Origin of the sequence: Xenococcus sp. PCC 7305 (genome assembly GCF_000332055.1) — a bacterium.
Lineage (GTDB): Bacteria > Cyanobacteriota > Cyanobacteriia > Cyanobacteriales > Xenococcaceae > Xenococcus.
The window spans coordinates 1-56,002 of sequence record NZ_ALVZ01000200.1; the positions used below are offsets into that span (position 1 = coordinate 1).

Sequence of the window (56,002 nt, forward strand, 5' to 3'; positions counted from 1 at the left end):
GAAGTAGTTTTATCCTTCTGCCCTCTCTCTTGGTGAGCGTCTCTTGGTAGACATTCCCTTGCGCCTTTCGGCGGCGCGGGCTTCTACCGCTTCCCTTGCGCCTGACGGCGGCGCGGGGTCTCACCGCTGCCCTCTGCCTTCAAGGGCGAAGCCCCGTTAAAAACTACTAGAAATTAGCTACAAGCTTTGAAATTGAGTTGAGTCTTGAGAATTGTTATTACTTTCTTGATCGGCTTGACAAGCCTCCAGAACTGCCCCGACATAGGGCAACAGCTCTCTAAACCAATTCTCCCAAACCTTCTCTCCCTGACCACTTTGAGCAATCAAAGAATTTACAGTATCATGCCACTGGGTATTTTTCTTATCTTCAGGGAGTATCATGCCATAGGCTGCACAAAGGGGACGATCGCCGACTAATGGTGTTACCAAAGTATATTTTTCAGGATTAATCTCCAAAAATGATGCTGTGCCTTCTAAGAGAATACCATCACTAGCAAATCCACTAATTTCTTGAAGTTGAACAGCAGCTATCCCTTCGCTTCTGCGTTTGAAAGAGTCATTAACTTGATCTTCAGGATAAACTTGCCTAATTTCTGCTTCGTTGGTCGTACCTTTAATGATTCCAATAGTTCCTGTCCTGAGACTTTCTTCTGTAGCATCGATTCTGACAAACACCTGCGTTGCTGTTACAAAAAAGGGTTTAGAAAAAGTTATTCCATATTCTTGTTCCCGTTCAGGGGTTATCGTATTGGGCCCACATTCAAGGTGGACAGTTCCATCCTTGACAAGATCCCATCGAGTCTGAGTTGTGGACTTGATTAAATTTACTGTAATAGTTTTATCTAGTTTTTGACTCAGGTTTTCCGCCAAAGAATTAGCAAAATCGGCACAATATCCCACTTTGTCACTACTAAAGCCAAACAGTGGCGAATCCTCTCTAATCCCGACATTTAAAATCCCAGTCTTCTCAATCTCTTCTTCAACCGTTTTTGCTTGGCAAATCTGGGGAAAAATAACCGAGGCGGCAATGCCGCAGGAGATAATTGCTAATTGAAGTCGTTTATTCATTGGCCTCTTGATTCATATTAAGCACCTATAGTACAGTAACGAATCAAAATTGTCAAAAACTAATCATTCGCGACATCAAATCAACAATTATCTAGATTACAACTATATTAGAATTATCTATTTAAAGATCGGAATATTAAAAATAAAACTTGGTGCTTTAGTAAGACTTTTTCCGAAAAAACTGGATTGCGGATTACTTGTTCCAAAATTCAAAAATAAATAAAAACACAATGTAGCTATTGCAGCCAATAACAACCTTTCCCACATGATAAAGACTTCCCCTGTCACTCTCCACATTCCCAGTATGTCTTATTTAACAATAATTAGCTATAGTATTTTGCGATACTTTACAAGGTTTAACTAAATAAGAACTCTGATTCTTTGTTCCTCATTGAATGATCTTAGTAGTAAAATATAATCCTCATTTAGCTCCATCAGAAGAAGACGACTATAAGCGGTGACAATTAGCTTGCGATCGCAGAATGCTAGTTTGTCAAAATAACGGTAAAATCGGCTAAGACCCTAACTTAACAAAACTTCAAGGAGAATTCATTTTGCCTCATACAATAGTTACTGACATTTGTGAAGGAATAGCTGATTGTGTTAGTGCTTGTCCCGTAGCATGTATACATCCAGGGCCAGGTAAGAATGTAAAAGGTACTGATTGGTTTTGGATCGATTTTGCCACTTGTATCGACTGTGGCATTTGCGTCCAGGTCTGTCCTGTGACTGATGCGATTGTTGGGGAAGAAAGACCTGAGTTGCAAAAAACACCCAAATAAATTTTGGGCAGCCAGTAGAAATGCAATTTCATAATTCTTGAAATAATTGGCAATCTTGAAAGTCAGTCAAGGGAGATGCGTCTTCTTAGGGCATTAAGGTAGAGGAGAAGAGGTAACTGATAATATTCAACAACCAGCCATAGCACAATTAGTAAATGAGTTAAGGGAGTTAGAATAGTCCAAAGCAAAGGTAACCAGGATAAGGGACTATTTGGTGCTGTAGGGAAAATATAAGCTCCTAACGCAACAATCACGGTGGGAAAAGTCACAAAAGCCGCTCCTGAGAGTAAATAGCCCCAACTTAAATTGGTTCCTTCTCCCTGTATTCCTTGCCACTGATTCCCATTCCAGTACCAGGTTAGGGGAAGTTGGCTATCTGCCATTTTAATTAATTGTTTGTCAAAATTTGTCGTAAAAATATGCTGACAAAAGTCACAAGCAAACGCTTCCATAAGTGGCATTGCAGTCACTTGCCCATGACGACATACGGGACAAGGATATTGTCCTTGGTAGTAAAAACGATTGCTTAAATCAAACTTATGCATTATTTCAGTTATCAGTTCTGTATTATTTATGATCAATTAGAAAATGAGGGTTAGGGAACAGGGAATAGGGAATAGGGAATAGGGAACAGCAAAAATAAGGTTCAATTAATTCCGCTAAGCCACTCAGTTTTATGCAATATTGTTAGCTTTAGTCTTCGCTAATTTTTGTAGTTGTTCTTGAATTAAATTTTGCAAATCCTTTCGTTGCAATTCAATGCCTTGCTCCATTTTTTCGACTTTGTTGAAAAAGACAATACTATTTATTTGTTTTACCGAAAATAATCTAAATAAAATATGAGTTGTTGGCAAAGGATTTGCGACAATTCCATCATCTTGTTTTCGATTAAATTGAATTGCGTCTTGATGTGAAGTAAAAGCATAAATCACAGTCTTCTCGGAATCTTGCTGGGGATTATCTTTAACCTTAAACATGACCCAATCTTCTGTGGGATTTTGTAGGATATAATACTCCGAGAATTTTAACTGCTCAGCAAATTTTCTTAATACAGGCGCGATCGCTTTTTCGATAACCAGAGCTGGAACTCCGTAATTAGGAGCATTTTTGATTAATATTTGTAACTGTTGATCTAAATTCATGGTTTATCTAGTATTTAAGAACAATTTTGTTCTAATAACTCGATCACGATCGCCAAAGAATCAGGTTGCACCTGCACCGTATAAGCTTGAGCTTCAATTTCTCTGCGATAAGAATGATAACGCATAAAATAGGGTCTGGTAAATTGAGGAGGTTCTAGATCTAGATTTACCAAAGAAATTTGTCCTTTTCCGGCACAAGTTTGAGCAGCATGAACAGCTTCGTGAATTAAAACCGATCGCGCATTTCCCAATTCAAACACTACGGGATTAATCCAAATGGTCTTAGTTTTACTGTTCATTAGACCATAAGGTCTTAAACCAGAATTATTAATTTTTGGTGGTATTTCCTGTTTGACGATAAAGCCATAACCAGTAAGGATTTGTTCTAAGCGATTAAACTCAGAATTGTTGGAATAAGCCAAATTGGCAAACACCAATGAGGAAACCAAAAACAGAATCACCAAACCCCATCGTAATTTAGGCAATAATTGATATTTCAAAACTCTCTTTATTACTTATTACTTATTACTCATTACTTATTAACTTAGTCATCCGCTTGGTCAGGCCAAAGCAACCGCAATGCCATGATCGCAAAACCGAGAGCAGCGATCGCTTTCAATAGCTTCTCCGGCAAGAACTGAGCTACGCCGCCGCCAGCTATGACACCAAGAAAGCTGGCTAAAACTAAAGCTACAGTGGAACCCAAAAATACAGCGCGAGGATGTTTGGAGCTGCCTCCTAATGCGATCGCAGCCACCTGACTTTTATCTCCAATTTCTGCCAAAAACACTGTAATAAAACTAAGCCCTAAAAGTTGTAAATCCATAAATATTAATTAAAAATTGAGAATTGCTTGTCCTCGAATGGGGGAAAATTGAGAACTATTAAATGTTTAATCTTGACTAGAGAATGTCGCTGATGAGCCAAGCTGTAATAAATAATAATAAAATAGCGACAGATAAATCTAAAACTTTGGGATCGAGTTTTTTTGATAACCAATAACCAATCAACACTCCCAACAAACTTGTGGTAATCAAGGCCGCTGCTGCTCCGAAAAAAACTAACCAAGGAGATTGAGATTCCGCACTCATGAGTAAAGTTACAACTTGGGTTTTATCCCCTATTTCTGCCAAAAATATTGTGACAAAAGTGGAAGTAAATACTGCCCAAAAACTCAATGACTTATTGGTGACTAGGGTTTTTGGCTTATTTTCTGGGGTTGAATCTAAAACATTATTCTCTGTCACGCGATCGCTGAATTGAGATTTAACAGTTTTCATTTAATTTATAAATAGACATAAATAGATAGTATTATGAGCAATCAGCATCAGCAAACCAATAGTCTTAAACCAGTTACTATCTAGTTAACTTAACAGTTGACAATCATTAAACCTTATTATGGTCTTTTTTCGTCAGGATACACAACTAACAGAAATTGCACATCAGATTCTCGAAGAGGTTTTTCAGGAATTTCCTACTCTAGCAAGAGATCAAATTGCTCTTACTTGGATAGTTTACGATCACCCAGTGATTGTCAATACTGGTGGGGCTTTATCCGCTGAAGAATTTTGGCAACATGAGGTTAGGGGTTTTAGCTATAGAGGCTTTGAAAGGATTTACCCTGCTAGCATTGTGAAATTATTTTATCTAGTGGCAATTCAAGAATGGCTCGAAGGGGGAATGATCTCAGACAGTATAGAATTACAAAGAGCGATTCGAGATGCGATCGCCGATTCGAGCAATGATGCGACTAGTCTAATTCTTGACACTTTAACGGGGACAACTAGCGGCCCCGAATTACCGCCTAATCCCTTTGAGACTTGGAAAAATCAGAGAAATATTGTCAATCGTTATTTCAAATCTTTGGGTTGGTCAGAATTGGATGCGATTAATGTTAATCAAAAACCCTGGAATGAAGGGCCTTATGGTAGGGAAAAAGCCTTTCTGGGGGAAATGATGGAAAATCGTAATATGTTAACAACTGATAGCATTGCGCGATTATTACACAGTATTATTGGCGGCGTTGCGGTCTCAAGCGATCGCTCTTCTCAAATGATGAAACTGCTCAAGCGAAGTCTCAACCCCCAAGATCTGGCAAAGTATCAAGGAGAAGAGAACCAAGTGACAGGTTTTCTGGGAGAGGCTTTACCGACAAATGCCCAAATTTGGTCAAAAGCTGGTTGGACATCTCAAGTTCGTCATGATGCAGCTTATATTGAAATCCCTCAACAACAACCTTATTTATTAGTGGTTTTCACTAAAGGCAAAGATAATGCCAAAAACAACAGCATCTTGCCTTCTATTTCCCAAGCTTTTATGAGAGGCATACAAATGCTCAACTTATAGAAGCATGATTAATCAAGAATGGTAGGGCAAATTTTAATTAAAGCCCCTAGAACAGAATTTTCTCAGTTTGGAAGGTGAAATTTAATCATCCTTTCAGGTAATAACCAGATTCCTTTTATCTTGCTCCCTAAATATATTAGGTGAAAAGAAAAACATTATTTCAAGCCAGATAATAACGCCATGAAATTGAAAAACGTTACTCTTATTAGCGGTCTTATTTTTTTTACTTGGGGTTTAACCACAATCGTGAGTGGAGAAACAACCGAAAGCAATATTACAGAAAATCAAATTTTGCTCGCTCAAGCAAATAGCTCCACTACTTTCTATGAAGAGGAAGGAATTGCCATTAGGGGAGCAGATCCTGTGGCTTATTTCACAGAGGGCAAAGCAGTTATCGGGGACAAAAATTTTAGCCATCAATGGGGAAATACAACATGGCTATTTAAAAATTCCCAAAATAGAGACTTATTTGCTCAAAACCCTGAACAATATGCTCCTCAGTATGGAGGGTTTTGTGCATGGGCCGTCAGCCAAAACTATACTGCCCCCATCGATCCTGAAGCTTGGAAAATAGTAGAAGGAAAACTATATCTTAATTACAACAAAGGAGTCCAAAGAAGATGGGCGAAAGATATTCCTGGAAATATTCAAAAAGGTGACCAAAACTGGCCTGGTATTTTAGCTAGTCTGTAGAGAAAAATATTTGTTATTGTAATATGCCTTGTGTTGCGATCGCTATAACTAAAGAAATCTTTGCACTAGCGATCGCGACTTACTCGCCAAAATCGACTAAATAGAATTAAGCTGCAAGACTTAAGCCTGATTGAGGCAAAAAGTAGACGCTAATTCGACGTTACTAATTGCTCCTGACCTCGAGAATAAAATAACCTCAGTATATTCTCGGTGTTGCTGAAAAAACGATAGTTCATCTAATTCTAATAATAATTCAAAGGATTATCATAACTAAAGCTTCTCGGTTTAGACATCCAAAAATAACTAGAATTAAGTTTTATGTCTTTAATTTACCTTTTTGTCTCTTTAATCTGCCTTTACTAAAAAATACCATCAAATATTTAATTGATGAAACTACACTTGCAGTAAACCAGTAATTTCGCGATTATTGTTTGGAAAAATTACTGTTACATTTTGATCAAAGATTACCTATAAATAGTAATCACACTAAGTTGAATATTATATCGAAGAAATATTTTTGAGAAAAATTAAGATGCATAATAAAAAAATATTGGGGCTGAAATATAGTTTAGTTTTACTAGCTGCAAACATGTTTTTTGCCCAAGGGGCAAATGCTGATTCCTTAACTCCTGATAATATCAATAAAACCGTAAAAATCACTAAAAGTATTTCTATTAATCGCACAGTTACCTTGGACGCTACTCCCGAGCTAAAAGTAGATGTTTTATTTCTCTCCGACAATACTGGCAGTATGGGTTCTGCAATTACCAATGTGCAAAATAATGCTACTACTTTACTCAATAATTTAGTGACAACCTATGGCGACATCGAAATAGGCGTTGCCCATTACTTTAGTGATCCCGCAGAAGGCGACCCCAGTGGATATGGTGCTGGCTATTATCATCTTTTGGAGCCTGTCGCGGGAGGAAACCAAGCAGATGCGATCGCGGCTATCAATAATTGGGTTGCTCCACCTGGTTATGGATACGATTGGCCAGAAGCTAATTTATTTGCTTTGCATCAGGCTGCAACTTCTGGGGATTCTACCGCTAGTGGAATTGCGACCAATTACGATACTCAGTGGCGCGCTGATGCACAAAAGGTAATAGTTTGGTTTGGAGATGCGCCCTCTCATACTAGTACGGTAGATGTTCCAGAGACGATACAAGCTTTGCAAGATGAAAATATTAAAGTTGTGGCGATCAATATCTTGAGTAGTGAACAAGTTGGTAATAATAGTACGACTTTGGACAATAATGGCGACCAAGCCTCGGTAATTGCCAGTCAGACTGGAGGCATCTATGAAGATGTTTATCCCAATAGTCTCGCAACAAAAATTGAGCAATTAGTTGACCAAGTTATTAAACCAAGTTCTTTGAGCTTTACAACTGTGGGCGACACTTCTGGTCTGACTATTGATTTTGTCTGCACAGATTCTTTGGGTTGCTCTGATGTTTTAGGTGGAGAATCTCGTGATTTTCGCATGGATATTACAGGAATCATTGATGGGATATATGAATTTGAAACCTTAGTTCAAGGAGCTTCAGGAGCAGTAGGAGATGATAAGGTTACCGTTATTGGTCATGTATATGCTGACTGAATTCGGATAGACACAAGACCTGGTAACCCGCGCGTTCCCTTTCCCAGAACAAGAAGCTGGGTAAATGGATTGAAAATTCCGCGGGGTCGCTTGTTAATTTATTGACTCGTCAAGAGCAGCGCCAGCTCCATATTAATTTCCTGAGATTTCAAGTCAATATCATTTGAGTAAACAACTAGTTTTTCTGGGGTCAATCCTCTAGCTTCAGTTCTTGTGGCAATTTCCTCCATTTAGCTTTAACTATCTTTACTGAACATTGAGAAGTTCTTGTTGAGTGAAGCAAGATCTAGAAAAAAGACATCTACTACCTCCTTCAAGAAACAAGGGAACAGCAAAATATACCTAAGCTGAATTGATCGTTACTAATTTGGTTATTTTTTTCTTGTTACTCTCATTTTAAGAGATGCTAGGGAAGTTCAAACGAAGGAAAAAGTTAGAACTCCCCTCTGCTTTCAAATCATAGGAACAAAAGCCGCTGTCTTTTGCCGATATTTCTGATACTCAGGATATTCCTTGAGCAAAAGCTGCTCTTCAAGTCCTGCTCGCCAAATTTGAATTACTAGCCACACCAGATAGACAACCAGAGAAAAAATACTAAGACTACTCAGCAAAATGCCTGCCACCGAAACAAAACCGCCCAAATACATAGGGTGACGAATAAAAGAATATATCCCAGAAACCACAAATCCTCTAACTTCTGGGGTGATACTAAAACTTTTGCGGAGAGAAAGCAGTCCAATCAACGAAATTAGGCCACCAACGAAGACAAATAAAACTGGAACAATAATGGGAATTTGGGGTAATTCAGAGACGGGAGCAATAAGTAATAGATATGGCAAAAACGAACCGAGCAGAGAAATTAAGATTGGAGTTGACTGGGAATATTGTCTCTTTGGTTTGCGAGCCAAGAGTAGAATCGAAGAGGCGATCGCAAGATAGGTAATATGAACCAAATTATTAACAATTAGCTGACTAGGAAAGTAAAAAACATTTTCACTAAAGGCAAGTTGCACTTCCCCTCGATATTTCCACAAACCGTAGATCTTAAGAACACATAATAGACCCAGGAGCATTCCCAAAAACCGATTGGCATTTTCTAACAAAAACCTTTTGACATTCTGGAATATCATAACGAGCACAAGAATTGCTGGAGTGATGAGGCAAATAATAACTCTAGTTTATGATTCATCTCGATCAATTGCCCATCAGAGAATCCACGAGGTGAAAGTCCTTGGCCTCTAAAACCTACAACCTAAAACCCAAAACCTTTTACCCCAAACCTTTTACCCAGTAATTTGATCTAGAACTAACTCATTAGCTACTGGCGATCGCCATAATTGCCCCAGGCGACTAGCAGGCATAGTTAAATACAGAATATCTTGGGGCTGAAGACAGAGCTCCAGCAACTCCCAACCATGGAAAGTTTGACTGTTTCTTTCCAGATATAACGGGACAAAATCAGCTTTAATTGCTGCTTCCTCGACAGTTTGAGCACAAAAAGGATGTCCTGGGGTGATCATACTTGCGATCGCCACCCAGAGCAAATCTTGAGTCATGCCATTGCCCAAAATTCTCCCTCCCAAAGCAGCAGCAGCAAAAGAATGAGTAGCCAACTCGACAGGTGACAACACGCGATCGAACTCAAACACCTCCTGCATTGATTGAGCAAACTGAGGATCACCACTCCTGACAATGCTTGTCAATTTAGGGGCTAGGGCTTTAGCGGTTAGGGTAATCTCCAAATTGACTGTGTCATGGCTGGTAACGGCAATTAAACTAGCAGCATGACGAATATTAACTGCTTTGAGCGTAGAGGGTAAACTGGCATCCTCAAGGATCACAGGAATTCCCAAAGAACGAGCATAGTGTAAAAAACGATTATTGTGATCTAAGTCAATCGCCACAACCTCATAGCCTTGAACATGAAGCTGACGAGCAATTTGAACACCAATACCGCCTAATCCACAGACTATATAATGATTTCGCCTTGGGATCCTAGCCGCATCGAGAGCCTGTCGAAAACGACTTCCTAAAACAAAATCATTAATCAGAGCATAACAAATACCAATGACGATCGCCCCCACAATCATCATCACAGCTGTAAAAACCTTGATATTGTCAGAAGCAAATTCTGCCACCTGCTCCTCACCACCAGCACCAGTGATCATACCAACAGTGAAATACAACGCATCGACAAAGGAGGTATTTAAACTAAAGCTGACATAGGTAAGAGTCGCCAAACAAATGACCGACAGCAACGCCAAACTAATCAAGGTGACAGGACGGGCATAATGCTGATAACGGGGAATATTAAAAATTGCCTTGAGAAGTTTCTGCAACCAAGAAGGGCGTTGGCTAAAGACTTTAGGTTTAGTACCGACAATGACACAGTCTCCTATTTTAAGCCGAACACCCGTACCAATAGCTGAAACCAAATCAATTTCACCTTGAGTTGGCAAATAGTAGATTAACATCCGATTCGGATCATCCCACAACTCCTTGAGTTCTTTATCTAACCAAGGATGATCCTCATTGATAATTTCTTCCTGTATAGGCCAAGTACGATTAAATAACTTTAGTTGCCCGATCGCTTTATTACCCAAAGCTGCAAAAGTAAAAATTGGCGCAGAAAGAGCAGCAACGCTTAGAGAAATATGATCAGGCAAGGTCAGATCTAGACGTTCTCCCAAAGTCTGATTAAGTAAACGATTAATAATCCGAATGCGAGGATTAAGTATTCTTGCCTGAGTCAAAATTGCCAAATTCAGGGCATCATCATCATGAGCTAAGACTAAGGTTTGAGCTTGTCTAATTCCCGCCTTAATCAGAGTGGTATTGGCCCGCGGATCACCAATAACAATTTGTTCGTCCGATTGTCTTGTGATGGAAGAGTCGCTAATACCGACTACCTCTGCACCTTGCCGCTTCAATAAGCTATAGATTTTGGTTCCATTTCGCCCTAAGCCACAAACAATGATTTTCGGTTGCATAAATTCTGATCGAAAATATCAGGAAAAGATTTTGCTCTAATCCCTTAATCTTGAGTGACTAATAGTTACTGGTGCTGTAGTTAAATACACCAATTCCCAAGAATTAATTTTCTATTAGCAAAAAAAGCTTTGGACTATGCAATTGCCCATTGTGTATTATTACTCATTGAAGCCTAAAAAGAACTTGAGCACAACTTTAGTAAATAACATTTCGCGACCACGAAGTAAACTTAATTTATTGAACCTAGGAAAAGCTATTCCCCAATCCCCAATTGTTTCTTACTTCGTTTGAGCTCTTTCCACAAAGACTTGATTTGTTTAAAGGCTTTTTCTGGGGGAACTTTCCCCCCAGCTTCTAGAGCGCAAATATAACTGATTTTCTGGGAAAATTCCTGTAAATTAGCATTGAAAACTAAATTTGTAGGACTTACCTCTCCATGATAAGAATTTCGAGGATAAAGAAAATCATGTTTATCGTTATCTGATAGCATTTTTTCGCTCAAACTAAGTGACTTTATGGTTGTTTGATTATGTTTTCTGATTTAAACTTGCTCGAACTTTAAATATCTATAAGTTTCTTTATAATCTTACTGGATTCAAATCCAGTGCTTTGGGAAATTATTGCTCACTTAAACTAAAGTCCACCATCACCTGTAATAATTCTTGATTAACTTTTTCTTAACCTTATCTTAACCTTGATAATTAACAAATTACGTAACAAAACTTACTTTAAATAATGATGCAGACAGCAAAACTTTACGAAGGAAAAGCCAAGATTCTCTATCCCACCAAAGATCCTCAAATATTACTAACAATCTACAAAGATGATGCAACAGCATTTAATGCTCAGAAAAAAGGGCAAATTACGGGTAAAGGAGCAATTAATTGCACAATTGCCGCGGCATTATTTCAATACCTAGAAAAAGCTGGAATTCCCACCCACTATATAGACTGCCCCGAAGTCAATCAGATGCGAGTTAAAGCTGTGACAATTATTCCTCTCGAAGTAGTTGTCAGAAATATTGCTGCAGGAAGTTTATGCCGTCAAACAGGGCTACCACAAGGAAAAGTTTTACCAAAACCCTTGTTGGAATACTATCTCAAGGATGATGCCCTAGGAGATCCGCTGCTCACGCGCGATCGCTTATCCCTACTCAATCTAGCGAGCTCAGAACAATTAGCTACTATTGAAGAGATGACCTTAAAAATCAATCAACATCTTCAAGACTTTTTCAAACTTTGCAATATTATCCTAGTAGACTTCAAATTAGAATTTGGCATAGATGCGACAAATCAGATAATCCTTGCCGATGAGATTAGTCCTGATACCTGCCGTCTCTGGGATAGTCGCGAAACCGATCCCCAAGCAAGAATCATGGATAAAGATCGTTTTCGTCAAGATTTAGGTCAGATAGAATCGGCATATCAAACAGTTCAGGAAAGGGTACTATCCGCAATTAACCATTAAGAAATCAGTTAATAGTTAAAAGTCAACAGCAATGAGTAACTATTAGTTCAGGAACTAATTCCCGATTTGCTATTCATAATTCATAATGAATCAATCAACAGCCAAAAAACTGTTACAGTATTGATCGTTTTGTGGGTGTGTGGAAAAATCGAGGAATTAAAAATTGCGTTTATCTTCTGCTTTATCAACAATCTTGGCAACATCCTTAACTTGGAACTTTGCCTTATCCATCCAAGCAATAGCCAAACCCAATATGGAAAGAGGGGTTAATCAGAGCGAAAAGACCCTAGATTCCCCTACACCAAGATTAATTAAACAACCAAAAACAAATCCCTTGTTAGCTAGTATCAGAGAGCTACAAGTAGATCGGGTATCAAATCAAATAAAAGACCCGTTTCCCCAAGCCCAGGCTCAGGCTAAGTCTATCGAGATTGCTCAAGAAACCAATGGTGCAACCGAAGAAACTTCTCCCACCACACCAAGTAATCAAGCAGAATCTCGTGTTCTAGTCGCAGAAGTTGATGTTACAGGAGTGGATGAAAGATTAACCGAGATTATTTACGAGACGATTGACACTAAACCGGGAAGGACCACAACGCGTGCACAACTCCAAGAAGATATTAACGCAATCTACGCTGTCGGTTTCTTTCAAAATGTCGAGGTGATCCCCGAAGATACACCTCTAGGGGTAAAAATTACCTTTGCCGTTGTCGCCAACCCCATCTTAAATGAAGTAACTATTCAAACGGTTCCCCCTGATATCAGTGAACAAGTCTTACCTCCAGAAACAGTAAACGAAATCTTCAGCCCTGGTTATGGAGACCTCCTCAATCTTCGAGACTTACAAGAAGGGATCAAAAAAGTCAACGAATGGTACTCGGAGAATGGTTATGAATTGGCTCAAGTGGTGGGTTCACCCGAAGTCAATGAGGATGGAACAGTTATTCTTGTGGTGGCAGAAGGAGTTATCGAGAATATTGAAATTAGTTTTATTGACGAAGAAGATGAACCCACAGAAGGAAAAACTCGTGACTTTATTATAACTAGAGAAATTGAGCTCCAACCAGGAGATGTTTTTAACCGTAACACCGCACAAAAGGATTTACAGCGAGTTTTTGGTTTAGGAATTTTTGAAGATATTCGTTTATCCTTTGAGCCAGGAGAAGATCCCAGTAAGGTAATTATTAATGTAATCGTAGTCGAAAATAGTACAGGTTCAGTGGCTGCGGGTGCTGGTTTTAGCTCTTCTAGCGGGATATTCGGCACAATCAGCTATCAACAGCAGAATTTAGGTGGAAATAACCAAACTATCGGCACAGAATTCCAATTAGGAGAAAGAGAATTATTGTTCGATTTGAGTTTCACCGATCCTTGGATTGCTGGAGACCCCTATCGTACTTCTTATACCGTTAATGCTTTTCGTCGTCGTTCTATTTCTCTTGTCTATGATGGTGATGATGATGACATTCGAACTGAAGATGGTGACGATAGTCCTCGGGTAGTACGTACTGGTGGGGGAATCAATTTCGGTCGCCCCCTATCTAAAGATGTATTTAAGCGTGCCAATTGGAATTTATCCACGGGTTTTCAATATCAACGTGTAGTCATCAAAAATTCTGATGGTGATACATCACCCGTTTCTAGAGAAGAAGATGGCAGTCAAAATCTGGCCTTTAGTGATGATGGCAAGGATGACCTGTTTTTTGTACGTTTTGGTGCCACTAGGGATAAACGCAATAGTAGATTACAGCCAACTGCAGGCTCACTACTACGTTTTGGCGTAGATCAAACTATCCCTATCGGCTCAGGGACTATTCTGTTTAACCGTGTTCGGGCCAGTTACAGCTACTATATTCCGACAGGTTTACTCAATTTCACTGAAGGACCTCAAGCATTTGCCTTTAATGTTCAAGCAGGAACAATCCTCGGTGATTTACCGCCCTATGAAGCTTTTGTTGTTGGCGGTAGCAATTCGGTGCGAGGTTACCCAGAAGGAGAAGTAGGTAACGGTAGAAGTTATCTTCAAGGCACAGTGGAATATCGCTTTCCTGTTTTCAGGATTGTTGGCGGTGCTTTGTTTGCAGATTTTGGGACAGTCCTCGGCACTGACAGTGATGTACCAGGAGAACCCTCCGTTAGAAGAAACTTGCCAGGAAGTGGTTTTGGTTATGGGATTGGGGTGAGAGTCCAGTCTCCCCTTGGCCCAATTCGAGTTGATTATGCAATCAATGATGAAAGTGATAGTCGTATTCACTTTGGGATTGGAGAACGTTTTTAGAACTTGCCAAGCAAACTTTGAGCTGTCGAAGAATATCCCAAGCAACAAGATCCCTGCATATGTCAAATGTTTTGTGCGTATTTCTCATTATTCATTTTTTACTCATGTTCTATATCTGAGAATCATTGATTATCTATATTTTCGTATTTACCCTCAGATGGCAGAAAAATCTTCGTCTTTTCTTTAACTAATTTCCTGGGTGTATTCATTAAAACTTCATATGCCTCATATATATTAGTAATATGAAAGCGCGATTAGTCATAAATCACGTATTACATAAGTAGAAAATAAACAATACTAAAAAACTCGAGAAAACATTATGAAAGTAGGTATGCTAGCTGGTGGGTTAGGAACTCGTATTTCAGAAGAAACTGTTGATAAGCCAAAGCCTATGGTTGAAATTGGGACTCAACCTATAATGTGGCACATCATGAAACATTATTACCATTATGACTTAAGTGATTTTGTGATTGCTTTGGGTTACAAAGGTCATGTAATCAAAAAGTATTTCAGTGATTACTGTGCGCTTAATAGTAACTTAACAGTAGAGTTACGCAACGGCAAAATTACCGCTCACAGCGACGGCACTGTAGACGATTGGACTGTACAGTTGATTGATACTGGATTATCTACTAATACTGGGGGAAGAATTAAACGTCTCATTCCTTATCTTTCCGGAGCGAAAAAAGGCCAAGCCTATGGCAAAGAAACTTTTATGATGACTTGGGGAGATGGTGTTTCTAACATCGATCTCAAGAAGCTATTGGCATTTCATAATCACCACAAGGAAGAATATGGAACTTTGGCAACGTTAACCGCAGTCCGTCCTCCAGCGCGTTTTGGTCATTTAGAATTTTCGGGGGAACGCATTGCCAAATTCTCAGAAAAACCTCAAACTGCTGAAGGTTGGATCAACGGCGCATTCTTTGTCCTAGAACCAGAAGTATTTGAATATATAGACGGGGATGCTACCCTTTTTGAAAAAGAGCCCTTAGAAGGGTTGGCCGCAGATGGCAAACTCATGGCCTACAAACATGAAGGTTTCTGGCAATGTATGGACACATTAAGAGATAAGAAACGCCTAGAAAAAATGTGGGAAACGGGTAATGCACCTTGGAAAACTTGGTCAGATACATTGCAGCTAGTTTAAGTAAGATTACTATTAAGTTAAAATTATCCTAGTAATTTCAGGGTTGGGAAAAACCGTGGATCTTCGGTTGCTACTTTAGTCTTTTGTTGTGCATATTTGGTAAATGAGGATTTATATTTGTTTATCAGTAAACAATTCCTTTCCCTGAGAATAAGATAAAAATTTCGTTATCTGTAAAGAGGTTTTTGTGAAAAGAATATTATTGACTGGACATAAAGGTTATATCGGGACAGTTTTAGTACCAATGCTGCTCGCAAAAGGGTATGAAGTAGTTGGCTTGGATACTGACTATTATCAGCGTTGTACCTTTGGTGAAGGAATTGTCGAAATACCAGAAATTATTAAGGACATTCGACATCTCAAGCCTTCAGATGTCGAAGGTTATGATGCGGTGCTTCATCTTGCAGGCTTGTCAAATGATCCTTTAGGCAATTATGAAGCGGGTCTGACCGAAGACATTAACTTTAGCGCATCTGTAAAATTGGCCGAACTAGCTAAGCAAGTTGGAGTAGAGCGGTTTGTTTTTTCCTCTTCTTGCAGTAACTATGGTGCAGGAGGCGTTGATTGGTTAAATGAGGAATCACCACTCAATCCAGTAACTCCCTACGGTGTTTCTAAGGTCAGAGTAGAACAAGAAGTGAGTAAACTAGCAGACGAAAAATTCTGTCCTACTTATTTGCGTAATGCCACTGCTTATGGAGTTTCTCCTCGTTTGCGATTTGATCTAGTGCTTAATAATTTAGTTGCCTGGGCATTAACCACGGGCAAAGTATTTATTAAAAGTGATGGTACTCCTTGGAGACCTATTGTCCATATTGAGGACATTTCTAGAGCATTTATTGCCGTTCTGGAAGCTCCTAAAGATGCAGTTTATAACGAGGCTTTTAATATTTGTCGCAACGAAGATAACTACCAAATTCGTGAGTTGGCAGATATTGTAAAAGAAACTGTTCCTAACTGCAACATTGAATATGACCCCAACGGTGGGCCGGACAAACGTTGTTATAGAGTCAAATGTGACAAGGTCATGAAAGCTCTGCCTAACTTCAAGCCCCAATGGAATGCTCGTAAAGGGGCACAGGAATTATACGAAGCTTATAAAAAGGTTGGTCTAAGTTTAGAAGAGTTTGAAGGGGTTAAGTACAAAAGAATTGCCCATATCAAATATCTTGTTGAACAAGACCTATTAGATACTAGTCTCTATTGGAGACAAGAAGCTTTGGCGGTTGTTAATTAAGATGAAGATAAAGGGAATAATAATATCTGAATACTATCAGGATAGTTTATTCCCTGATTTTCGATAATCGAAGGTCAAATCAGATTTAGATTAAAAAATAAAATAATTAGAATTAAGATACTTTATTAATGATGGAAGAGAAAAGTATATCTTGTATTTCCTGTGGAAATAGCAACCTCAATACGGTAATATCCTTTGGCTACACTCCTCTAGCAGATAATCTTTTGAAGGTGGAGGAATTGGCCAAACCTGAGTATACAGCTCCTTTAGATCTTGCTTTTTGCCCAGATTGCGGCATGGTGCAAATTACAGAACAAGTTCCTCCCGAGATTTTGTTTTGTCAAGATTATCCTTACTTTTCTTCGATTTCGCCCTCTCTACTTAAACATTTCGGAGAAAGTGCAAAAAACCTGATCAAAACTAGGAATTTGGATAGCAATAGCTTAGTTATTGAAGCTGCCAGTAACGATGGCTATATGCTTAAAAATTTTGTGGAATCAGGGATTCCCGTGTTGGGGATTGACCCGGCATCTGGACCAGCAGCAGCAGCCCAAAAGGCTGGGGTGAATACTATCTGTACTTTCTTTACTGAAGAACTGGCCACAAAATTACGTTCCGAAGGTAAAGAGGCAGATCTATTTTTGGGGAATAATGTTTTAGCCCATGTTCCAGATATTAATGGTTTTGTTAAAGGCATTAAGATTTTACTGAAGGAGACTGGAGTAGCAGTCATTGAGGCTCCTTATATAGTAGATTTAGTGGAGCATTGTGAATTTGATACGATCTACCACCAACATCTTTGTTATTTTTCAGTTACTGCTTTAGATAATCTATTTCGAAGACATGGTTTATATTTTAACCATGTTGAGCGTACGTCAATCCATGGCGGCTCTTTAAGAGTGTATGTAGAACCGAAGGAAAATGTCCAGGAATCGGTTAAAGGCTTACTAGATTTAGAGAGTAAATTAGGAGTGGACAGAGTCGAATATTATCAAGATTTTGCTGATAAGGTAATGTCGTTCAAATATGCAATGCTTGATATTCTTTGGGATCTAAAAAAACAAGGTAAAAAAATTGTTGGCTATGGCGCAGCGGCGAAAGCGAATACAATGATCAGTTACCTGGGCATTGATAAGACCTTATTGGATTACATAGTAGATCTTAATACTTTCAAGCAGGGTCGCTATTACAGTGTTAGTCATCTTCCCATTTTTGCGCCTAGTAAGTTGCTCGAAGATCAACCTGATTATGTTTTGATTTTGGCTTGGAATTTTGCCAAGGAGATTATGCAACAGCAAGAGGCTTATCGTGCAGCTGGGGGTAAGTTTATTGTTCCTATCCCCGAGCCCAAAATTGTGGAGTAGATTTTTGATTCTTAATGCTTAATTAGTTGTCAGTTTTACAAAATTTAATTTCTTGTTTTTTTATGCCTTGGATGAATCAACTAAGCCAACTAGAGAATAATTAATTCAACCTACCTAGAAAATAATAAAATTATGGTTAACTCGGCACTTGCTACGAAATTTGAATTGGATAGTCTTGATCACAAACATAACTGTCCTAATTGCGGCTCTCGGGGATTACATATCTTCTATGAAGTCAGAAATGTTCCTGTTCATAGTTGTTTGATGATGCCTTCTAAGAAGAAGGCTCTGGATTTTCCTTGTGGCGATGTGGTTCTTGGTTTTTGCCCAGAATGCGGATTTATTACTAATGTAGAATTTGATGCTAATTGCTCTGCCTATGCGCCTAATTATGAAAGCCAACAAAGTTATTCTCCTACTTTTAACAAGTTTGCTAAATTTCTAGCTGATAAATGGATTGAGAAGTACGATTTACATGATAAAGATATTGTTGAAATCGGTTGTGATAAGGGAGATTTCCTGATTTTACTGTGCGAATTAGGAAACAACCGCGGTGTGGGAATTGACCCCAGTGTAGTGCCAGGAAGAGTCGAGAGTGAGGCTAGCGATCGCGTCAAATTTATTCGGGAATACTATAGTAAAAATCATGCTGAGTATGTTGGTAATTTTATTTGTTGCCGTCATACTTTAGAACATATTCAAAATACTAAAGAATTTGTCCAAACTGTTCGTGATTCCATAGGCGATCGCACAGAAATCGCTTTTTGTTTGGAAATCCCCGACAACACTCGGGTGATGCAACAGATGGCTTTTGAAGATATTTACTATGAACATTGTTCCTATTTTAGCCCTGGAACCCTAGCTCGTTTGTTCCGTTCTTGTGGTTTTGAAGTCACAGATTTATACAAAGAATACGGTGGGCAATATTTAATTGTGGAAGCTCAGCCGATCGCGGAACAAACTTCTGATAAGGTTCATCCCTTTGAAGAATCGGTTGCGGATGTCGCGGCAGATGTTAAGTATTTTGCCCAAAATATTCAGGGCAAACTGCAAGCATGGAAGGATACCTTAACCCAAATGAAAGCAGAAAATCAAAAAGTAGTGGTTTGGGGTTCTGGGTCTAAATGTGTTGCTTTTCTAACTACCTTGGACACGATTGACAGAATTGAATATGTTGTAGATATTAATCCCAATCGTCACGGACAATTTATCCCTGGAGTAGGAAAAGAAATTATGTCCCCAGAGTTTTTAAAACAATATCAGCCTGATAAAGTAATTGTCATGAATGAAATTTATTGTGATGAAATTGGCAAAATGATGGAAGAGATGGGGGTATCAGCTGAACTAATGACCCTATAGTATTTTTAAGCTTTCAAAGTTGCGATAATTCCCAAATTTAAAGATTTTTGGGTTCTTGAGTAAGGCGGGCATTGCCCGCCTTAAAATTTGGAAGAAAACGGCTAAACTGGTGATGAAGTAGTCAAATATTTTATTCCTTTAGTTATTTAGTCTTAACTATGTCCACTAATACTAAACCTCGTACCTTAATCTTTTCCCTTAGGAACTTACGCTTCCAAGCGGCCAATTGTTGTGTTTATGAATGGGAAGATTTACTCTGCGATATAGAAGGTGCCGACCTATATAGCCCTAAGAGTGAGTATCCCTTATCTCGCAAAATTTATCGTGCAGCTAGATCGGTTAGTGGTTCAGATAAATTTGCTAGAGCGATAACGTCCTTTCCCGATGGCATGACTCTAGATCGTGAATATGATTTATTCTTTGTTGTTGTAGACAGTCCTTGGTATTTACATCTCATCAACTCCATCAAAGGTTGGCGAGATAAATGCCGTCATGCTGTTTGTTTTATCGCTGAAACCTGGGAACCAGAGTTAGATGACTGGGCTTTACAACAAGAACCATTTCGGAGTTTCGATCACATTTTTGTAGGGGTTACCCATTGTGTGGAAGGGCTTGCCAAAAGATTTGGAAAACCCTGCACTTATCTGCCTCCTGCTGTCAATACTCAAAGATTTTGTCCCTATCCAGATCCCCCTGAAAGAAGTATTGATGTTGCTTATGTGGGTCGTCGGAGCCCTGAGGTTCATAACTCTTTGAAACGGCTAACAACTCAAAAAAACTTTTTTTACTACTACGATACAGTCAAGGGACAATATTTGCTGATCGACAATCACCAAGAACATCGTGATTTATTTGCCAATTTGCTGAAAAGATCTCGGTATGCCATTACTTACTATGCCAAGTTTAACGTTGCCGAGGAAACAGGAGGTCAGCAAGAGATTGGTTATCGCTTTTTTGAATGTGCAGCAGCAGGAACCGTCATGCTAGGAATTCCTCCTGGCAATAAAGAATTTTCCAAATATTTTGATTGGGATGAACCTATTATTAAAGTAGATCCTAGAACTACAGATATAGCGGATGTTATCGCCGAACTTGACGCCCAACCAGAAAGATTAGCTAAGATAGCCAGAGATAATACAGCAAATTGTTTACTCAAACATGATTGGACTTACCGCTGGAAAGATATTCTAGAAGCGGTTGGTCTTCAACCTACTGAGGCAACCATGAAACACATTGACTATCTACACCAGTTGGCTAATGATATCAACTAATTAACGACGGCTGAGGTTAGATCAAGTTTTAGTCTAATCTTTTGTTCTCAGCATTAGTTATTTTTATGGGCGATGAAAGACTCGAACTCTCCCGATTTATCACCATATTTCGAGTGTGGTGGCTCCACCTATTAATCTAATATCGCCCTTTAGTTAAGAGCCACGACCTGAAATCATTACCCTGAACTCTCATTTCCAATCTCACGGATAGCCCATTTGTAGCATCTCCACTTTTTTGATAATTTTTGCCAAAAATATTCTCTGCTTTACTGAGCCATCTACGATATGTCTGTTATGAGTAAAAATCTGTGACCGCGCATATCTTTAGTTGATAATCGAGGAGCGAACTTATCAGGAGGACAAAGACAAAGAATCGCGATCGCCTCAGCGCCGAATCATTATCGCCAACTCAGCTCAAAGCATGATTAAAGCATTGAAGTTATTAGGAGATTGGATTAGTGGAAAATCCGCTGATTCCCAACATCAGTTCTCTGGAAATCAATAACTGAAATAAATTTTTAATAAAGAACTTACTTGCCACAATTAAGGGCTGATCAAGTAGACATAATCAAGAAACAGAAATACAAATAGGAAAACGAAATATTTTTGATCAGTCTGAAGAATCAATATGGTAAGTAATCCTCCACAGTTAATTATTGAAGCAGGTCGTACGGAAAGACAGTATTGGCGGGATTTGTGGCGATATCGTGAATTATTTTATTTTCTCGCTTGGCGAGATATTTTAGTTCGGTATAAACAAACAGTGATCGGGATGGCTTGGGCTTTAATCCGACCTTTCTTGACGATGATCGTGTTTACTGTTGTTTTTGGAAAAATTGCTAAATTACCTTCCGAAGGTGATGCCCCCTACGCAATTCTTGTTTTTGCAGCTATGCTGCCTTGGCAGTTTTTTGCTAATTCCCTTGCCGAATGTAGCAATAGTCTAATTAGTAACTCGAATCTAATCTCGAAAGTCTATTTTCCGCGCTTGATTGTCCCGACTAGTGCTGTGGTGGTTAGTTTCGTTGATTTTTTGATTTCAGGCATGATTTTACTGGGATTAATGGCTTGGTATGATTTTGTCCCCAGTTGGCGAATTATAACTTTACCTTTGTTTATTGCGATCGCTTTTGCCGCTTCAATCGGTGCAGGATTATGGCTCGCCTCTTTAAACGTGCAGTACCGCGATTTTCGCTACATTGTGCCTTTTATCGTGCAATTTGGGCTCTACGTTTCACCTGTTGGGTTTAGTAGCAATATTATTTCTAAACAATGGCGATTGCTATATTCTCTCAATCCAATGGTGGGAGTGATTGATGGTTTTCGTTGGGCAATTTTAGGCAATGAATCTCATATTTATGTTCCGGGATTTTTCTTATCTTTAGGCTTAGTGATAATTTTATTTATTGGTGGTATTTGGTATTTTCGCAAGATGGAACGCACTTTTGCTGATGTTATTTAATTAAAGTTGCTAAATTGTAATTTGGTAATTAATGCCTAGATACTAATAGAAAGTTAATCTTTTCTCAAGGTCATCAAAAAAAAACAAAATAAATTTTGTTCAGGGATGACAATTGAGCCCCGAGAATGTTAGAACTAGTGGCGGAAATTCAATATAGTTATGTCAGATATAGCAATAAAGGTAGAGAATCTAGGTAAAAAATATGTGATTGGGCATCAAAAGCCGCAGAAATATACTGCCTTGAGAGATGTTATTACCAATGGCGCTAAATTAGCTATTCAGAAAATTACTAATCCCAAATATATAGATGATAGTATCCGAGAAGAGTTTTGGGCGTTAGAAGATGTTTCCTTTGAAATTAAACAGGGCGATAAGGTTGGAATTATTGGGCGAAATGGAGCTGGAAAATCAACATTACTAAAAATACTCAGTAGAATTACAGAGCCCACAAAAGGTCGAATAAAAATTACAGGTAGAGTTGCCAGTCTATTAGAAGTTGGAACTGGATTTCATCCCGAATTAACAGGGAGGGAAAACATTTTTCTAAATGGTGCAATTTTAGGTATGAGCAAGGCAGAAATCAAGAAAAAATTTGATGAAATTGTGACTTTTGCTGAGGTTGAGAAGTTTTTATATACGCCGGTAAAGAGATATTCCTCGGGTATGTATGTGCGCTTAGCTTTTGCTGTAGCTGCTCATTTAGAACCAGAAATTTTAGTGGTGGATGAAGTTTTAGCCGTCGGCGACACTCAGTTTCAGAAAAAATGTTTGGGCAAAATGGAACAGGTAGGGAAAGAAGGTCGCACTGTTTTATTTGTCAGTCATAATTTAGGTGCAATTAAAAGTCTATGTAGTTCTGGAATTGTCCTGAGTTCTGGTAACTTAATTTATCAAGGATCAGTTAATAACTCTATTAGCTATTATAACGATTCTCGGGAGAAAACTACGTCCAATTGTTATTTCTCTGAATCCAAAAAAGATGTCCCGTACATCACAAAAATTGAATTATCTCAAAGAGGAATGCAATATGAAGCTTTCCAAATGCATTTACCTATCAAAATTAATTGTGAGTTTGAGAATAAAGGAATTGATAATATTGTCGTCACGATAGTAATTCGTAATAGTGAAGGATCTTGGTTGATTCACAGTACAGATGAGTTTGCTGAATCTTCTTATGGAAATAATGAGAAAAGAGAATGCATGATTCCAGCCAATATATTTGCAGAAGGAGATTATTATATGATGTTTGCCTTAGGGGTTAGAAACCAAGATATTTATGAAAGGTTAGAAGATATAATTAAATTTAAGGTTGAGTTTTCTGGAAAAATGGAAGATAAAACTCAAGGAAGTAATTGGAAAGGATATTTGTCTCCAGGTATTTTGCAATGGAATTAATTACTAATATTATAAAATTATTTTTAGATAATTTAGCTGATTTAGAATTTAAATTATTTAATTCTCTCTATGATAGAGATCAAAAATTCAGAAAAATATATTTGAGTTTTATGGGGGTTAAATTCAATCAAAAAATACGTATGGGGCATGATATTTACATTAAGAATAAAGGTCAATTAACTTTAGGGGAACGTTGTTCCATTGGTAGTTTTACTCGAATCTGGAATTATAAACAGATTATAATCGGTGATGACTTTCTCACTGCAGGATGTTTAACTCTTAATTCTGGTACTCACGATCCAGTAACTTTAGAACCCAAAGGAATGCCAATTCAAATAGGTTCTCGTGTTTGGTGTGGCATTAATGTAACTATTATTGGAGGGGTAACAATCGGTGATGATGTTGTTATTGGAGCGGGTAGTGTAGTAGTCAAAGATATTCCTAGTCAATGTATTGCAGTTGGAGTACCTGCAAAAAAAATCAAAGATTTAGACCGCCAAAATATAGAATTGTGGAAACCTTATAGATGGAACTAATCGTAACATAATTGCTAATATCAAAACTTTTTGATTATACAGGAAGAATTGGGATCAAAAATTAATGCAAATGGTAACAAAATAATCATTATATTTATGAGTAAGATAGCTTTGGAGCGAATTGTAAAATCTCAATTAACCGATCAACAATTTAAACTTCTGAGACAAGTTTATTGGTTGGGATTTTCGCTATACAATAAACTGTATAGCTGGATTTTAGGAAAACATCCCAGAAATACTATATTTTCTTTTAACTTTCATAATATTAATCACATTAATAAATTTCTCAGGAAAGTAATATCACAAATTACTAATAACCAAAACTATATTGTTGATGTTGGTGCAGGGAATAGTCCATATTATGAATATTTCACAGGAAAGATAGCAAGATATATTGCTATTGATCGATTTACTAGTTTAGCTAATGATGATGAAAGGCAAATAGAAAAATTATCTGGCTATGCTGAAAATTTACCACTAGAGAATGAAACTGCCGATATTGTTCTCTGTAATCAAGTTTTAGAACATGTTAATGATCCAATTAAAGCAACTACCGAAATTTATCGTATTTTAAAGCCAGATGGTTTATTTATTGGCTCTGTTCCTCATGTTAGTCCAATACATTTAGAGCCTTATGATTTTCGTCGCTATACGGATTTAGGAATAAAAAAACTCCTAGAAAATGCAGGATTTGTCGACATAAAAATCGAAGGTAATGGTGGGGTTTATTCTACAGTTGCCGTTATATTAGCAATGGACTGGATGCTATCTACAAGACAAGAAAATAAATCACAAAATTTATTTAGGTTTAGAGCTTTATTATTAGCTCCTCTAGTTGGATTTTTAAATGCGATCGCTATAATTTTAGATCGTTTTCTTGGTGATAAGCAGAGAACTCCAGCAAATTTATGTTGGAGGGCAACGAAACCACTGTAAAAATAAAATTAACCTAGATATGTTTACTGTATTATGTCCAATTTGTTCAAACAAGCTATCAAGTCAAAGCTCACACAAAAGCAGCTAAATATAATTCGCAAAACTTATTCATTAAGCCAGCTAGCTTATCAAGATCTTCGGGTAAACTTGCTTGGTCAAATATTGCCCCTGAAACCGACAGCGATTAGCATGATGGCTAATGATGTCTGTAATTCTCGCTGTCAAATGTGTTTGATTTGGCAAGAAAAAAAGGACTATGAAATGAGTCCTGATGATTTGGCTCAAGTTCTCAGCGATCCTCTATTTAGTAATGTGGTAGATCTCGGAATTACTGGAGGTGAGCCGACATTACGGAAAGACTTACCCGAACTATTTCGAGTTGCTTGCACTAGTTTACCTAAGCTTAGTTCGGCTTCGATGATTACTAATGCCATTATCGAAAATGTCGTCAAGCAAAGAATTATTCAATGTGCGGAAGTTTGTCGGCAATATGGGAAGAGTTTCCAGGTTATGGTTTCTCTTGATGGCATTGGCGAGGTTCATGAAACTGTTAGGGGCAGAAAAGGCAATTTTGATTCTGCGATTGCTGTTATCGATTATTTGCGAGCAGCTGAAATTCCTGTAACTTTTGGTTGCACTATTACGAATTCCAATGCTTTGTATGTCGATGAGTTATTAGACTTTGTAAAAACTAAGGGCTTACGGGGTAGTTTTCGCGTAGCCGAATATATCAATCGTCTTTATAACGAGGAACAAACAGAATATATTAGAAATTTTGACGCGAAAACTGCCTATCATCTCGGATTATTTTTTTTCCGTGCTGAACATAGTTTTGAATTGAATTCAGCTAGGCAAAAAACTTATCGCAGTATTAGAGGAATGCTAGCAGAAGGGAAATCGAGACAAACTGGTTGTCCTTATCATACGCAAACCGTGATTTTAACTTCTCGTGGCGATTTATTATATTGCTCTCCTAAGTCACCAATTATTGGCAACAGTTTAAAAGAGTCTGCTGCAAAACTTTATTTTTCTAATCTTGGTAAGCGCCAAGAAATTATTAAAGATCACTGTGATGATTGTATTCACGATTATCATGTCCCAGTCAATTTTCGAGAGAAAGTTGCTTTCTTTTTCAAATCGAAACGTAGGCATGATAAATATAATTGCCAGAAGTTGGTTAAACAGGCTGCTCAATTAAGTAAGCGACCCAGAAATATTGGTGCTCTATTAAAGTTAACTTCTAAAGCAGTTCTGATTGTTGGCTGGTATGGAACGGAAACCGCAGGGGATAAAGCAATTTTATGGACTATCATCAAAAATTTGCGATCGCGTAGTCAACCGCCAGAGAAAATATATCTTGCGAGTCTCTATCCTTTTATTTCTCAATGGACTATCAAAGAGATGGCTTTGGGCGAAGTGGTAGTGGTAGAGACTTTTTCGCCAGAATTTGAGCAAATATGCGATCGCGCTGATGAGGTAATTGTTGGTGGTGGCCCATTGATGGATCTTGAAGTTCTCAATCATCTTCTATATAGCTTTATCCAAGCGAGTAAGAGAGGGGCTATGACCAGAATCGAAGGCTGTGGCATTGGTCCTTTGGTTAATCCTCTCTACGTTCAAGTAGTAGCAGAAATAATGCGATTAGCAGATCATGTTACGCTCCGCGATGCGGCTTCTGCTGCCAGAGGTCTCAATGAGTTTGCTCGCGCCGATATTCAAACAGTTGCTGATCCGGCAACGGACTATGTTAAGTCGCTAAAATCTCAATTAGCTAATACGACGCCAATTTTGGGTAAATGTCCCAATGTTTCCTGTTTTTTCCGAGAATGGGAAATCGGCTATGCCGGCCAAAGAACGACGGAAGAATATGTAAATCTCAAAATGCAGTTTGAGACTGAGTTGGCTAAATTGGTGGCTTTTGTGGCTGAGGCTCAAGATTCAGCTGTTCATCTTTTGCCGATGCATAGTTTTCAGGTGGGAGGGGACGATCGCATTTTTAATCGTCGTTTAGCAACAGAAATCTCTAGCTTATTTATAGAATCTGAAGCGGAATCTAGAGTTCTATTTGCTAGATTTGTGGTCTCTCCCGAGGAGATCTTACAAACAATGTATCACTCACAGTTTAATATCTGCATGAGATTTCATTCCGTGTTATTTGCGGAGGCTCTCAGTGTACCCTATTTAGCAATTGACTATACCGGAGGCGGAAAGATTACAGCTTTTCTAACAGCTAAAGGCCAACTTGACCGTCTAATTCCCCTTGAAGATGTAGCAGCAGGAAAGTGGCAAGCCAAAATGGAATCACTATTAAAACTTAGTCAGGTTTGAGGAAAAATCGCCGTGAAAGTTTTGCAAATTAATAATTCGGATCATCAAGGAGGAGCGGCGATCGCTGGCTATCGTCTCCATCAGGGTCTACTAAATCAAAATATTGACTCTCATTTGTTAGTTGGCAGTTCGACCGAGCAATGCGATCGCGTTACAGTGATTCCTAGTCAAGCAAAAATCGAAAAATTGGTCGCCTCTATTACTCGACCTTTGGGTTTGAACTATGTCAATCTTTTGAGTAGTTTTGCTCTGGGAAAACATAATCTTTATCAAGCAGCTGATATCTTAAACTTTCACAATTTACATGGCGGATATTTTAATTATTTAGCAATTCCAGCAATCACCAAAGCTAAGCCTGCTGTGTGGACGTTGCACGATATGTGGGGGTTTACAGGTCATTGTGTCTATAGTCTTGATTGCGATCGCTGGAAAACTGGTTGCGGAAATTGTCCTTATCCTCATAGTTATCCTGTAGTTCAAACAGACAATACTCACTGGGAATGGAAGCTCAAAAATTGGGTTTATAATCGCGCCAATTTAGTCATTGTCACTCTGAGTAAATGGCTCACTAAACAAGTGCAGCAAAGTCTCTTAAGTCATTTTCCCATTCATCATATTCCTAATGGGATTGATACTGATGCCTATCAACCAATCGACCCTCAATTATGTCGCACTGCACTCGATATTCCTCCCCATAAAAAAGTATTAATGTTTGGCGCGCAAAGTTTGGCAGATTCGAGGAAAGGAGGTGATTTACTCGTCAAAGCATTGCAAGGATTGCCAGCCTCATTGAAGCAGGAAATTATATTGCTGACGATGGGCAATTGTAGTAGAGAGATTGGCAATACTCTTGGCATGAAAACAATTAATATAGGATATATTGACAGCGATCGTATTAAATCTATTGCTTATTCTGCGTCGGATTTATTCGTTTTTCCCACTCGCGCCGATAATCTTCCTTTAGTGCTACAGGAAAGTATGGCTTGCGCGACCCCGATGGTTTCTTTTGAGGTTGGAGGCGTACCGGATTTAGTTCGTCCTGGGATAACTGGATATCTAGCAAAACCACAAGATACTCAAGATTTTAGTAACGGCATTGTGCAGTTGTTAGAAGATAAAAACTTACGCCAACAAATGAGTCAAAATTGTCGAGAAATTATTCTTAATGAATATTCTTTAGCTACTCAAACTAAGCACTATATCAACTTATATCGTCAAATTTTACAAGGAGATTGCAATTAAAAATAATGGAAGAATCTTGTTTGCCCAGACTACTTTATATTGGCGATGTGCCAGTTGAATCGACTGTCGCAGGTTCGGCATTACTCTATCGATTATTGCAAAAATATCCTGTTGAAAAGTTACACATTATTGAAGGAAATATTCATATTTCTCAAGTAGAAACTCGTCTCTATCGAGTCAATTATGGAAGCTTATATGTAGGGAAAAAGAGACTATTGCACAGTAGATTAACTCCTATATATAATTTATATTTATTATTAACTGCTAAAAAACGAATTTCCCAACTTATCGAAACTGCTAATAATTTTAAACCTGAAGCGATACTGACTGTAACCCATGGATTTTCTTGGTTGACTGCTGCTGAATTAGCAAAACAGTTGGGTATTCCATTACATCTAGTAATTCACGACGACATTATATCTATAATGCCTGTGCCTTCTTGGTCTCGAGCCAAATTTGATCGTCTTGTAAAAAACATCTATATACAGGCTCATTCTCGATTATGTGTTTCTCCTTACATGGTGGAAGCCTACAGCCAAAGATATGGGGTGACAGGAAGCGTTATGTACCCATCTAGAGCACTGGATATCGAGAGACATGATACTGTACAACAAAATTATAATTCATCAGATAAACCTTTAGTCTTCGCCTATGCTGGCTCACTTAATACTCCAGGCCAAGCCAATACTTTAGCTTCTTTGGCTTCAGTTCTACAACAATTTAAAAGCAAACTAATTATCTATGCTTCGCTAAAAGCAGAGTCAGCTGCTCAAATTGGTCTAGATCGAAGCAATATCGAGCTTCGGCCTCTTATACCTTATAGGAATTTAATTGATACTTTACGGCAAGAAGCAAATGTGTTGTTTGCCCCGATGGATTTTTCCGAGCATTATAAAACTCATATGCAACTGTGTTTTCCGAGTAAGTTAGCCGACTATACAGCTATTGGTCTGCCAATTCTAATCTGGGGTCCACCATACTGTTCTGCGGTAAATTGGGCAAGAGAAAATCCAGATACGGCAGAAATAGTCGATACTCCAAATATTCAAGCTTTAGAAATCGCTGTAAAAAAATTAATTGAGAACCCCAAATATCTCGAAAAATTAGCTATGAATACTTTAGATATAGGAGAAAAATATTTCGCTCATACTAATGTGTATCGAGAGTTTTATCAAGCTATTTCTCAATTAGAAAAAATTCCCAAGCCATTATTTTAGAGAATATCAATTATGCAATCAAAAAATCATTGCATCTAGCTATTAGTGTAAATAAAAACAAAATTTTATCGGCCAATAATTGATCAATAATGTTAATTGATGTTTCTGCTATAATACCCACTAAAAACCGTGTTCTTCCCTTGACTAGAATGCTCATTAGCCTTGCTCAACAATCAGTACAGCCGTTAGAGATGATTGTTGTTGATGCTTCTATTAATGATGAAACTAAACAATTATGCCAAAGTCAAATTATCAATCTTGATACTAATATTATTTATCATCGTGCCACAGAAACCGGTGCGGCAACTCAACGCAACCAAGCCATGAAATATGCAACCCAAAATTATATTTGGTTGCTTGACGATGACATTATCTTTGAGCCAAATTGTGTAGAGCGACTTTGGCAAGCCTTACACAGTGACTCTCAGCTAGGAGGAGTAAACGCAATGATTACCAATCAAAAGTATCTGACTCCTAGCAGAATTAGTCGTCATTTATTTCGGTTATTACATGGTCGCCAAGAACCAAGTTATGCGGGAAAGTGTATTGGTCCGGCTTTAAACTTGCTGCCAGAAGACAATCCCAGTTTACCGAAAGTCGTTTCCGTTGAATGGCTCAATACAACTTGCGTTATGTATCAAAGAAAAGCTTTGCCAGAACCTTTATTTACAGATTTTTTTACTGGTTATTCTTTAATGGAAGATGTCACTCTTTCATTGATAGTTGGAAAACAGTGGAAACTAGCTAATGCTAGGACAGCTCGTATTTTTCACGATTCTCAACCAGGAGATCATAAAAACAATCTAGGGATGTTAGCAAAAATGGATTTAGTCAATCGTCATTATGTCATGACTCAAGTTTTAGAACGAAAAACCGCTCAAGATTATTTTAAATTAATTGTTTTACAATTATTTAGCATTTTGGCTTCTTTATCCTCCGGCAAAGGATGGTTATCTTTACCTAATATTCTATTTGGGAAACTTAGTGGAGTTAAAGAAATTATGTTTAAAACTTCTCAAACGACTGTTAGTGAATCATGAATTTAGTCATAAAAATAGTAAAGTATAGCAAGCGTATTACCCAAGGGTTTAGTAGTCGTTGGCGGAACCTCTACTATCGAGCTTTAGGAGTAAAACTTAAGGGTTATATTTGGCTTCGAGAAATAGAGATCCCTCGTAACTACACAGAAATTGAGATTGAGGCTAACTGTGCTTTAGATCGCGGTGTCACTTTACTCTGTAGTGGCAAGTCATTATCTCATCCCAAAATTATTATTGGGGCAAGCACTTATCTCAATCGCCATGCTTTTATTGATGCGATCTTATCACTCAAGATCGGACGAGATTGTGCTGTAGGTCCTGGATGCTATCTTACCGATCACGATCATGGTTTAGATCCTGAATTGACGCCTTTAAAACAACCAATGTTCGCCCAAGCAACTGTAATTGGTGATCGCGTTTGGTTAGGAGCTAATGTGACTGTTCTTAAAGGAGTAACTATCGGTAATGATGCGGTAATAGGCGCGGGAAGTGTAGTAACAAAAGATATTCCTGAAAGTGCGATCGCAGTGGGTATTCCAGCAAAGGTTATTAAATACAAGCAACAAAAAGAATCATTGCTCTCAAATAAAACTGACAATCATGCATCTTAATAACAATTTATCCGAATTGGTTTCGATCGGTATCGCCACTAAAAATCGCTGGCAAGACTTGGAAATTACTCTTACTAAAATCGCACAAAAGAATTTTAAAGCCCTAGAAATCATAATTTATGATGATTTTTCTACCTATCCTTGCCCATTTGATCTCGAAAAATTTAATTTAAATATTAAAATAAAAAGATTTGCTGTGTCGTTAGGTTATATTGCTAGACGAAATCAGCTAGCTAAAGCTATCAGAACAAAATATTATTTTAGCCTTGACGATGATTCTTATCCCGTCGGAGCTTCTTTAATTGCTGCTGTTGAATTTGCTGAAAATTGCTCTGATTTATTTTGTCTGAGTTTTCCCATTTATAATCCCACACGAAATAAATATGAAAATAGCTCTAGTAAACAAGAGCCTTATCAAGTTCGATCTTTTATTGGTTGCGGGCATTTGTTACATCGAGAAAGATTTTTGCAATTAGGTGGTTATCGCGAAGAATTAGTTCATCAAGGAGAGGAAATGGAAATAGCAGCTAGAGCTTTTCAGGACAATTTATATTGCTATCATTTTCCTAGCTTTCTTGTTCATCATACAGCCTCCAATGAAGGTCGTAATTGGTGGCGTATGGATTTCTATGGTTCTCGTAATATCGTTCTTTGGAATGATTGGTTTGTTCCTCAAAAGCTAAAATTAATCAAACAAATACGTACTTTGATATCCAGATTAATTCTTTCTTGTAGAGTATTTCGTCCTGGCTTAATACAAGGTGAATATATTGGGCTAAAAGAGATATATAAATATAAAAAATATCGTCAAAATATGTCAATTCAAAATTATCAACGATGGCGAAATTTTCGCTCTAGTTAATGAACTATACTATGACACTCTTAATCAAGAACAAGAAAAAAGTTTTAAACCTCAAGAGTCTTGATGCGTTGCGAGGTCTTTTGGCCCTATATGTCTTATGCGGTCATGCTCGTTGGCTATTATGGGCAGGACATAGTGAATGGAAACAATATATTCATCCTCTATGGAGTAACATTATTGCTTATTCGTCTGGTTGTTTTCGCTATGGACATGAAGCAGTCATCATATTTTTTGTCTTAAGTGGCTTTTTTATCCATTTAAGAGTATCCAAACAATTAGCAGAAAAAAACGGTTTTCAACTCGATATTGTTTATTTTTTCAAGCGACGCTTTCACCGTTTAATCCCACCTTATGTATTTGCTTTATTGTTAACTTTAATTGTAGATTTAATTGGTCGTGCACTTTATCCTACTCTTTATCATGCTGCCACAGGGGATGTCTTATTAGATAATAACTTTGTCAACAAAGGTTTTTCTTGGACTTCTATTATTCCTGCTTTATTTCTCTTGCCTAGTAGTTTAGGGAAAGATTTTGGTACAAATGGACCTTTTTGGTCTCTTAGTTATGAATTTGTTTACTATCTTTTATATCCTTTATGGCTAACAATTCGTCGTTTTGGAACTTGGCATGGTTATTTAACCGGAATTAGTTTAGCATTAGCCTCAATTTGGTTTTTACCTTCTAGTTTTATTCGCTCAATTTTAATTCATTATCCAATTTGGTTAAGTGGTGCGATTATTGCCGAAATGGTAGTAAGAAAGAGATTACCTAAATGGACAATTTTGATTAGTTGCTTCTGCTCATCAATTGCTTTTATCGCTATTAATCTGAATCTTTCAGAATCATTTAAGTTATTATTTTATACATTATTAGGTTCTAGTATCTTACTGATCGTAATTAGTTTACCTATCATTATTTTTCGTCATCCCCTGCATAGATTTTTAGAATTTTTAGGTATTGAATCTTATACCATTTATATTTGTCATTTCCCTCTAGTGGCTTTTGTTAGTGCTTGGACTATAGAGACTTTTGGGGCAAGACCGATGAATGGATGGTTAGCTATCGGCACGGTGGCTATCACTTTATTGCTCTGCCATTTATTTTTTCTGTTATGTGAGCGTCATTTTATGCATTCACGGCTAAAAATAGAGTCATCATAAAGCTTATGAAAGAATCCTTATCAACTTGGCTTTGCTTTCAAATAGGGGCGAGAGAACATTATGCCATCCCAAGAGCTTTACATCACCAAGGACAATTAGGAGGTTTAATTACAGATTTTTGGGTAAGATCTCGTTCCCCTCTGAATTATCTACCTAAGTCTTATTTAACGAATCTAAGAGAAAGGTTTCACCCAGAATTAGCCGACGCATCAGTTTATTCATTTAATCAATCTTTATTTCAGTTTGAATTGGCCCAAAAAATCAAAACCAAGACTGGTTGGGAAAAAATCATTGCTCATAATCACTGGTTTCAAGAGCAAGCTCTAGAAGTCTTGAAAAAATATACTCACCCACTACCTTCACAAACCACTATTTTTGCATACAGTTATGCCGCTCTCAAGTTATTCCGTTATGCTAAAGCTCAAGGTTGGAAGACAGTTTTAGGACAGATTGATGCAGGCTTGGTTCATCAAGAAATAATTCAACAGAAATTTGTCAACTATCCTAATTATCATGAAAATTTTGAGTTAGCGCCAGCTGAATATTGGCAAGATTGGCTGGAAGAATGTTTTCTCGCTGATAAAATTCTGGTTAACTCCTCATGGTCTAAAAAAGCTTTAGAAAAAAAAGGAATGCCGAATAAAAAAATTTATATTGTTCCTTTAGCTTATCAAAATTCAACTTTTGATCATAATTTTATTAGAAAATATCCTCCTTCATTTTCCCATAAAAGACCTTTGAAAGTATTATTTCTAGGGCGTATAACTTTGGGGAAAGGAATTGCTGCTTTGTTAGAAGCAACAGAATTACTTCAAGATGAACCAATAGAATTTTGGTTTGTTGGCTCAGTAAAAATTCAGGTGCCACAGCGGATCAAAGATAATAAAAAGATTAAGTTTTTAGGTGCAGTTTCTCGTAGTACAACAGCTCAATATTATCAACAGGCAGATCTCTTTTTATTCCCTACTCTTTCTGATGGTTTTGGGCTAACTCAATTAGAAGCACAAGCTTGGCAATTACCGATTATTGCATCTCCATTTTGTGGTGAAGTGGTCAAAGATAATATCAATGGGTTAACATTGCCAGAGGTTAATGGAAATGAAATAACAAAGGCACTATCTTTTTGTCTTAAAAATCCTAATAAATTACAAAATTTTGCAAGAAATTCTCATGATTTTTCTGAGTTTAGCTTAGATAATCTTCAAGAACAATTAGTAAAACTTGATTTAGAAAGAAAAGATTAAAAAATACTGAACAATAAAACTGAAGTGTTTTTTATGGCAATGATAATTAATTAATCGTGAACATCATATGGTAAATTACATTGTTCAAAATCCAAATTCTAAAATTCCCGATCATATTCTCTTAAGCCAAAAATATAGAATCTATCCTATTCTTGGTCTCATGGGAACCTTTTTAGGAACAATACTAGCCCTAATATCTATTCCCAATAATCCCTATCCGGCAGGAGCATTATTTAGCTCAGCATTGATGATGAGTATTGGGCTAGCGATCGCGCCAATGGTGGCTATTTTTCGTAATCCCCAAACAGCCTTAAGAATTGAGCATATTTTGATTTTAGCTCCCATCTATTGGTTGTTATTAGACTTATTACAAGGAACTTATAATTTAGTAGAGGTTAATGTTCTAGGCATCGAAGGAGCTTTTGTTGCAATTGGATTGTTTGTTTCTGGAATTTGGATTGCTAGCTTATCTCGTCCTTGGAAATTGCCGAGATTTCTTGCAAAATCGACTAGTTATGTCCTTGATGCCCCCATAATATTCCGATTTATCCTAGTATTTTTCTCCTTGGGAATTTTTAAATACGCCTATGCTTGTAATTTTAATCCCACAAGAATGATTTATTATTTGGGAACCAATCGGTGGACAGCACCTTGGGGAAGAGGTCAATTAGGTGGATGGGACGCTTTTCTTGATCACCTTAGTTACTTTGGTTACTTATTGCCTACTCTAACTATATTACTCATTCTCAAGAGCCAAAAATTAACGGCAAAAGTAATAATGGCGATCGCACTATCCTTATTCATGGCTGCATTTCTCGCTCATGGTGGAGGACGTCGTATTATCGGAGTGATTTTTGGAGCTGCACTTATTTGTTGGTTTATCCAGTTAAAGCAAATCAAAATCAAACATTTTTTAATCGGAATTATTTGTACCGCCATCTTACTAGCATTTTTACAGTTGATGTTGGAATATCGAGGAGTTGGATTTCAAAAAATCATTCAAACGGGAGAAGTCCAACTCACTCATGAACATCTTCATGTTGACGATAATTTTCTCCGATTAGCTCAAATCATAGATATAGTTCCTCGATATCATCCTTATGTTTATGAAAAACAGGTTTTCTATGTATTAGTAAGACCAATCCCTCGTGTATTTTGGCAAGGGAAACCAACCAATCCTGGATTTGATTTACCTAGTATTCTAGGAAAAAAGGGAGTTTCCCTCTCTAGCTCTGTAATTGGAGAATGGTATCTTAGTGGCGGCTTTCTGATTGTTTTTTTTGGAGGGTGGCTTTATGGTCGTTTAGCTAATTGTGCAAGTTTGTTGCTGATCCAAGATACACAATCAGCCAAATTAGTTTATAGTCTATCAACCATGACTCTATTTGCTGGGAGTCGCTCAATGCAAGACTTAATATTAATGAGTTATGCTATCTTGGCATGGATATTCATTACTGAGTTGGTATTGAGTCGCCAAAGGTCAAAGTCTGTTTGAGAACAGAAGTTGCTATTTACTTTCCATGAAGCCTAACGAAATACAAATAATTTAGTTTGATGTCCAAAACAGTAAGTACCTTAATCGTTACCCATATTCCATCTCCCTATCAAGTAGAATTATTTAATCAAATTGCTGTCAGTAACATTGTAGATTTAACGATTGCTTATATTTATCAAAGTTCGACAACACGATCCTGGAGCCTACCAAAGATCAACCACAATCACATTTTTTTAGATGATGATATCAAAAAATACATAGAAGTCACAAAATTGGTCAATATATTTGACCTAGTAATATTCAATTATTATCAACATCCTCAAATTATCAAACTGATTAACCATCGTGCCGCTAGTAAAAAAGCTTGGTGTTTTTGGGGTGAAAGGATTGGCTATAATCGACTAGGTTACCTCGGAACTTACTATCGTAAATGGAAACTATCAGCCTTGCATCACTCCCAAGCTCCTATCTGGGGTATCGGGAATTGGGCAATTGCGAAGTATCAAAAAGAATTTGGGTCGAAGCGCCATTATTTTAACTTTCCCTACTTTTCAGAACTAAAACATTTTAGTCATTATAAAAAGCAAACATTGTTTGATAATAAATCTAGAAATTTTCTTTTTTCTGGCTCCTTAATCCCTCGTAAAGGAATAGATTTACTAGCAGCTGTATTTTGTGAGCTTGCCGATGAATTTAACCATATTCAACTCAAAATTATGGGTAATGGCAAAATGCGTTTACGGCTGGAGGAGCAATTATCAAAATACCATGATCGGGTAGAATTTTTGGGCTTTCAATCATGGGAAAATCTACCAAATTTTTATCATCAGGCAGATATTCTTTGTGTTCCCTCAAGACATGACGGTTGGGGCTTAGTCGTCCCCGAAGGGTTGGCTTCTGGTCTGCCTGTCATTGGAACAAATCGCACTGGGGCTGCATTAGAATTTCTCAAGGAAGGGAATAACGGCTGGTTAGTTAAAGCAGGAGATAAACACTCTCTTTATCGGGCAATGAAAGAAGCAATTTCGCTCTCTGAAACTGAACTATTATCTTATTCTGCTAAAGCTCAGCAAAGTGTTGTTAAGCATTCTCTAACCGATGGAGTTGAAAAGTTCCATTATTATGTGGCAGAAACAATTAAAGTTTTTCAATGAAAATTCTTCATGTTATTCCCTCAATCGCACTAGTTAGAGGAGGACCTTCCCAAGCTGTTTTAGCGATGGTTAAAGCTTTGATGTACCAGGGCATTAATGCTGAAATTGTCACTACTAATGATAATGGCAATAATTTGCTAGATGTTTCTTTAGGAATTAAAACTGAGTATAAGTGCGTTCCTGTTCGTTTTTTTGCGCGCTATTCCCCAAAAATACACTCTGTAAGGGAATTTGCTTTTTCTGGTCAGTTAACTCATTGGTTATGGCACAATGTGACGAATTACGATCTTATTCATGTTCATGCTATTTTCTCCTATCCTTCCACAGCAGCAATGTTTATTGCAAGACTCAAAGATATTCCTTACATTTGTCGTCCATTAGGGCAATTATGTCACTGGTCATTACAACAGGGCTATCAAAAAAAACGAGCTTATCTTGGTTTAATTGAAAAAGCAAATCTTAATGCCTCAAAAGCATTACATTTCACCACAAAACAAGAGCAAAAAGAAGCAGATAATCTTAATTTAAAATCTACTAGTTTTATTTTGCCTCATGGGATATCTATTCCTGTTCCCATTCCAGAAGCAAGAATCAAATTAAGAAATAAATTACAAGTAGCAGATAACGAAACAATTATCTTATTTCTTGCTCGATTGCATCCTAAAAAAGGATTAGATTATTTGATTTCAGCTTTGGGCAAGTTAACTCATAAATCTTTCATTTTTGTTTTGGCAGGAAATGGAGATCCTGGATATGAAATCGAGGTAGAAAACCTACTTCATCAACACAATATATCTGCTTGTACCCATCGAGTTGGTTTTGTTCAGGGAGAATATAAAAATTTGCTACTACAAGGTGCAGACATTTTTGCTCTGACATCCCATTCAGAGAATTTTGGGGTTGCTGTAATAGAAGCTTTGGCAGCAGGTATTCCTGCTTTAATTACCCCTGGTGTTGCTTTAGCTTCTATATTAGAACAGGAACAAATTGGTTATGTTACAAATTTAAATTCAGATGCTATTGCTTCATCATTTGAATATTGTTTGAATAATCTGCCAGAACTTAAGGAAAAGGGCGATCGCGCCAAAAAATTTATTTTAGAAAATTACACTTGGAATAGTATTGCTTTAAAATTAGTTGATACATACCAAGGGGTTATTAACTCATAATATTTGTGCTATGACTTAGCAGTAATTACGTAGGATAATTGGATAAAATATGACTTCTACAATTAATAATTATGAATACTCTTATAAAAATTCACAACCAGGTTGCCATCATCGATATTTATTATCTCCATTGCTTCTCTTGTTAGACCGAACTAACTCGTCTATAAAACAAAACATTACTGTCTTAGACATTGGATGTGGTAACGGTAGTTTGACCAACGAAATTGCTAGCCAAGGTTATCAAATGACGGGGATAGAAGAATCAGCATCTGGAGTGAAAACTGCAAGAGAGTATTATTCTAATTGTCAGTTTTTTCAAGGTAGCATTTACTCAGAACCGCCCAAGGAACTTCAGCAAGCTTTTGATATTGTCATTTCTACTGAAGTAATAGAGCATTTATATTACCCAAGAGAATTGGTCAGATATGCTCGCAAATGCTTAAAGCCCAACGGTAGATTTATTCTGACTACCCCTTATCATGGATATTTTAAAAATTTAGTGTTGGCCATTTTGGGGAAAATGGATAGCCATCATACTGTTCTCTGGGATGGTGGTCATATTAAGTTTTTTTCCGTAACGACATTAAGTGATTTAATAGAATCAGAAGGATTTAGCAATCTAGAGTTTCATTTTGCGGGAAGACTACCTTATCTTTGGAAATCTATGTTATGTTCGTGTGATTTGAATCATTGAGCAGAACAAATTGAATCATGTTAGAACAGATAACCCCTTTAGTTCTTACATATAATGAAGCTCCTAATATTGAGCGAACTTTGCAACAACTCACCTGGGCTAAAAAAATTGTAGTTATAGATAGCTACAGTACCGATGAAACCCTCAATCTTCTCAAACAATATCCCCAAGTAGAATTATGGCAAAGGGCATTCGATACCTATGCTCAACAATGTAACTATGGCCTAGAAAAAGTAGATAGTGAATGGGTTCTATCTTTGGATGCTGATTACTGGTTAACTAATGAACTCATGGCAGAAATCAGAAGCATACCTAGTACTAACCCGATAAATAGCTATCATATTAATTTTAAATATTGTATTTTTGGGAAGCCTTTGAGAGGAACGGTTTTACCACCTCGCCAAGCTTTATACCGCAAGAATTGTGTTACTTATTTCGATGATGGACATGCTCACTTCGTGAAAACACAAGGGCTAACAAGTTACCTAAAAAATTACATTTTGCATGACGATCGCAAGTCTTTAACTCGTTGGTTATGGGCGCAAGATCGCTATATGATTATCGAAGCTGAAAAACTGCGATCAACTCCACTAAACAAATTAAATTTGCAAGATAAAATTCGCAAGCAAAAAATATTTGCGCCAATTATTATGTTTTTCTATTGCTTAATCATTAAGGGATTAATTTTTGATGGCTGGCTAGGCTTTTATTATACTAGCCAAAGAGTATTTGTTGAAATATTATTAGCAATACATTTAATTGAGAAAGATCTTCTTGAAATGTCGCAAGACAGATGAAAAGCTATTAATTATATTGCTTTAAGTATGTTTTGCCGTCGCAAAAGTTAACTTTTTGTTTGCAGAAATAAATATTAAAAATTGATTTGTAGATTTAATAATTTAGAAGTTATAATTCTCGGTTGAGTAATAATCTTAGCGAACTGATTATCATTTCCTAGTTGATTGCTATTAATACAATCTATATTTTGAAAAATAAATGAATATTTTAGGAATTAATGCGTATCATGGCGATGCGTCCGCTTGTTTAGTACAAAATGGTCAGTTGGTTGCTGCTGTTGAAGAAGAACGTTTTCTCAGAATTAAGCATTGGGCCGGTTTTCCTAGTCAATCTATTAGGTATTGTCTGGATGTTGGGGATATTAAAGCTTCTGATGTAGATCATATTGCGATTTCTTTTAATCCTAAAGCAAATCTGAATCAGAAACTATTATTTACGCTTCAAAATCGACCTTCATTGAAGTCACTGCTAGATCGCCTGAGTAAACAAAGTAAGTCAACTAATATTCAAGAAAATATTGCCCAAGCTTGTCAATGTGATGCTTTAGATATTAAGGCCAAAATTCATCATGTAGAGCATCATACAGCTCACCTAGCCGCTACATTTTTTGTCTCACCTTTCTCTGAAGCTGCAATTTTATCTAATGATGGCATGGGTGATTTTGTTAGTACATTGACGGCAGCAGGACAAGATAATCATTTAAGATATTTTGGCCGTAATTACTATCCCCATTCTTTGGGGTATTTATATAATGCGATCACTCTTTATCTTGGTTTTCCAAATTATGGAGACGAGTATAAAGTAATGGGATTAGCTCCTTATGGAGAGCCAGAATATCTAGAGGCAATGCGAAAAATTGTGTACCCCAAAGGAGATAGTTTTGAATTGAATTTAGACTATTTTACTCATCATAAAAATGGGATTGCTATGAATTGGGAAAAAGGAGCCCCAAAAGTTGCACCTTTTCATAGTCAAGCACTGGAAAAATTATTGGGAATTGCCAGAGACCCAAAATCAGAAGTGACCCAAAAACATCGGAATATCGCGGCCTCGCTACAAGCTGTGAGCGAAGAAATAATCTACCATTTAATTAATAAGTTGCATGATAAATGCCCTAGTGAAAACCTTTGCCTAACAGGTGGGGTTGCGATGAATTCTGTTGCCAATGGAAAAATTGCCCACAATACACCTTTCAAGAATATTTATATTCCTGTTGGGGCAGCGGATAATGGCACTGCTTTTGGAGCAGCATTTTTTGTGTGGAATCAAATTCTAAAACAGCCTCGTAGCTTTGTGTTAGAACATGGTTATTGGGGGTCAGAATTTTCTGAAGCAGAATGTCTAAAGGCTTTGCAAAAACATAATTTACAATCTGAAATTTTGCAGGAAGAAAATCTCCTCACTAAAGTAGTTGATGCCCTGTGTGAGGGGAAAGTTGTTGGTTGGTTTCAAGGCAGAATGGAGTTTGGCGCGAGAGCCTTGGGTAATCGCTCTATACTTGCTGATCCTCGAAGAGCAGATATGCGAGATATTATTAATCTTAAAATCAAGTTTCGGGAAAAGTTTCGCCCCTTTGCTCCCAGCATTTTAGAGGAGAATGTCAGCGAATATTTTGAGACTGATACTGCTGTGCCTTTTATGGAAAAAGTTCTCAGCATATTGCCGGAAAAACGACAAGAAATCCCCGCCGTCACTCATGTAGATGGCACTGGTCGCTTACAATCTGTCAGCAGAAAAACTAATCCTTTGTATTGGTCTTTAATTAAAGTCTTTGCTGAGAGGACAGGCGTTCCACTTTTACTGAATACTTCTTTTAATGAAAACGAACCAATTGTTTGTTCGCCAGAGGAAGCCATTGAATGTTTTCTCCGTACTCAAATGGATTTATTGGTCTTGGGGTCTTGTTATGTTGTGAGGCCAGCAACTAATGCTACTCAAGACTTGGATAAAGGCTCGATTGACAAAGTTTTTTCTCTTAAATAACTTGCATAAAATCTAATTCCAACAATTTCGATGTTTGAGATAGTAGTTCATATGAGTCGGAAAAGAGGAAAATATCACCATAAATGCTACCCTTTTCTATGGTCAATCGCTTTGATTGGTATATTTGTTGCGATTATGTCAATTAATATTGCGATCGCGAGTCTCAGATATCCCCAGCCCCAAGCTATTTTGTGTTTGGGAGGAGATCATCAACGAGAAAAACTAGCTGCTAAATTGGCAAGCCAAAACAAGGATTTGCTGATTTGGGTTTCTTCTGGAAGTAATGACCAAATCACCGGGCAAATATTTCACAATGCTGGGTTGTCCTCTGAGCGTTTTTTTTTGAATAATCAGGCGACAGACACTGTCACAAACTTTACAACTTTAGTCCCGGAGTTTAAACAACATCACATCAAGCATCTATACCTGATTACTTCTGACTTTCATATGCCCAGGGCCCGAGCGATCGCGATGATTGTTCTCGGCAGTCAAGGAATTGTGGTCACTCCTATGGAAGTCAGGACCAGAGGCGATCGCCAAGAACCTAAAGTGAAAATTCTACGAGATACCGCACGCTCTATTTTCTGGTTTTTTTCTGGATATGCTGGGCCAGATATCAAAAGAGAAAAAAGCAATAATTTTAATAATTAAATACTTAAAAGTTTTACTTAACTATCTTGAGCTAGATTAAACTTTGACATCAATTAAATAAACTACAAATAAATAAAAATGTTTATTTTAATTATCATGGAAACATTAGCAAGATTTGGCTATGTTGCAAAAGGTTTTGTCTATGGAGCTATTGGTCTTTTAGCATTACTCGCAGCGTTTAGTAATGGTCGCATCAAAATGAGCTAATCTTTCAGAGGATCAATCTTTTGATAGATGAATCATGTTTTGAATTCTCGTTAATATACTTGAAAATTAATACAGGTGAATTATAAAAATGAGTATTGAAGATAGAATGAAGGCTACAGCCAAAAACATTGAAGGGAAAGTTCAAGAAGCTGTAGGAGAAGTTACTGGGAACCCTCAAGATAAAGCTGAAGGAAAAGAAAAACAAGCTGAAGCTCAAGTTCAGCATAGTGTGGAGAACGTTAAAGACAATATCAAAAAAGCAATTAGCTAGATTAATTATCCTGTTTTCTGCATTTTTGTCAGGGTTTGGCAATTGCCAAGCCTTTTTGCTGGCAAACAAAGACTCAATGAGACTACTAACTTTAGAAAAATAGACTACAAGTTTTCAACCTTGAATCCGCTGCCATCCGCTCTTGATTATCTACCAAAAATTACCGATTTGCCTTTAGTTCTTGCTGGGCCAATACTACGTCGTACAGAACCAGACAAAGTTACAGTTTGGCTAGCATTGAAGGAAGCGCGATCGCTTTCCCTAAAGATTTACATGACAAAAGATCAGGGGGCAACTATCGAAAAATTGCTACTCCAAGGCAGCAATCAGACAGTTCAATTGGGCAAAAATCTACATTTGGTTGCTATTACTGCTGGCTCAACTGATGATATTCTGCTTCAGCCTGGGGAAATATACGCCTATAATATATATAATAATTGCAGCAAAAATGAAGAGTTGAACGACAGCCATAGCTTAATTAATGATCTTGAGATAGGAGACTGTAATCTGAGCTATTTTTCCCATCAACTCCCTACTTTTTCCCTACCCCCACAGGATTTAAATCAACTAAAAATTGTTCATGGTTCTTGTCGGAAGCCTCATGGTGGAGGGATTGATTCACTTTCTTTTTTAGATAATCTAATTCAAGAATCGGCAACGATAGCTACCGCAAGACCTCATCAGCTATTTCTTACAGGAGACCAAATATATGGGGATGATGTTGCCGATCCCATTCTTTGGCTCGCTCACGGAGTTAATGAGCTGTTATTTGGTTGGTCAGAAGAGCTGCCTTTAAAGGCGGGAACAATCTCAGCTAATGACTTAATGCCTGGTCAACGAACAGAAATCGCTCGTGTTGAAGGTGGCTTGACTGCCATGGTCAAGAACTCCCCAGAAGAGGCTAAAAGTCACCTATTTAGTTTTGGAGAATATGCTGCGGTATATCTATTGGCTTGGTGCCCAGTATTTATGCCATCTCGTTTTCCCAAAGGTAAAACTTTATTTAAAAACCAACAACAAGCTCGTCATTGGGAACAAGAAATTTCCGATACAAATAGCTTCATTAAAGATTTAAAGAGTATCAGAAGGGCTTTAGCCAATATCCCCGTCTATACCATCTGTGATGACCATGATGTAAGCGATGATTGGTATCTAAATCGGGAATGGTGTGATCGCGTTTTAGGAAAACCCTTAGGCAAAAGAGTAGTCCAAAATGGCATTTTAGCTTATGCCCTATTCCAGGCTTGGGGAAATACTCCCGAAAAATTTGAGCCTGGAACAGGAGGAGCAAAACTATTGGAATTTGCTTCTCGCTGGTTGGCATCTGCTGGCAAAGATAGCACCGCCAAAACAGAATGTGATCGCTATTTAGGAATTCCTGCTCCAGATATAGCAACGGGGCTACCAAAACTGAACCGAGATCAAGATGTCTTAATCCTTTCACGAAATAGTCAAGCTATTCCTTGGAACTATACAGTTAGTAGTAGTAATCACGAAGTGATTGTTTTAGACACTAGAACTTGGCGAGGTTATCCCGAGGGAGAAGATCAGGGACTGGCACCACCAATGTTGTTATCACCCCAAGCTTTTGAGCAACAATTAGCAATTCCTTTGAGTCAGAGCAAACCCGAAATTGAAGCGACTTTTGTGGTTTTACCAACAAATCTCGTCGCCCTAGATATTATTGATTGGATTCAGCAGTTTGACTTGAGTCGTGATCGCGTTTTTAATAATGATGTAGGAGATTCCTGGAACTTTCACATAGGTGCTTTTGTACAACTATTACTTAATCTTTGTCGACAGCGCGATCGCGTTATTATTCTTTCCGGGGATATTCACTATAGTTGTGCTGTGCGTCTTACTCACTGGTTTCATGACTCGGCAGCAGGCACAGTATTAGCTCAATTGACTTCCAGCGCGATGAAAAACTCAGAACTCCCATCTCGCATAGTTCATACCAAACTAAAATCTTTGCTTCCAGAGAAAACGCAACGCTGGCTAGTATGGGAAAAACTACTAAAAATCCAGCGAATAACTAAGTCTCCTTGGAAGCGAAATAAACAACATTTAAATCTAAATCAACCTATTCCCGATTGTCAATACCGTATTGAATGGATACGAAGACAAGCGGCACAGTCCGTACCTTGGCAGCGAATCTTGAGCAGGAAGAGAAATCAAGATAACCTGTGGCAAAAACTGAAAACCAGGTTAATTTCCTGGTTATGGCGAAATCCTTGGCTACAGGAAGGGCCGGAAGTAGTGGGGAGAAATAACCTTAGCTTGGTGAAGTTCAAATGGTCAAAAGATAGCAAAACCGTGATTCAGGAGACTTACTGGCATCCCCCCTGGAACCAGACTAGCACTGTCAAAAGCTGTTATGAGGTTTCCCTAGAACCAGATGCTTTACCCCCTTTCCCAAAAGCGAAATAGATACATCCAACTAAATCTATTGCAATAAATCATTTAGTTAGTTAGTGGTTATTAAGCACGACGAGTAATCAGCCCCCAAATAAAGATTAATAACATCGCTCCCAACACAGCAAAAATAACACTAGAGATGGTTAAAGCCCCAGCTGAAGCCGCCGCTGCGCCAGAACTTCCAAACAAAACCTGACCAAGGTATCCACCTACGAATGCACCTAAAATACCCAACAATATAGTAGCGAAAATACCGCCACCTTGTCGGCCGGGATAAATTAATTTTGCTAATGCACCAGCAATTAAACCTAATATCAACCAGGCTAAAATACCCATGTTTTACTCCTAATATTTTGATTATTTATGTTTGTCGTTGTTGTGATAACATTACCTATTTCTATAAGTGTATTCTTCTATCCAAAGGAAGATATTCATCATAATACGTCTGGGGTGAATTAGACAAAAGAAGAGAACCTTACAAAATCTACACCAAGCGCAAAAAACAATAACTGTAATAACTAAATTAAAGGCTGCCAATACGATCAAAAGGCCAGAAACGAAATACTGCTTGACCGATAATATTGGTTTCTGGGAGAAACCCCCAAATATGAGAATCATTACTATTATTTCTGTTGTCCCCCATCACAAATAAATTGCCTTCAGGAACCTTAACTAAGGGCATATTATATTGAGGTAGTTGGGCAATATAATCTTCAGCCAACGGTTGATTATTCACATAGACGATTCCCTCTCGCACTGCTACGGTGTCACCTCCTTTAGCGATCGCTCTTTTGATAAAAGCTTGGTTGGTTTCATATCCGCGACTGAGCAACTGTTGTGGTGGTTGAAAAACAATGATATCGCCTCTATGGATCGGCTGAAAATGATAAGAAACCTTCTCGACGACTAGGCGATCGCCAATTTCTAAGGTAGGCAACATTGACCCAGAGGGAATAAAACGAGGTTCGGCAACAAAAACCCGAATCAGTAAAGCAATAGCAAGGGCGATCGCGATCGTAATTAGATTTTCTTTTACTTGTTCTTGCCAAGAAGAAGTCGTACTTTCTTTTGCAGTCATAGTGATAGTTGATAGTTAGAGATATTAATAATTATCTAGATAGTTTGTTTAATTGAATTAAGAGCAGCCAACCTAAAAAACAGCCTAGCGCGTAATGGGGAAAATCCCACCAAGCAAAAGTTGACCCCAAAAGTAGACGCCAGATTATTGTTGAGCGAATTGCGACTGGAACATGAACGAAATATAATTGGGCGAGTTCAATTGCACAGGTGACGACAAACACCCACAAAGGAATCATTGCAATTGCTTTCTTGCCAGAAAAAAACCAAAAGAAAACCAAACACCAAAATATTTCATACAAAATATCTCCTGAATAATCATTAATCCACTCCTGACCAATGCCCGTATAAACTTTGGACAATAAGCCCAGAGGAGTGATCACAAATAGAGATAGTAAAACCAGAAAATGGCGTTTCGTTAAGCTTAATTTTTGCAAAGTTTTGCCTAAAAGTTTACTACTTATTACTCATTACTTATGACTTATTACTTATTAGAGTGATGTCTTTCCACCATTTTGGCCAAAGTTTCCGGTGAGACACAACGACGTTCCGAACAGCAAGTAGTAAGGTTAATGCCATTCATCATTTTTGTCGTACTGACCCGAACCCGAAAATCATCATTAATAAACCAAGCTCGTTCTTGTCCTTGATTGTTATCATAATCTGTGTTGATCGTTAGAATGCCATCTTGGCCAAACCAGTAACGACTCACAACAGGAATACCTTCGACATATCCTTTATTACGGATTAGTTTTCCTGTTAGCCCCGTATCATCATCGGGAATATCAATTAAAATAGCAGCATAATTTTCATTCGGTTCTTTCTCGTCAGTAGTTGCCATCCAGCGAAAACTGGCCCCACCTCTGGCTTGGGCAATATCTACTCCCTGCGCGGAGCAAACTTCTTCGACCCTAGAATCGACCGGTTGAATCACATCAACAATGAGATTAGATCTACCTGATTCGTTTTGGGTAACATCAAAATGATGCACACTTCTTTCGATAAACCAGATCCCCTCACTTTTGCCGAAGAAATCCCTCATTGTCATTGGTGGTTGAAAACGCATCTTTAAATAAAAAGAACAAATAATTTCTCCTAGCAATTATCTCACATAGCAGTTCTCCTATTTAAGGATGGACTACATTGCCTTCACCTAACTAATATTATTTCTCAAACCACATAAACCTGCATAACCAATACCGATCGCATCGACGCTATCATCAATCGGCAAAGACTCTAGCCCAAATAAAACTTGAATCATATCTGCCACATCCTTTTTCTTGGCTTTGCCATTGCCAAGATGGCATTTCCAACTGGACTGATGAAGATATACAGGCAAAATTCCGGTGTCCCGATAACAAACCAAATTAATAACCCCAAAAGCCTGAAGCACTCCTCCAGCGGCCTTGATGCTACGACCAAAAAAAGGCATTTCAATAGCAATATGCTGGGGCTGGAATTCTTGGAGTAGTTCGCTAATGTCTTTCTCTATTTCCAATAATCTTTCAGGAGTCGTTAATTCTTTGGCGGTTTCAATCGTCCCGCAATCAATTATTAATGGTTCCCCCATGGGGGCTTCTTCTAAAATAGCCCAACCCACAATTGCTAAACCAGGATCGACCCCTAACCAAATAGGATTCATTCGGAGATAACTTCTAACTCATCGTGACGAAAATGAGATCTAAACTTCTTTTCAAATTTCACTAGTACAGGTAGGTTAGGACTAATCGGTCTTCCTTGCCAGTCTGTGAGGATATCAATCACATCCCCCTCTAGTCCTTTAATATCAAAGGGTGCTTTTTTGCTTTTGGGATGAGTATAGACAATTACAGATTCTTTAACGCGGACGCGATCGCCAACCTTCATACTTTTTTACTCTCTGAGATTTTCTTTGCTAAGAAAAATTGGATTATTGTTCTTAGCAACTTTACCATTCTTAGAGTCAAAAAGACTACCGATTTACCGACAGGTTTTTGAAGCAGGGAAATATGGAGTAACCTCTCATTCCCCTTTTGATTATGGCTATTATGGAGTCAGACTCAGACAACGGAAATATTGATTACTATCATAAAAGTATTTTAATATGACTTCAATTTCTATAAGTTTAACTATTCTTTGGATTATTGCAGGGATCGCCCTCTGTATTTTGGAATTCCTTGTTCCCAGCGCCTTTGTAGAATTGATGATGGGATTTGCGGCGTTAGTCGTGGCGGGAATATCTTTAGTCACCTCTAATTCCGTATTGTTAGTTGGTTTATGGTTGATTCTTTCGACATTGTTTACTATTCTGTCTCGAAAATTCTTAACCCCTTCATCGAAAAGACATTACTCTGGGGATGACAAAGAAGGCACAATTATATCGTCAATTGAACCTGGTAAGATGGGCAGGGTTTTATATGAAGGTAATTCTTGGCGAGCAAAATCGGCTGACCCTAGTATCTTGATCTCCGATAATGAAAATGTTCATATTGTAGAAATTCAAGGTAATACTTTAATTGTGTTACCAAACAACTATTTATAGATATTTATTAAACAGCCATAATATCTTAATGATTCTCGTAAAATCCCTTATATGCTAGTATGTGGGATAATCACGGGATGTAGCGCAGCTTGGTAGCGCACCGCTTTCGGGAAGCGGGGGTCGCAGGTTCAAATCCTGTCATCCCGATTTGCACTGTAAATATGAAGACAAATCACGATCAACTATTTAAGGAACTGCTAACAACCTTTTTTGTTGAATTTCTCGATTTATTTTTTCCCGCCATCGTTGAATATTTTGATCCTGATTCGATTTCTTTTGTTGATAAGGAATTGTTTGCCAATATCACTAGTGGTCGCAAGAAAATTCTGGATATTGTCGCTCTAGCTAAGTTTAAGGGTGAGGATTCTACTTTCTTAATTCATGTGGAGAATGAGTCTTCTAGTAAGTCTGATTTTAATCGACGTTTCTTTAAGTATTTTTGTACTTTGTTTCTGAAGTATAATGCTCCGATTTACCCGATTGTGGTTTTTTTTATGATTCTCCTTTGAGAATTGATGCTAGCAGTTTTACTGTTGATTTTCCTGATAAGCGAGTGCTTGCTTTTGATTATGAAATAGTTCAGCTTAATCAATTTGATTGGCGTGATTTTGTGGAGAATCGAAATCCTGTAGCTGCTGCTTTGATGAGTAAGATGAATATTGCTCAGGAGGATAGACTTAGGGTTAAGCTTGAGTGCTTGCGGTTGCTGGTTTCTCTTGAAATTGATCCTGCTAGGATGCAGCTTATTTCTGGATTTGTTGATACTTATTTGAATCTTGATGCCATCGAAGAGCAAGCTTTCCAGTCTCAGTTAGATACAATTAATTTGGAGGAACAGGAATAAATTATGCAGTTAACAACTTCTTGGGAACAGCGGGGTATTGCTAAAGGTCGGCAGGAAGGTCGGCAAGAGGGCTTATTAGAGGGTAGAGTTTCTACTATCTTGCGTCTGCTAAATCGTAAATTTGGCACTCTTGATTCTGCTATTACTAATAAAATTTCTGCGTTGAATTCTGAGCAGCTTGATTGTTTGACTGAGGAATTGCTTGATTTTCAATCTTTTGAGGATATTGAACGATTTCTGGTCAATTGCTAATTGGTTATTTTAAGATGGCTTTTTAAACATAGATTAATCACTCTTTAAAGACATTATTAGCTTTGGAAAAGAATTTTTTGTTCATAATGCAAGCGCATTTATGAAAAGTTGCAAGAGAAACTTAAGGATTATTATCAAGAGCAATCAAAAATCAAATCACAAGGAAATAATCAATTGTAGGTCTTATTAGTTTTAGTCTAGGCTAGTGGGCCACCAACTTTGTTTTGAGGAAAAGGCTATAAACCAGACATAGATAGCCTATTTAACCCCAAATTTACTAAGAAAGCGCAATTGAACGCGAAATTCCCCAATTTTCTATTCTTCAACGAAAAGCGATCGCCGTTGGCAGTAATGCCGCGACACTTTCGGAAGAAAAGTCGCGAAAGGCACTAACAGCTAAGCCAAAAATCTTTTGGGGTTTTAAATCTTCTTGAATTAAGCTCCAAATTCTTTGTACTTCTTCAGTATGTAGCCTTTCGTCTTCTGTTAAAGCTCGCAAAAGCTGATCTCTTAGATATTGCCCTTCTTCTGACATCAAATATTGCAGACCTAACTGAGCAGTTGGTAAAAGATCGAAAGCTTGATCGGCACGAGCGATCGCAATCATATTCTCCAATCTTTGCCATTGGAACTTGCCGTCTTGAATCAACACTTCCAACAGACGTTTCCGCAATTGGGGTGATTCTCCAGTTAATAGACGACGAGAAACATAGGGATAAGAAACCTCAACAATCTTAAATTGGGAATTGAGACTTAGGGCCAAACCTTCTTGAGTAATCAAAGAACGAATGATCAGCGCAAATTTCGCAGGAACTCGAAAAGGATATTCATACATCAACTCCGAAAACTCGTCTGTAATGGTTTTGAAATTGAAATCCGCGACACTTTCGCCGATCGCTTGTCCCAATACCTTCTCCAATGCCGGAATAATCGGATTGATGTCAATATCAGGAGTCAGAAAACCTAAGTTAACAAAATCCTTGGCTAAAGCTTGGTAGTCACGATTTATGAGCTGCACAACTGCACTAGCGAGGGTTTCTTTGGTATTTTCATCCAACTGATCCATCATGCCAAAATCAATATATGCCATGCGACCATCGGGGGTTGCAAAGAGATTTCCGGGATGGGGATCAGCATGGAAAAAACCATGCTCTAGTAATTGGCGCAAACCAGAAGTCACCCCAATGCGAATCAGATCATCAGGGTCTAATCCCGCAGCTCTGACGGCATCGAGATCAGTTAGTTTGAAGCCATTAATCCATTCTAAAGTTAAGACTGCACCCCGACTGTATTCGTGATAAATCAGGGGCACCTTAACTTCGGGGTCATCTTTAAAATTCTCGGCGAATTTGTCGGCGTTTTTCGCCTCGTTGACATAGTCGATTTCTTCAAATAACTTGGTGCCAAATTCATCAACTATCAACGTCAGATCATGTCCTAAATTGAGAGGCAGCCAAGGCCCTAACCAGCCAGCACCCCAGCGCATTAGACATAGATCCAATGAAAGTAAAGGACGTAGATTAGGTCGTTGCACCTTGACCGCAACTTCTTCCCCTGAGTACAGAACACCTCGATACACTTGCCCTAGGCTGGCGGCTGCGACAGGATTAGGAGACAATTCTCGATAAACTTGGTCTATGGTGCAACCCAACTGACTTTCAATAATATTGAAGGCAGTATGACTATCAAAGGGTGGCAAATCATCTTGGAGTTTAATTAATTCATCCAGAAAATCTCGACGAATCAAATCTGGTCTGGTGGACAAAGCTTGTCCTACTTTAATGAATGTGGGGCCGAGGCTAGTTAAAATATTTTTTAGCTGGGTAGCTCTGCGTTGCGATGTGGCTACTGGTTGGTTTGTCCAGCGATCCCATTGCAGAAGGAGAAAAAAACTTCCAAAGAACCAGATGATTTTAATGGCACGCCAGATCACTAACCAAGGTCGATAACGATAATATCTGGAGATTTCCTTTTGGTTGTAACCAGTTGGCAAGTCTTCTTCCAAGCTTTGATTTGAATTTACCATTTGATATGGACTCACAAGTCTACTGATTGCCCCTCATTTACAAACGATCTTTTGTCTACAGGTATTTTATAAATATTAGTATACAAAAATACAGATTTCTTAATCCAGCATAATATCATTCTATGAGAACGGCGTACTACTTAATAATTAGTTATATTTTTTTAAGATTTGGTTCATCATTCAATTATTTGTTAAGGGCTTCAGTTGGTGAGTGTTTCTAGCATTTGCTGAGGAGTGAGATTGGGATGGACGACCTTCCCGTCTTTAAACCAGATAATTCTTTGGGTTTGACGGGCGACTTCTGGCTCGTGAGTGACCATGACGACAGTGATCCCGCTATTGTGCAGCTCCTGAAAAATTTCTAGAACTTCTTGGGTTGTGCGAGAGTCTAGTGCTCCTGTAGGCTCATCCGCGAGTAACAGTAATGGTTCATTGACGATCGCCCTAGAAATAGCGACCCTTTGTTGCTGTCCTCCAGAAAGTTGATTGGGTTTATTATGTAGCCGATCGCCTAAGCCCAATTTAATTAAGGCGGCCTTGGCGCGATCGCATCTAACGGTGGGGGGAATCCCCGCATAGATCATCGGGAGCATGACATTTTCCAAAGCAGTCATTTGGGGCAGAAGATGAAATTGCTGAAAGACAAAACCAATCTTATGATTGCGAATCATCGCTAACTGGTCGTCTTCGAGTTGGGAAACATCAAGCTGATCCAGATAATATTTCCCCGAGGTAGGACGGTCTAAACAGCCAATAATATTCATCACCGTAGATTTTCCTGAACCGGAAGCGCCCATAATAGAACAATATTCACCTTGGTTTATGATTAGGTTTACTTTGTCTAGAGCATGTACTGTAGTATTCCCACTACCGTAAATTTTTGATACTTCTTCTAGACAAACTATTATGGTTTGGTGATTCATAAGGTTCAAAATTTACAGTTCACATCATTAAGTAGTTCCCATGGTGCCCCAGATTAATTATGTCATTCGTTCTTTAAAAGATGGTAAATATCTAGTCGCGAGGATTCCCCAGGAACAAGAGCCAAAGGAAGCTAATTACTTATTGGTATTTAAAGTAGACTATGAAGCTTTGTCTTATCTTAATACCCATGCTCAAGATTTCCGCGATCGCCTTAGTGTCGAATCATTATCGCCAACTCAGCTCAAAGCATTATTGAAGCGCTGGAGTTACCAGGGAATCGGGTTAGTAGAAGATCCGCTAATTCCCAATATCAATTTTCTGGAGATCAACAGCCTATCATAGTTGCATCAGGACGACAAATTTACCCTCAAGATTAATCATTGATTTTTTCAATCCTCAGCAATCCTTCCCGGACAAATTTAGTTGCCAATTCAATCTTCCCATTTTCACTAATGAGGCCACCAATATCTTTGACGGCAAAAGAATCTTCTTTTAGTAAAGTTTGTAGAGAAAATTCGGTAAATAGGGGAAAATCTAACGTCTTACGATAAAATTTGACATGAATTTCTTCGTCATCTTTTTCTAGCTTATATACAATATTCTCTCTTCTCGACAATACAGAATTCAAATTTAGTTTATGGACTTGTATCGAATCAAAAAATCTATTTTGATCTTCGGAAGTTTGGCTGGCTAGAAAATTGTCGAACTTAGTTTCTAATAATGAGCCGATATCAACATTATCAATAAAATCATGACATAGTTGCTTGAATTCCGCTTTAAAAGCTTTTTTCTGATACTCAGGAGTAAAAGGATTGGGAATTGCCTTTCTAAATAACAAATTATCTTGGGCAAGGTTGACTATTTCCTGTAGTAGTTCAAAGCGATAACTAGGATGCAATCCTAAAGTAATATGCACTGATGCTTGATCGGTAGTAACCGCATCATGAACCAATCCTCTGGGAATATACAATAGATCTCCCGGTTTTATTTCTTGTTCAAATGTTGGCTCACCCAGTTCATACTTGCCCTTCATAAACTTAGCATGGTTTTGTTTTTTAGTCGGAATTTCTATCGGAGAATGATACAATCTCCAGGTCTTTGTGCCTGTGGTCTGCATGATAAAAACATCATGATCATCGTAATGATAGGCAAATCCCTGGGCATCTGGTGGCGTAATATAAATATTGGACTGTAGGCGAAAATTCAGCTCATTTTCTAAGACATGGCAATAATTAATAAGTTTAATAATTGAACTATTACCACTATTAATAATTAAGGTATTACCCTGATTTAATAAGACAAATAGCTTGTCATTGTCAGCGATTTGAGATAATCCTCTTCTCCATTGAGAAGCCGGAATTTCTCCTCCTTTATTGCATACTCTCAACCCAGAAGTTTGCAAGCTTTGATTCTGAAAAAATAAATCGATATCTTGAGTATTTAGAATGCCATTATAATAATTCTCATCATGACGTGAGATATAAAAATACTCTTTTTCGTAATAATGTTGAAAAAATTCTTCTATGGTATAAGGTGCGATCAAACTTTCTAATTTATAAGACATAATTATCCAACTAAAATTTGCGCAATCAACAATAACTAAGCGAGTAATTTTGTAGTTGTCCCCAACTCTTGTTCCACAAAACTGACTAATTTCTTGAGAGCTCGAAATCTTCGAGGATTTTTGATTTTCCAAAGCTCTATCTGATTCATCAATTGAATAGATTTCTGGAAATGATGCTCTAGTTCTTTCCCTTGTAGCATAGCTCCAGGAAGAGGAAAAAAACGAGCTAAGAGCATAAAAGCATTGGCATCCTGGATTAATTTAAATCTTAATCTGCGCCCTGTTTCTAGAAAGAAAATATGAGATAAAGGCAATGGCTTTAGAGGAAAATCATTTTGGTCTCTAATGATTCGTTTTCTTGAACCTGAAAATAATCTAGGTAAAGAAGGTAAATCATAACCCAGTCCTCTAGCTGCTGATGGCCAAATTTTAAGCTGAGGAAAAGCTGGATAGACCATTGGCTTACCTGTTTCAGCCAAAGAAATTGCCACCATATCATCGGATAAAACTTTATAGCCAGCTTTGGCAAAAGCAGTTGCTGTAGTTGATTTACCTGCGCCGGGAACTCCAGCAAAGACTATTACTTGGTTTGCTATCTGTACAGCACTGGCATGAAGCAGGAAAAAACCCCTTTGGTAGAGAATCAGACCTAAAGCTTCGCTTAATATATAGAGGCTTAGTAATTGAGGATTGATCACATCTGAATCAAGATCCACAATGAGATTACAACCATCTTTAGCTAAAAGAGTTGCTATTCCCGGCCATTGTAAATAGGCTTCTTTGGGATTACCTCCAAATAATACCTCTACATTTTGACGTTTAATCGAAGTTTTTTTAAAATCGGACGGAGGGATAAACTTCTCTTGCTGAATATAGAGATCTTCTCCGGTTCCTCCTTCAATTAATTCGGGAAGTGAAAAGTCAGAGCGAATATTCAAACCATAGGCTTGATAAAAAAACATTTAATTAAATCTAAGGTGTCAGAGACAATTTATGAGGTAGGATGTTTTGCTACTCAAATATACTGATTGTTTCTCAGATTGTCATTCAACGTCAGTTCGACGAATTTTCCTTTTGATTAAATTTCCCAAGTTGAACCACGAATTAATAGGCTTTTCCCTAGACCCCCAAATCCCTAAATCCCCAAATCCTTATTCAGAACCAGTAAATTTT

The 56,002-nt window shown here is 37.9% G+C and carries 58 protein-coding genes and 2 tRNA genes; 40 read left to right on the top strand and 20 right to left on the bottom strand.

The features are described from left to right. Positions 1–177 precede the first annotated feature (177 nt). Positions 178–1,068 carry a transporter substrate-binding domain-containing protein gene (locus XEN7305_RS16955; RefSeq protein ID WP_006510704.1) on the bottom strand — a complete coding sequence of 297 codons (891 nt, stop codon included), beginning with the start codon at positions 1,066–1,068 and terminating at the stop codon, positions 178–180. A 554-nt stretch (positions 1,069–1,622) separates the two neighbouring features. Here XEN7305_RS16955 and XEN7305_RS27790 point away from each other — a divergent pair. Continuing rightward, complete coding sequence (locus XEN7305_RS27790) at positions 1,623–1,850, top strand: 4Fe-4S dicluster domain-containing protein (RefSeq protein WP_006510705.1); 228 nt, start codon at positions 1,623–1,625, stop codon at positions 1,848–1,850. 62 nt (positions 1,851–1,912) lie between these two features. Here the strand turns inward: XEN7305_RS27790 and XEN7305_RS16960 are convergent, their stop codons facing one another. The 5 genes from XEN7305_RS16960 to XEN7305_RS16980 form a co-directional block, all read right to left on the bottom strand. Further along, positions 1,913–2,395 (bottom strand): hypothetical protein, encoded by a 483-nt coding sequence (locus XEN7305_RS16960; protein ID WP_006510706.1) that lies wholly within the window; start codon positions 2,393–2,395, stop codon positions 1,913–1,915. 129 nt (positions 2,396–2,524) lie between these two features. Continuing rightward, on the bottom strand, positions 2,525–2,992 hold the full coding sequence (locus XEN7305_RS16965; protein ID WP_006510707.1) for a hypothetical protein: 468 nt from the start codon (positions 2,990–2,992) through the stop codon (positions 2,525–2,527). 14 nt (positions 2,993–3,006) lie between these two features. Beyond that, positions 3,007–3,492 carry a hypothetical protein gene (locus XEN7305_RS16970; RefSeq protein ID WP_006510708.1) on the bottom strand — a complete coding sequence of 162 codons (486 nt, stop codon included), beginning with the start codon at positions 3,490–3,492 and terminating at the stop codon, positions 3,007–3,009. A gap of 44 nt (positions 3,493–3,536) precedes the next feature. Then, positions 3,537–3,818 carry a TMEM165/GDT1 family protein gene (locus tag XEN7305_RS16975; protein WP_006510709.1) on the bottom strand — a complete coding sequence of 94 codons (282 nt, stop codon included), beginning with the start codon at positions 3,816–3,818 and terminating at the stop codon, positions 3,537–3,539. A 76-nt stretch (positions 3,819–3,894) separates the two neighbouring features. Then, the gene (locus XEN7305_RS16980; protein ID WP_006510710.1) at positions 3,895–4,272 is read right to left on the bottom strand and encodes a TMEM165/GDT1 family protein; all 378 of its coding nucleotides are present in this window, start codon (positions 4,270–4,272) and stop codon (positions 3,895–3,897) included. A 118-nt stretch (positions 4,273–4,390) separates the two neighbouring features. On the opposite strand from XEN7305_RS16980, the gene XEN7305_RS16985 reads away from it, so the two are divergent. From XEN7305_RS16985 to XEN7305_RS16995, 3 genes are all read left to right on the top strand, one after another. Continuing rightward, positions 4,391–5,338: a serine hydrolase gene (locus XEN7305_RS16985; RefSeq protein ID WP_006510711.1), complete on the top strand. Its 948-nt coding sequence runs from the start codon at positions 4,391–4,393 to the stop codon at positions 5,336–5,338. Positions 5,339–5,518: 180 nt separating this feature from the next. After that, a complete protein-coding gene (locus XEN7305_RS16990; protein ID WP_006510712.1) occupies positions 5,519–6,031 on the top strand; it encodes a YHS domain-containing (seleno)protein in 513 nt (170 codons plus the stop codon). A 532-nt stretch (positions 6,032–6,563) separates the two neighbouring features. Continuing rightward, positions 6,564–7,631 carry a vWA domain-containing protein gene (locus tag XEN7305_RS16995; RefSeq protein WP_006510713.1) on the top strand — a complete coding sequence of 356 codons (1,068 nt, stop codon included), beginning with the start codon at positions 6,564–6,566 and terminating at the stop codon, positions 7,629–7,631. A 452-nt stretch (positions 7,632–8,083) separates the two neighbouring features. Here the strand turns inward: XEN7305_RS16995 and XEN7305_RS17000 are convergent, their stop codons facing one another. The 3 genes from XEN7305_RS17000 to XEN7305_RS17010 all read right to left on the bottom strand — a co-directional run bounded on the left by XEN7305_RS17000 (position 8,084) and on the right by XEN7305_RS17010 (position 11,112). After that, positions 8,084–8,761: an isoprenylcysteine carboxylmethyltransferase family protein gene (locus tag XEN7305_RS17000; RefSeq protein ID WP_006510715.1), complete on the bottom strand. Its 678-nt coding sequence runs from the start codon at positions 8,759–8,761 to the stop codon at positions 8,084–8,086. Positions 8,762–8,914: 153 nt separating this feature from the next. Next, entirely contained in the window at positions 8,915–10,621 is a 1,707-nt protein-coding gene (locus XEN7305_RS17005) for a TrkA family potassium uptake protein (protein ID WP_006510716.1), read from the bottom strand. A 254-nt stretch (positions 10,622–10,875) separates the two neighbouring features. After that, on the bottom strand, positions 10,876–11,112 hold the full coding sequence (locus XEN7305_RS17010) for a hypothetical protein (RefSeq protein WP_006510717.1): 237 nt from the start codon (positions 11,110–11,112) through the stop codon (positions 10,876–10,878). A gap of 245 nt (positions 11,113–11,357) precedes the next feature. On the opposite strand from XEN7305_RS17010, the gene purC reads away from it, so the two are divergent. From purC to XEN7305_RS17045, 7 genes are all read left to right on the top strand, one after another. Further along, on the top strand, positions 11,358–12,089 hold the full coding sequence (purC, locus tag XEN7305_RS17015) for a phosphoribosylaminoimidazolesuccinocarboxamide synthase (protein ID WP_006510718.1): 732 nt from the start codon (positions 11,358–11,360) through the stop codon (positions 12,087–12,089). A gap of 253 nt (positions 12,090–12,342) precedes the next feature. Beyond that, positions 12,343–14,367 carry a BamA/TamA family outer membrane protein gene (locus tag XEN7305_RS17020; RefSeq protein WP_006510719.1) on the top strand — a complete coding sequence of 675 codons (2,025 nt, stop codon included), beginning with the start codon at positions 12,343–12,345 and terminating at the stop codon, positions 14,365–14,367. 319 nt (positions 14,368–14,686) lie between these two features. Continuing rightward, the gene (gene rfbF, locus XEN7305_RS17025; protein ID WP_006510720.1) at positions 14,687–15,517 is read left to right on the top strand and encodes a glucose-1-phosphate cytidylyltransferase; all 831 of its coding nucleotides are present in this window, start codon (positions 14,687–14,689) and stop codon (positions 15,515–15,517) included. Between the two features lie 187 nt (positions 15,518–15,704). Then, positions 15,705–16,754: an NAD(P)-dependent oxidoreductase gene (locus tag XEN7305_RS17030; RefSeq protein ID WP_006510721.1), complete on the top strand. Its 1,050-nt coding sequence runs from the start codon at positions 15,705–15,707 to the stop codon at positions 16,752–16,754. A gap of 128 nt (positions 16,755–16,882) precedes the next feature. Further along, positions 16,883–18,118, top strand: a complete 1,236-nt coding sequence (locus XEN7305_RS17035; RefSeq protein WP_006510722.1) for a class I SAM-dependent methyltransferase — start codon at positions 16,883–16,885, stop codon at positions 18,116–18,118. 132 nt (positions 18,119–18,250) lie between these two features. Then, positions 18,251–19,477 (top strand): class I SAM-dependent methyltransferase, encoded by a 1,227-nt coding sequence (locus XEN7305_RS17040; protein WP_006510723.1) that lies wholly within the window; start codon positions 18,251–18,253, stop codon positions 19,475–19,477. Between the two features lie 158 nt (positions 19,478–19,635). Continuing rightward, positions 19,636–20,748, top strand: coding sequence for a glycosyltransferase (locus tag XEN7305_RS17045; protein ID WP_006510724.1), 1,113 nt, complete (start codon positions 19,636–19,638; stop codon positions 20,746–20,748). A gap of 66 nt (positions 20,749–20,814) precedes the next feature. On the opposite strand, the gene XEN7305_RS28785 is transcribed toward XEN7305_RS17045, so the two are convergent. Continuing rightward, positions 20,815–20,896: transfer RNA gene (locus XEN7305_RS28785), tRNA-Ser, on the bottom strand. A gap of 180 nt (positions 20,897–21,076) precedes the next feature. Here XEN7305_RS28785 and XEN7305_RS29095 point away from each other — a divergent pair. From XEN7305_RS29095 to XEN7305_RS17150, 23 genes are all read left to right on the top strand, one after another. Beyond that, positions 21,077–21,253 (top strand): hypothetical protein, encoded by a 177-nt coding sequence (locus XEN7305_RS29095; protein ID WP_158500413.1) that lies wholly within the window; start codon positions 21,077–21,079, stop codon positions 21,251–21,253. Positions 21,254–21,376: 123 nt separating this feature from the next. Next, complete coding sequence (locus XEN7305_RS17050) at positions 21,377–22,210, top strand: ABC transporter permease (protein WP_006510725.1); 834 nt, start codon at positions 21,377–21,379, stop codon at positions 22,208–22,210. A 159-nt stretch (positions 22,211–22,369) separates the two neighbouring features. Continuing rightward, the gene (locus XEN7305_RS17055; RefSeq protein ID WP_006510726.1) at positions 22,370–23,605 is read left to right on the top strand and encodes a polysaccharide ABC transporter ATP-binding protein; all 1,236 of its coding nucleotides are present in this window, start codon (positions 22,370–22,372) and stop codon (positions 23,603–23,605) included. Beyond that, on the top strand, positions 23,596–24,141 hold the full coding sequence (locus XEN7305_RS26865) for an acyltransferase (RefSeq protein ID WP_006510727.1): 546 nt from the start codon (positions 23,596–23,598) through the stop codon (positions 24,139–24,141). Before XEN7305_RS17055 ends, XEN7305_RS26865 begins: the two co-directional genes overlap by 10 nt. A gap of 96 nt (positions 24,142–24,237) precedes the next feature. Continuing rightward, positions 24,238–25,077, top strand: coding sequence for a class I SAM-dependent methyltransferase (locus XEN7305_RS17065; RefSeq protein WP_006510728.1), 840 nt, complete (start codon positions 24,238–24,240; stop codon positions 25,075–25,077). A gap of 33 nt (positions 25,078–25,110) precedes the next feature. Next, positions 25,111–27,405: a polysaccharide pyruvyl transferase family protein gene (locus XEN7305_RS17070; RefSeq protein ID WP_006510729.1), complete on the top strand. Its 2,295-nt coding sequence runs from the start codon at positions 25,111–25,113 to the stop codon at positions 27,403–27,405. Positions 27,406–27,417: 12 nt separating this feature from the next. Continuing rightward, positions 27,418–28,647 (top strand): glycosyltransferase family 4 protein, encoded by a 1,230-nt coding sequence (locus tag XEN7305_RS17075; RefSeq protein ID WP_006510730.1) that lies wholly within the window; start codon positions 27,418–27,420, stop codon positions 28,645–28,647. Between the two features lie 5 nt (positions 28,648–28,652). Further along, entirely contained in the window at positions 28,653–29,864 is a 1,212-nt protein-coding gene (locus XEN7305_RS17080; RefSeq protein ID WP_006510731.1) for a glycosyltransferase, read from the top strand. 89 nt (positions 29,865–29,953) lie between these two features. Next, positions 29,954–30,904 carry a glycosyltransferase family 2 protein gene (locus XEN7305_RS17085; protein WP_006510732.1) on the top strand — a complete coding sequence of 317 codons (951 nt, stop codon included), beginning with the start codon at positions 29,954–29,956 and terminating at the stop codon, positions 30,902–30,904. Next, positions 30,901–31,515: an acyltransferase gene (locus XEN7305_RS17090; protein ID WP_006510733.1), complete on the top strand. Its 615-nt coding sequence runs from the start codon at positions 30,901–30,903 to the stop codon at positions 31,513–31,515. Before XEN7305_RS17085 ends, XEN7305_RS17090 begins: the two co-directional genes overlap by 4 nt. Continuing rightward, a complete protein-coding gene (locus XEN7305_RS17095) occupies positions 31,505–32,377 on the top strand; it encodes a glycosyltransferase family 2 protein (RefSeq protein WP_006510734.1) in 873 nt (290 codons plus the stop codon). Before XEN7305_RS17090 ends, XEN7305_RS17095 begins: the two co-directional genes overlap by 11 nt. An 11-nt stretch (positions 32,378–32,388) precedes the next feature. Continuing rightward, positions 32,389–33,537: an acyltransferase gene (locus XEN7305_RS17100; protein ID WP_158500414.1), complete on the top strand. Its 1,149-nt coding sequence runs from the start codon at positions 32,389–32,391 to the stop codon at positions 33,535–33,537. Positions 33,538–33,869: 332 nt separating this feature from the next. Beyond that, positions 33,870–34,781, top strand: a complete 912-nt coding sequence (locus XEN7305_RS17105) for a glycosyltransferase family 4 protein (protein WP_202951295.1) — start codon at positions 33,870–33,872, stop codon at positions 34,779–34,781. A 67-nt stretch (positions 34,782–34,848) separates the two neighbouring features. Next, positions 34,849–36,276 (top strand): O-antigen polymerase, encoded by a 1,428-nt coding sequence (locus tag XEN7305_RS17110; protein WP_006510737.1) that lies wholly within the window; start codon positions 34,849–34,851, stop codon positions 36,274–36,276. 59 nt (positions 36,277–36,335) lie between these two features. Further along, positions 36,336–37,430 (top strand): glycosyltransferase family 4 protein, encoded by a 1,095-nt coding sequence (locus tag XEN7305_RS17115; protein WP_006510738.1) that lies wholly within the window; start codon positions 36,336–36,338, stop codon positions 37,428–37,430. Continuing rightward, positions 37,427–38,599: a glycosyltransferase gene (locus XEN7305_RS17120; protein ID WP_006510739.1), complete on the top strand. Its 1,173-nt coding sequence runs from the start codon at positions 37,427–37,429 to the stop codon at positions 38,597–38,599. Before XEN7305_RS17115 ends, XEN7305_RS17120 begins: the two co-directional genes overlap by 4 nt. Before the next feature lie 49 nt (positions 38,600–38,648). Further along, positions 38,649–39,293: a bifunctional 2-polyprenyl-6-hydroxyphenol methylase/3-demethylubiquinol 3-O-methyltransferase UbiG gene (locus XEN7305_RS17125; protein ID WP_006510740.1), complete on the top strand. Its 645-nt coding sequence runs from the start codon at positions 38,649–38,651 to the stop codon at positions 39,291–39,293. A 17-nt stretch (positions 39,294–39,310) separates the two neighbouring features. Continuing rightward, entirely contained in the window at positions 39,311–40,090 is a 780-nt protein-coding gene (locus XEN7305_RS17130) for a glycosyltransferase family 2 protein (protein ID WP_006510741.1), read from the top strand. Positions 40,091–40,289: 199 nt separating this feature from the next. Further along, entirely contained in the window at positions 40,290–42,074 is a 1,785-nt protein-coding gene (locus tag XEN7305_RS17135) for a carbamoyltransferase C-terminal domain-containing protein (RefSeq protein WP_006510742.1), read from the top strand. 30 nt (positions 42,075–42,104) lie between these two features. After that, complete coding sequence (locus XEN7305_RS17140; RefSeq protein ID WP_006510743.1) at positions 42,105–42,725, top strand: YdcF family protein; 621 nt, start codon at positions 42,105–42,107, stop codon at positions 42,723–42,725. Between the two features lie 96 nt (positions 42,726–42,821). Then, positions 42,822–42,932: a DUF1206 domain-containing protein gene (locus tag XEN7305_RS28715; RefSeq protein WP_144053304.1), complete on the top strand. Its 111-nt coding sequence runs from the start codon at positions 42,822–42,824 to the stop codon at positions 42,930–42,932. Between the two features lie 88 nt (positions 42,933–43,020). Then, on the top strand, positions 43,021–43,203 hold the full coding sequence (locus XEN7305_RS17145; protein ID WP_006510745.1) for a CsbD family protein: 183 nt from the start codon (positions 43,021–43,023) through the stop codon (positions 43,201–43,203). Between the two features lie 42 nt (positions 43,204–43,245). After that, positions 43,246–45,633 (top strand): hypothetical protein, encoded by a 2,388-nt coding sequence (locus tag XEN7305_RS17150; protein WP_006510746.1) that lies wholly within the window; start codon positions 43,246–43,248, stop codon positions 45,631–45,633. A 51-nt stretch (positions 45,634–45,684) separates the two neighbouring features. Here the strand turns inward: XEN7305_RS17150 and XEN7305_RS17155 are convergent, their stop codons facing one another. The 6 genes from XEN7305_RS17155 to XEN7305_RS17180 form a co-directional block, all read right to left on the bottom strand. Further along, the gene (locus XEN7305_RS17155) at positions 45,685–45,957 is read right to left on the bottom strand and encodes a GlsB/YeaQ/YmgE family stress response membrane protein (RefSeq protein WP_006510747.1); all 273 of its coding nucleotides are present in this window, start codon (positions 45,955–45,957) and stop codon (positions 45,685–45,687) included. A 187-nt stretch (positions 45,958–46,144) separates the two neighbouring features. Next, positions 46,145–46,699: a signal peptidase I gene (gene lepB / locus XEN7305_RS17160; protein ID WP_006510748.1), complete on the bottom strand. Its 555-nt coding sequence runs from the start codon at positions 46,697–46,699 to the stop codon at positions 46,145–46,147. 31 nt (positions 46,700–46,730) lie between these two features. Further along, entirely contained in the window at positions 46,731–47,135 is a 405-nt protein-coding gene (locus XEN7305_RS17165; protein WP_006510749.1) for a DUF2809 domain-containing protein, read from the bottom strand. Positions 47,136–47,182: 47 nt separating this feature from the next. Then, on the bottom strand, positions 47,183–47,764 hold the full coding sequence (locus tag XEN7305_RS17170; RefSeq protein WP_040898386.1) for a phycobiliprotein lyase: 582 nt from the start codon (positions 47,762–47,764) through the stop codon (positions 47,183–47,185). 87 nt (positions 47,765–47,851) lie between these two features. Continuing rightward, positions 47,852–48,340 (bottom strand): crossover junction endodeoxyribonuclease RuvC, encoded by a 489-nt coding sequence (locus tag XEN7305_RS17175; protein WP_006510751.1) that lies wholly within the window; start codon positions 48,338–48,340, stop codon positions 47,852–47,854. After that, positions 48,337–48,564, bottom strand: a complete 228-nt coding sequence (locus XEN7305_RS17180; RefSeq protein WP_006510752.1) for a ferredoxin-thioredoxin reductase variable chain — start codon at positions 48,562–48,564, stop codon at positions 48,337–48,339. The genes XEN7305_RS17175 and XEN7305_RS17180 overlap by 4 nt, the downstream gene beginning before the upstream one ends. A 217-nt stretch (positions 48,565–48,781) precedes the next feature. Between XEN7305_RS17180 and XEN7305_RS17185 the strand changes: the two genes are divergently transcribed. The 5 genes from XEN7305_RS17185 to XEN7305_RS29830 all read left to right on the top strand — a co-directional run bounded on the left by XEN7305_RS17185 (position 48,782) and on the right by XEN7305_RS29830 (position 50,315). Continuing rightward, positions 48,782–49,219 carry an NfeD family protein gene (locus XEN7305_RS17185; RefSeq protein ID WP_006510753.1) on the top strand — a complete coding sequence of 146 codons (438 nt, stop codon included), beginning with the start codon at positions 48,782–48,784 and terminating at the stop codon, positions 49,217–49,219. A gap of 73 nt (positions 49,220–49,292) precedes the next feature. Further along, positions 49,293–49,366: transfer RNA gene (locus XEN7305_RS17190), tRNA-Pro, on the top strand. Positions 49,367–49,380: 14 nt separating this feature from the next. Next, positions 49,381–49,728, top strand: a complete 348-nt coding sequence (locus XEN7305_RS29820; RefSeq protein ID WP_006510754.1) for a transposase — start codon at positions 49,381–49,383, stop codon at positions 49,726–49,728. Then, positions 49,725–50,063, top strand: coding sequence for a hypothetical protein (locus XEN7305_RS29825; RefSeq protein ID WP_006510755.1), 339 nt, complete (start codon positions 49,725–49,727; stop codon positions 50,061–50,063). Before XEN7305_RS29820 ends, XEN7305_RS29825 begins: the two co-directional genes overlap by 4 nt. A gap of 3 nt (positions 50,064–50,066) precedes the next feature. Then, on the top strand, positions 50,067–50,315 hold the full coding sequence (locus XEN7305_RS29830; RefSeq protein ID WP_006510756.1) for a DUF4351 domain-containing protein: 249 nt from the start codon (positions 50,067–50,069) through the stop codon (positions 50,313–50,315). Positions 50,316–50,637: 322 nt separating this feature from the next. On the opposite strand, the gene XEN7305_RS17200 is transcribed toward XEN7305_RS29830, so the two are convergent. Then, positions 50,638–52,356, bottom strand: coding sequence for an AarF/UbiB family protein (locus XEN7305_RS17200; RefSeq protein WP_173399705.1), 1,719 nt, complete (start codon positions 52,354–52,356; stop codon positions 50,638–50,640). A gap of 185 nt (positions 52,357–52,541) precedes the next feature. Next, positions 52,542–53,264, bottom strand: coding sequence for an ABC transporter ATP-binding protein (locus tag XEN7305_RS17205; RefSeq protein WP_006510758.1), 723 nt, complete (start codon positions 53,262–53,264; stop codon positions 52,542–52,544). Between the two features lie 40 nt (positions 53,265–53,304). Between XEN7305_RS17205 and XEN7305_RS17210 the strand changes: the two genes are divergently transcribed. Then, on the top strand, positions 53,305–53,607 hold the full coding sequence (locus tag XEN7305_RS17210; RefSeq protein ID WP_006510759.1) for a hypothetical protein: 303 nt from the start codon (positions 53,305–53,307) through the stop codon (positions 53,605–53,607). Positions 53,608–53,638: 31 nt separating this feature from the next. Here the strand turns inward: XEN7305_RS17210 and XEN7305_RS17215 are convergent, their stop codons facing one another. Then, the gene (locus tag XEN7305_RS17215; protein ID WP_006510760.1) at positions 53,639–54,829 is read right to left on the bottom strand and encodes a cupin domain-containing protein; all 1,191 of its coding nucleotides are present in this window, start codon (positions 54,827–54,829) and stop codon (positions 53,639–53,641) included. 35 nt (positions 54,830–54,864) lie between these two features. Next, positions 54,865–55,791 (bottom strand): hypothetical protein, encoded by a 927-nt coding sequence (locus XEN7305_RS17220; RefSeq protein ID WP_006510761.1) that lies wholly within the window; start codon positions 55,789–55,791, stop codon positions 54,865–54,867. Between the last annotated feature and the right edge of the window lie 211 nt (positions 55,792–56,002).

Bases quoted from the DNA above. Each gene is read 5' to 3' on its own strand.
- XEN7305_RS16955 (WP_006510704.1), bottom strand. From the start codon at position 1,068: ATGAATAAACGACTTCAATTAGCAATTATCTCCTGCGGCATTGCCGCC.
- XEN7305_RS16960 (WP_006510706.1), bottom strand. From the start codon at position 2,395: ATGCATAAGTTTGATTTAAGCAATCGTTTTTACTACCAAGGACAATAT.
- XEN7305_RS16965 (WP_006510707.1), bottom strand. From the start codon at position 2,992: ATGAATTTAGATCAACAGTTACAAATATTAATCAAAAATGCTCCTAAT.
- XEN7305_RS16975 (WP_006510709.1), bottom strand. From the start codon at position 3,818: ATGGATTTACAACTTTTAGGGCTTAGTTTTATTACAGTGTTTTTGGCA.
- XEN7305_RS16980 (WP_006510710.1), bottom strand. From the start codon at position 4,272: ATGAAAACTGTTAAATCTCAATTCAGCGATCGCGTGACAGAGAATAAT.
- XEN7305_RS16985 (WP_006510711.1), top strand. From the start codon at position 4,391: ATGGTCTTTTTTCGTCAGGATACACAACTAACAGAAATTGCACATCAG.
- XEN7305_RS16990 (WP_006510712.1), top strand. From the start codon at position 5,519: ATGAAATTGAAAAACGTTACTCTTATTAGCGGTCTTATTTTTTTTACT.
- XEN7305_RS16995 (WP_006510713.1), top strand. From the start codon at position 6,564: ATGCATAATAAAAAAATATTGGGGCTGAAATATAGTTTAGTTTTACTA.
- XEN7305_RS17000 (WP_006510715.1), bottom strand. From the start codon at position 8,761: ATGATATTCCAGAATGTCAAAAGGTTTTTGTTAGAAAATGCCAATCGG.
- XEN7305_RS17005 (WP_006510716.1), bottom strand. From the start codon at position 10,621: ATGCAACCGAAAATCATTGTTTGTGGCTTAGGGCGAAATGGAACCAAA.
- XEN7305_RS17010 (WP_006510717.1), bottom strand. From the start codon at position 11,112: ATGCTATCAGATAACGATAAACATGATTTTCTTTATCCTCGAAATTCT.
- purC (WP_006510718.1), top strand. From the start codon at position 11,358: ATGATGCAGACAGCAAAACTTTACGAAGGAAAAGCCAAGATTCTCTAT.
- XEN7305_RS17020 (WP_006510719.1), top strand. From the start codon at position 12,343: ATGGAAAGAGGGGTTAATCAGAGCGAAAAGACCCTAGATTCCCCTACA.
- rfbF (WP_006510720.1), top strand. From the start codon at position 14,687: ATGAAAGTAGGTATGCTAGCTGGTGGGTTAGGAACTCGTATTTCAGAA.
- XEN7305_RS17035 (WP_006510722.1), top strand. From the start codon at position 16,883: ATGATGGAAGAGAAAAGTATATCTTGTATTTCCTGTGGAAATAGCAAC.
- XEN7305_RS17040 (WP_006510723.1), top strand. From the start codon at position 18,251: ATGGTTAACTCGGCACTTGCTACGAAATTTGAATTGGATAGTCTTGAT.
- XEN7305_RS17045 (WP_006510724.1), top strand. From the start codon at position 19,636: ATGTCCACTAATACTAAACCTCGTACCTTAATCTTTTCCCTTAGGAAC.
- XEN7305_RS17050 (WP_006510725.1), top strand. From the start codon at position 21,377: ATGGTAAGTAATCCTCCACAGTTAATTATTGAAGCAGGTCGTACGGAA.
- XEN7305_RS17055 (WP_006510726.1), top strand. From the start codon at position 22,370: ATGTCAGATATAGCAATAAAGGTAGAGAATCTAGGTAAAAAATATGTG.
- XEN7305_RS26865 (WP_006510727.1), top strand. From the start codon at position 23,596: ATGGAATTAATTACTAATATTATAAAATTATTTTTAGATAATTTAGCT.
- XEN7305_RS17065 (WP_006510728.1), top strand. From the start codon at position 24,238: ATGAGTAAGATAGCTTTGGAGCGAATTGTAAAATCTCAATTAACCGAT.
- XEN7305_RS17070 (WP_006510729.1), top strand. From the start codon at position 25,111: ATGTCCAATTTGTTCAAACAAGCTATCAAGTCAAAGCTCACACAAAAG.
- XEN7305_RS17080 (WP_006510731.1), top strand. From the start codon at position 28,653: ATGGAAGAATCTTGTTTGCCCAGACTACTTTATATTGGCGATGTGCCA.
- XEN7305_RS17085 (WP_006510732.1), top strand. From the start codon at position 29,954: ATGTTAATTGATGTTTCTGCTATAATACCCACTAAAAACCGTGTTCTT.
- XEN7305_RS17090 (WP_006510733.1), top strand. From the start codon at position 30,901: ATGAATTTAGTCATAAAAATAGTAAAGTATAGCAAGCGTATTACCCAA.
- XEN7305_RS17095 (WP_006510734.1), top strand. From the start codon at position 31,505: ATGCATCTTAATAACAATTTATCCGAATTGGTTTCGATCGGTATCGCC.
- XEN7305_RS17100 (WP_158500414.1), top strand. From the start codon at position 32,389: ATGACACTCTTAATCAAGAACAAGAAAAAAGTTTTAAACCTCAAGAGT.
- XEN7305_RS17110 (WP_006510737.1), top strand. From the start codon at position 34,849: ATGGTAAATTACATTGTTCAAAATCCAAATTCTAAAATTCCCGATCAT.
- XEN7305_RS17115 (WP_006510738.1), top strand. From the start codon at position 36,336: ATGTCCAAAACAGTAAGTACCTTAATCGTTACCCATATTCCATCTCCC.
- XEN7305_RS17120 (WP_006510739.1), top strand. From the start codon at position 37,427: ATGAAAATTCTTCATGTTATTCCCTCAATCGCACTAGTTAGAGGAGGA.
- XEN7305_RS17125 (WP_006510740.1), top strand. From the start codon at position 38,649: ATGACTTCTACAATTAATAATTATGAATACTCTTATAAAAATTCACAA.
- XEN7305_RS17130 (WP_006510741.1), top strand. From the start codon at position 39,311: ATGTTAGAACAGATAACCCCTTTAGTTCTTACATATAATGAAGCTCCT.
- XEN7305_RS17135 (WP_006510742.1), top strand. From the start codon at position 40,290: ATGAATATTTTAGGAATTAATGCGTATCATGGCGATGCGTCCGCTTGT.
- XEN7305_RS17140 (WP_006510743.1), top strand. From the start codon at position 42,105: ATGTTTGAGATAGTAGTTCATATGAGTCGGAAAAGAGGAAAATATCAC.
- XEN7305_RS28715 (WP_144053304.1), top strand. From the start codon at position 42,822: ATGGAAACATTAGCAAGATTTGGCTATGTTGCAAAAGGTTTTGTCTAT.
- XEN7305_RS17145 (WP_006510745.1), top strand. From the start codon at position 43,021: ATGAGTATTGAAGATAGAATGAAGGCTACAGCCAAAAACATTGAAGGG.
- XEN7305_RS17155 (WP_006510747.1), bottom strand. From the start codon at position 45,957: ATGGGTATTTTAGCCTGGTTGATATTAGGTTTAATTGCTGGTGCATTA.
- lepB (WP_006510748.1), bottom strand. From the start codon at position 46,699: ATGACTGCAAAAGAAAGTACGACTTCTTCTTGGCAAGAACAAGTAAAA.
- XEN7305_RS17170 (WP_040898386.1), bottom strand. From the start codon at position 47,764: ATGCGTTTTCAACCACCAATGACAATGAGGGATTTCTTCGGCAAAAGT.
- XEN7305_RS17175 (WP_006510751.1), bottom strand. From the start codon at position 48,340: ATGAATCCTATTTGGTTAGGGGTCGATCCTGGTTTAGCAATTGTGGGT.
- XEN7305_RS17180 (WP_006510752.1), bottom strand. From the start codon at position 48,564: ATGAAGGTTGGCGATCGCGTCCGCGTTAAAGAATCTGTAATTGTCTAT.
- XEN7305_RS17185 (WP_006510753.1), top strand. From the start codon at position 48,782: ATGACTTCAATTTCTATAAGTTTAACTATTCTTTGGATTATTGCAGGG.
- XEN7305_RS29820 (WP_006510754.1), top strand. From the start codon at position 49,381: ATGAAGACAAATCACGATCAACTATTTAAGGAACTGCTAACAACCTTT.
- XEN7305_RS29830 (WP_006510756.1), top strand. From the start codon at position 50,067: ATGCAGTTAACAACTTCTTGGGAACAGCGGGGTATTGCTAAAGGTCGG.
- XEN7305_RS17205 (WP_006510758.1), bottom strand. From the start codon at position 53,264: ATGAATCACCAAACCATAATAGTTTGTCTAGAAGAAGTATCAAAAATT.
- XEN7305_RS17210 (WP_006510759.1), top strand. From the start codon at position 53,305: ATGGTGCCCCAGATTAATTATGTCATTCGTTCTTTAAAAGATGGTAAA.
- XEN7305_RS17215 (WP_006510760.1), bottom strand. From the start codon at position 54,829: ATGTCTTATAAATTAGAAAGTTTGATCGCACCTTATACCATAGAAGAA.
- XEN7305_RS17220 (WP_006510761.1), bottom strand. From the start codon at position 55,791: ATGTTTTTTTATCAAGCCTATGGTTTGAATATTCGCTCTGACTTTTCA.